50 protein-coding genes and 4 tRNA genes (1 of these 54 only partly in view) are annotated in these 57,671 nt (G+C 41.4%); 34 read left to right on the top strand and 20 right to left on the bottom strand.

From position 1 onward, the window contains the following. Nucleotides 1–97: 97 nt before the first annotated feature. From sdhC to sucD, 9 genes are all read left to right on the top strand, one after another. A complete protein-coding gene (gene sdhC, locus FTV52_RS05870) occupies nt 98–496 on the top strand; it encodes a succinate dehydrogenase, cytochrome b556 subunit (protein WP_026438062.1) in 399 nt (132 codons plus the stop codon). Then, nucleotides 496–861 (top strand): succinate dehydrogenase, hydrophobic membrane anchor protein, encoded by a 366-nt coding sequence (gene sdhD, locus FTV52_RS05875; protein ID WP_004972200.1) that lies wholly within the window; start codon nt 496–498, stop codon nt 859–861. Before sdhC ends, sdhD begins: the two co-directional genes overlap by 1 nt. Nucleotides 862–873: 12 nt before the next feature. Beyond that, complete coding sequence (locus FTV52_RS05880; protein ID WP_004972199.1) at nt 874–2,772, top strand: FAD-binding protein; 1,899 nt, start codon at nt 874–876, stop codon at nt 2,770–2,772. A gap of 14 nt (nt 2,773–2,786) precedes the next feature. Further along, nucleotides 2,787–3,497 carry a succinate dehydrogenase iron-sulfur subunit gene (locus FTV52_RS05885; RefSeq protein ID WP_004972196.1) on the top strand — a complete coding sequence of 237 codons (711 nt, stop codon included), beginning with the start codon at nt 2,787–2,789 and terminating at the stop codon, nt 3,495–3,497. Nucleotides 3,498–4,380: 883 nt separating this feature from the next. After that, the gene (locus FTV52_RS05890) at nt 4,381–7,203 is read left to right on the top strand and encodes a 2-oxoglutarate dehydrogenase E1 component (RefSeq protein ID WP_179990217.1); all 2,823 of its coding nucleotides are present in this window, start codon (nt 4,381–4,383) and stop codon (nt 7,201–7,203) included. A gap of 16 nt (nt 7,204–7,219) precedes the next feature. Next, entirely contained in the window at nt 7,220–8,434 is a 1,215-nt protein-coding gene (gene odhB, locus FTV52_RS05895; protein ID WP_004972191.1) for a 2-oxoglutarate dehydrogenase complex dihydrolipoyllysine-residue succinyltransferase, read from the top strand. 60 nt (nt 8,435–8,494) lie between these two features. Beyond that, nucleotides 8,495–9,928 (top strand): dihydrolipoyl dehydrogenase, encoded by a 1,434-nt coding sequence (lpdA, locus tag FTV52_RS05900; RefSeq protein ID WP_179989243.1) that lies wholly within the window; start codon nt 8,495–8,497, stop codon nt 9,926–9,928. A 174-nt stretch (nt 9,929–10,102) separates the two neighbouring features. Continuing rightward, entirely contained in the window at nt 10,103–11,269 is a 1,167-nt protein-coding gene (gene sucC / locus FTV52_RS05905; RefSeq protein ID WP_179988550.1) for an ADP-forming succinate--CoA ligase subunit beta, read from the top strand. A gap of 11 nt (nt 11,270–11,280) precedes the next feature. Next, nucleotides 11,281–12,174 carry a succinate--CoA ligase subunit alpha gene (gene sucD, locus FTV52_RS05910; protein WP_136144279.1) on the top strand — a complete coding sequence of 298 codons (894 nt, stop codon included), beginning with the start codon at nt 11,281–11,283 and terminating at the stop codon, nt 12,172–12,174. Nucleotides 12,175–12,765: 591 nt separating this feature from the next. Here sucD and trpS read toward each other — a convergent pair. Continuing rightward, nucleotides 12,766–13,779: a tryptophan--tRNA ligase gene (gene trpS, locus FTV52_RS05915; RefSeq protein WP_004972183.1), complete on the bottom strand. Its 1,014-nt coding sequence runs from the start codon at nt 13,777–13,779 to the stop codon at nt 12,766–12,768. A gap of 206 nt (nt 13,780–13,985) precedes the next feature. On the opposite strand from trpS, the gene FTV52_RS05920 reads away from it, so the two are divergent. From FTV52_RS05920 to FTV52_RS05930, 3 genes are all read left to right on the top strand, one after another. Beyond that, complete coding sequence (locus FTV52_RS05920; protein WP_004972181.1) at nt 13,986–14,912, top strand: DUF808 domain-containing protein; 927 nt, start codon at nt 13,986–13,988, stop codon at nt 14,910–14,912. Nucleotides 14,913–14,946: 34 nt separating this feature from the next. Further along, on the top strand, nt 14,947–15,852 hold the full coding sequence (locus FTV52_RS05925) for a neutral zinc metallopeptidase (protein ID WP_104853154.1): 906 nt from the start codon (nt 14,947–14,949) through the stop codon (nt 15,850–15,852). Between the two features lie 84 nt (nt 15,853–15,936). Further along, the gene (locus FTV52_RS05930) at nt 15,937–16,272 is read left to right on the top strand and encodes an MGMT family protein (RefSeq protein ID WP_004972177.1); all 336 of its coding nucleotides are present in this window, start codon (nt 15,937–15,939) and stop codon (nt 16,270–16,272) included. Nucleotides 16,273–16,427: 155 nt separating this feature from the next. On the opposite strand, the gene FTV52_RS05935 is transcribed toward FTV52_RS05930, so the two are convergent. The 6 genes from FTV52_RS05935 to carA form a co-directional block, all read right to left on the bottom strand. Continuing rightward, the gene (locus FTV52_RS05935) at nt 16,428–16,868 is read right to left on the bottom strand and encodes a universal stress protein (protein ID WP_019836772.1); all 441 of its coding nucleotides are present in this window, start codon (nt 16,866–16,868) and stop codon (nt 16,428–16,430) included. Nucleotides 16,869–17,057: 189 nt separating this feature from the next. Continuing rightward, complete coding sequence (locus FTV52_RS05940; protein WP_096901002.1) at nt 17,058–17,696, bottom strand: CatB-related O-acetyltransferase; 639 nt, start codon at nt 17,694–17,696, stop codon at nt 17,058–17,060. Nucleotides 17,697–17,831: 135 nt separating this feature from the next. Further along, on the bottom strand, nt 17,832–18,044 hold the full coding sequence (locus FTV52_RS05945) for a hypothetical protein (protein ID WP_004972171.1): 213 nt from the start codon (nt 18,042–18,044) through the stop codon (nt 17,832–17,834). A gap of 113 nt (nt 18,045–18,157) precedes the next feature. Continuing rightward, on the bottom strand, nt 18,158–18,634 hold the full coding sequence (greA, locus tag FTV52_RS05950) for a transcription elongation factor GreA (RefSeq protein WP_004972169.1): 477 nt from the start codon (nt 18,632–18,634) through the stop codon (nt 18,158–18,160). 82 nt (nt 18,635–18,716) lie between these two features. Further along, nucleotides 18,717–21,947 carry a carbamoyl-phosphate synthase large subunit gene (gene carB, locus FTV52_RS05955; protein ID WP_004972166.1) on the bottom strand — a complete coding sequence of 1,077 codons (3,231 nt, stop codon included), beginning with the start codon at nt 21,945–21,947 and terminating at the stop codon, nt 18,717–18,719. Nucleotides 21,948–21,962: 15 nt separating this feature from the next. Continuing rightward, nucleotides 21,963–23,102, bottom strand: a complete 1,140-nt coding sequence (gene carA / locus FTV52_RS05960; RefSeq protein WP_096901001.1) for a glutamine-hydrolyzing carbamoyl-phosphate synthase small subunit — start codon at nt 23,100–23,102, stop codon at nt 21,963–21,965. Nucleotides 23,103–23,425: 323 nt separating this feature from the next. Here carA and FTV52_RS05965 point away from each other — a divergent pair, with 323 nt between their 5' ends. Further along, nucleotides 23,426–23,905 carry a hypothetical protein gene (locus tag FTV52_RS05965; protein ID WP_179990220.1) on the top strand — a complete coding sequence of 160 codons (480 nt, stop codon included), beginning with the start codon at nt 23,426–23,428 and terminating at the stop codon, nt 23,903–23,905. Nucleotides 23,906–24,031: 126 nt separating this feature from the next. Here the strand turns inward: FTV52_RS05965 and FTV52_RS05970 are convergent, their stop codons facing one another. Together FTV52_RS05970 and yhbY are read right to left on the bottom strand one after the other, a co-directional pair. After that, entirely contained in the window at nt 24,032–24,571 is a 540-nt protein-coding gene (locus tag FTV52_RS05970) for a DOMON-like domain-containing protein (RefSeq protein ID WP_179990222.1), read from the bottom strand. 9 nt (nt 24,572–24,580) lie between these two features. Then, entirely contained in the window at nt 24,581–24,904 is a 324-nt protein-coding gene (gene yhbY, locus FTV52_RS05975) for a ribosome assembly RNA-binding protein YhbY (RefSeq protein WP_168418845.1), read from the bottom strand. Between the two features lie 297 nt (nt 24,905–25,201). Here yhbY and rlmE point away from each other — a divergent pair, with 297 nt between their 5' ends. From rlmE to FTV52_RS06000, 5 genes are all read left to right on the top strand, one after another. Then, a complete protein-coding gene (gene rlmE, locus FTV52_RS05980; RefSeq protein WP_004972157.1) occupies nt 25,202–25,852 on the top strand; it encodes a 23S rRNA (uridine(2552)-2'-O)-methyltransferase RlmE in 651 nt (216 codons plus the stop codon). A gap of 136 nt (nt 25,853–25,988) precedes the next feature. Beyond that, a complete protein-coding gene (ftsH, locus tag FTV52_RS05985) occupies nt 25,989–27,878 on the top strand; it encodes an ATP-dependent zinc metalloprotease FtsH (RefSeq protein ID WP_179990224.1) in 1,890 nt (629 codons plus the stop codon). Nucleotides 27,879–27,984: 106 nt separating this feature from the next. Next, entirely contained in the window at nt 27,985–28,599 is a 615-nt protein-coding gene (locus FTV52_RS05990) for a GNAT family N-acetyltransferase (RefSeq protein ID WP_179990226.1), read from the top strand. Nucleotides 28,600–28,677: 78 nt separating this feature from the next. After that, complete coding sequence (gene folP, locus FTV52_RS05995; protein ID WP_179990228.1) at nt 28,678–29,532, top strand: dihydropteroate synthase; 855 nt, start codon at nt 28,678–28,680, stop codon at nt 29,530–29,532. 90 nt (nt 29,533–29,622) lie between these two features. Continuing rightward, nucleotides 29,623–29,937, top strand: coding sequence for a DUF5713 family protein (locus tag FTV52_RS06000; RefSeq protein ID WP_131260668.1), 315 nt, complete (start codon nt 29,623–29,625; stop codon nt 29,935–29,937). Between the two features lie 25 nt (nt 29,938–29,962). On the opposite strand, the gene FTV52_RS06005 is transcribed toward FTV52_RS06000, so the two are convergent. Both FTV52_RS06005 and FTV52_RS06010 read right to left on the bottom strand, forming a co-directional pair. Next, nucleotides 29,963–30,388: a hypothetical protein gene (locus FTV52_RS06005; RefSeq protein WP_167845853.1), complete on the bottom strand. Its 426-nt coding sequence runs from the start codon at nt 30,386–30,388 to the stop codon at nt 29,963–29,965. A gap of 119 nt (nt 30,389–30,507) precedes the next feature. Next, nucleotides 30,508–30,593: transfer RNA gene (locus FTV52_RS06010), tRNA-Leu, on the bottom strand. Nucleotides 30,594–30,802: 209 nt separating this feature from the next. On the opposite strand from FTV52_RS06010, the gene FTV52_RS06015 reads away from it, so the two are divergent. After that, nucleotides 30,803–32,575 carry an alkaline phosphatase gene (locus tag FTV52_RS06015; RefSeq protein ID WP_179990230.1) on the top strand — a complete coding sequence of 591 codons (1,773 nt, stop codon included), beginning with the start codon at nt 30,803–30,805 and terminating at the stop codon, nt 32,573–32,575. A 70-nt stretch (nt 32,576–32,645) separates the two neighbouring features. Here FTV52_RS06015 and FTV52_RS06020 read toward each other — a convergent pair whose 3' ends face one another. From FTV52_RS06020 to FTV52_RS06030, 3 genes are all read right to left on the bottom strand, one after another. Continuing rightward, a complete protein-coding gene (locus FTV52_RS06020) occupies nt 32,646–33,377 on the bottom strand; it encodes a hypothetical protein (protein WP_179988554.1) in 732 nt (243 codons plus the stop codon). A gap of 109 nt (nt 33,378–33,486) precedes the next feature. Next, nucleotides 33,487–33,572: transfer RNA gene (locus FTV52_RS06025), tRNA-Leu, on the bottom strand. Nucleotides 33,573–33,587: 15 nt separating this feature from the next. Then, nucleotides 33,588–33,661: transfer RNA gene (locus FTV52_RS06030), tRNA-Cys, on the bottom strand. Nucleotides 33,662–33,813: 152 nt separating this feature from the next. Between FTV52_RS06030 and folD the strand changes: the two genes are divergently transcribed. Continuing rightward, a complete protein-coding gene (gene folD, locus FTV52_RS06035; RefSeq protein ID WP_004972142.1) occupies nt 33,814–34,662 on the top strand; it encodes a bifunctional methylenetetrahydrofolate dehydrogenase/methenyltetrahydrofolate cyclohydrolase FolD in 849 nt (282 codons plus the stop codon). 270 nt (nt 34,663–34,932) lie between these two features. Beyond that, nucleotides 34,933–35,601 (top strand): methyltransferase, encoded by a 669-nt coding sequence (locus tag FTV52_RS06040; RefSeq protein ID WP_179990232.1) that lies wholly within the window; start codon nt 34,933–34,935, stop codon nt 35,599–35,601. A gap of 39 nt (nt 35,602–35,640) precedes the next feature. Here the strand turns inward: FTV52_RS06040 and FTV52_RS06045 are convergent, their stop codons facing one another. Then, entirely contained in the window at nt 35,641–36,075 is a 435-nt protein-coding gene (locus FTV52_RS06045; RefSeq protein WP_179990255.1) for a hypothetical protein, read from the bottom strand. A gap of 293 nt (nt 36,076–36,368) precedes the next feature. After that, nucleotides 36,369–38,198 (bottom strand): phosphoenolpyruvate carboxykinase (GTP), encoded by a 1,830-nt coding sequence (locus tag FTV52_RS06050; RefSeq protein ID WP_004972137.1) that lies wholly within the window; start codon nt 38,196–38,198, stop codon nt 36,369–36,371. 417 nt (nt 38,199–38,615) lie between these two features. On the opposite strand from FTV52_RS06050, the gene FTV52_RS06055 reads away from it, so the two are divergent. From FTV52_RS06055 to FTV52_RS06075, 5 genes are all read left to right on the top strand, one after another. Next, nucleotides 38,616–39,554, top strand: coding sequence for a diacylglycerol kinase family protein (locus FTV52_RS06055; protein ID WP_179990234.1), 939 nt, complete (start codon nt 38,616–38,618; stop codon nt 39,552–39,554). Next, the gene (locus FTV52_RS06060) at nt 39,535–40,308 is read left to right on the top strand and encodes a metallophosphoesterase (RefSeq protein WP_179990236.1); all 774 of its coding nucleotides are present in this window, start codon (nt 39,535–39,537) and stop codon (nt 40,306–40,308) included. The genes FTV52_RS06055 and FTV52_RS06060 overlap by 20 nt, the downstream gene beginning before the upstream one ends. Nucleotides 40,309–40,493: 185 nt before the next feature. Next, the gene (gene groES / locus FTV52_RS06065; RefSeq protein ID WP_004972131.1) at nt 40,494–40,784 is read left to right on the top strand and encodes a co-chaperone GroES; all 291 of its coding nucleotides are present in this window, start codon (nt 40,494–40,496) and stop codon (nt 40,782–40,784) included. A gap of 59 nt (nt 40,785–40,843) precedes the next feature. Then, nucleotides 40,844–42,478 (top strand): chaperonin GroEL, encoded by a 1,635-nt coding sequence (gene groL / locus FTV52_RS06070; RefSeq protein WP_179990238.1) that lies wholly within the window; start codon nt 40,844–40,846, stop codon nt 42,476–42,478. 254 nt (nt 42,479–42,732) lie between these two features. Beyond that, on the top strand, nt 42,733–43,884 hold the full coding sequence (locus FTV52_RS06075; protein ID WP_179990240.1) for a helix-turn-helix transcriptional regulator: 1,152 nt from the start codon (nt 42,733–42,735) through the stop codon (nt 43,882–43,884). A gap of 38 nt (nt 43,885–43,922) precedes the next feature. On the opposite strand, the gene FTV52_RS06080 is transcribed toward FTV52_RS06075, so the two are convergent. Next, complete coding sequence (locus tag FTV52_RS06080) at nt 43,923–45,101, bottom strand: hypothetical protein (RefSeq protein ID WP_179990242.1); 1,179 nt, start codon at nt 45,099–45,101, stop codon at nt 43,923–43,925. A 281-nt stretch (nt 45,102–45,382) separates the two neighbouring features. Between FTV52_RS06080 and FTV52_RS06085 the strand changes: the two genes are divergently transcribed. The 3 genes from FTV52_RS06085 to FTV52_RS06095 all read left to right on the top strand — a co-directional run bounded on the left by FTV52_RS06085 (nt 45,383) and on the right by FTV52_RS06095 (nt 50,722). Then, complete coding sequence (locus tag FTV52_RS06085; protein WP_179990244.1) at nt 45,383–48,487, top strand: multidrug efflux RND transporter permease subunit; 3,105 nt, start codon at nt 45,383–45,385, stop codon at nt 48,485–48,487. 164 nt (nt 48,488–48,651) lie between these two features. Beyond that, complete coding sequence (gene mgtE, locus FTV52_RS06090) at nt 48,652–49,986, top strand: magnesium transporter (RefSeq protein WP_179990245.1); 1,335 nt, start codon at nt 48,652–48,654, stop codon at nt 49,984–49,986. A gap of 145 nt (nt 49,987–50,131) precedes the next feature. Then, nucleotides 50,132–50,722, top strand: coding sequence for a DUF4112 domain-containing protein (locus tag FTV52_RS06095; RefSeq protein WP_004972119.1), 591 nt, complete (start codon nt 50,132–50,134; stop codon nt 50,720–50,722). Nucleotides 50,723–50,833: 111 nt separating this feature from the next. On the opposite strand, the gene htpX is transcribed toward FTV52_RS06095, so the two are convergent. Next, nucleotides 50,834–51,739, bottom strand: coding sequence for a protease HtpX (gene htpX / locus FTV52_RS06100; protein WP_004972117.1), 906 nt, complete (start codon nt 51,737–51,739; stop codon nt 50,834–50,836). Nucleotides 51,740–51,927: 188 nt separating this feature from the next. Then, nucleotides 51,928–52,815, bottom strand: a complete 888-nt coding sequence (locus FTV52_RS06105; protein ID WP_218950453.1) for a lytic transglycosylase domain-containing protein — start codon at nt 52,813–52,815, stop codon at nt 51,928–51,930. A 556-nt stretch (nt 52,816–53,371) separates the two neighbouring features. Between FTV52_RS06105 and ttcA the strand changes: the two genes are divergently transcribed. After that, the gene (gene ttcA, locus FTV52_RS06110) at nt 53,372–54,292 is read left to right on the top strand and encodes a tRNA 2-thiocytidine(32) synthetase TtcA (protein WP_104853169.1); all 921 of its coding nucleotides are present in this window, start codon (nt 53,372–53,374) and stop codon (nt 54,290–54,292) included. Nucleotides 54,293–54,540: 248 nt separating this feature from the next. Beyond that, nucleotides 54,541–54,924, top strand: coding sequence for an SCP2 sterol-binding domain-containing protein (locus FTV52_RS06115; RefSeq protein ID WP_004972111.1), 384 nt, complete (start codon nt 54,541–54,543; stop codon nt 54,922–54,924). Between the two features lie 163 nt (nt 54,925–55,087). Here the strand turns inward: FTV52_RS06115 and FTV52_RS06120 are convergent, their stop codons facing one another. Then, on the bottom strand, nt 55,088–56,203 hold the full coding sequence (locus FTV52_RS06120; protein ID WP_179990247.1) for a transglycosylase SLT domain-containing protein: 1,116 nt from the start codon (nt 56,201–56,203) through the stop codon (nt 55,088–55,090). A 363-nt stretch (nt 56,204–56,566) separates the two neighbouring features. On the opposite strand from FTV52_RS06120, the gene greB reads away from it, so the two are divergent. From greB to FTV52_RS06135, 3 genes are all read left to right on the top strand, one after another. Beyond that, nucleotides 56,567–57,064: a transcription elongation factor GreB gene (gene greB / locus FTV52_RS06125; protein WP_104853171.1), complete on the top strand. Its 498-nt coding sequence runs from the start codon at nt 56,567–56,569 to the stop codon at nt 57,062–57,064. A gap of 86 nt (nt 57,065–57,150) precedes the next feature. Next, nucleotides 57,151–57,240 (top strand) — tRNA-Ser (locus tag FTV52_RS06130). A gap of 268 nt (nt 57,241–57,508) precedes the next feature. Continuing rightward, on the top strand, nt 57,509–57,671 hold the 5' portion of the coding sequence (locus FTV52_RS06135; protein WP_179990249.1) for a DUF4477 domain-containing protein. Its footprint extends 143 nt past the window's final position; the window shows 163 of its 306 coding nt (coding positions 1–163); its start codon is at nt 57,509–57,511; its stop codon lies off the right edge, out of view.

Here is a 57,671-nt window from a genome sequence, read left to right on the forward strand (position 1 = left end):
CAGTGTCGTTTTAAGGTTAGGCATGAATTTGCCTGACAATGCCAGCTTTCCTTCGAATTTATTCCAACAAACTCCGGATGGAGTTTTTACTTACAGGATGCCCGCTGTGAAAAGCAACAGACCTGTCAATTTGTCCATGGGTCAAGTTTTAGAAGTAAACTTAAAATCGCCCGTGGCTATTGCATCAATTCTACACCGTCTTTCTGGTGTCATCGTATTTTTACTCGTACCGGTACTTTTATGGTTGTTAGACAAGTCTTTGTCTTCACCTGAAGGTTTTGCTCAAGTTCAAGAAATTTTTAACGGTTTCTTTGTGCGCTTTATCGTATGGGTATTTGTAGCCGGCTTAATCTATCACTTCATTGCTGGTGTTAAGCACTTACTTGCTGACCTTGGTTTTGCAGAAGAACTGCAAAGTGGTCGCATTGCAGCTACTATTTCATTGATCTTGTCTGCTATCGGTATCGTTGCAGCATTTGTATGGATTGTAATCTAATGAAAAGTGCTACAGGTTTAACGGGTTCAGGTTCTCGCGATTGGTTTATCCAACGTATTAGTGCTGTTGTTCTTGCTGTTTATACCGTTGTGGTATTTGGTTGGATTCTTCTTAACGGTGGATTCAACTTTGAACAGTGGTACGGCTTTATGATGACATTACCAATGAAGATTATGTCTTTATTGGCAGTCTTATCTCTTGTTGCACATGCTTGGATCGGTATGTGGCAAGTATTCACTGACTATGTGACTACTCGTCAAATGGGTCCTTCAGCTTCAGGTTTACGCCTAGTGCTGACTTCAGCAGTGATTATTGCTGTTTTTGCATACGCAATCTGGGCAATCCAGATTTTCTGGGCGAATTGATAGGAAAATATCATGGGCGCGATTAACCCTAAAGAAGATTATACAAATATTCCACACCAATTCTTTGACGCAGTCATCGTTGGTGGTGGTGGTTCAGGTATGCGTGCATCTTACCAACTTGCTCAAGCAGGTTTGAAAGTTGCGGTATTGACCAAAGTATTCCCTACACGTTCACACACTGTTGCAGCGCAGGGTGGTATTGGTGCATCTCTTGGTAACATGCAAGAAGATAACTGGCACTACCACTTTTACGACACAGTAAAAGGTTCTGACTGGTTGGGCGACCAAGACGCGATTGAATTCATGACGCGTGAAGCGCCACAAGTGGTTTATGAATTAGAACACTTGGGTATGCCATTTGACCGTAACGCAGACGGTACAATTTACCAACGTCCATTCGGTGGTCACTCTGCAAACTACGGTGAAAAAGCGGTTCCACGTGCATGTGCTGCAGCTGACCGTACAGGTCACGCACTTCTTCACACGCTTTATCAAAGCAACGTGAAAATGGGTACTCAATTCTTCGTAGAATGGATTGCTCTTGATTTGATCCGTAACGAAGCTGGCGATGTACTAGGTGTGACTGCAATTGACCAAGAAACAGGTAAAATTGCAGTATTCCAAGCGAAAGCGACATTGTTTGCTACAGGTGGTGCAGGTCGTGTGTACCGTGCATCTACAAACGCATATATCAATACTGGTGACGGTCTTGGTATGGCTGCGCGTGCAGGTATTCCATTACAAGATATGGAATTCTGGCAGTTCCACCCAACAGGTGTTGCGGGCGCGGGCGTATTGTTAACGGAAGGCTGTCGTGGTGAGGGGGGTATCCTTCGTAACGATTCAGGCGAGCCGTTCATGGAGCGTTATGCACCAACTTTGAAAGACTTGGCGCCACGTGACTTCGTATCACGTTCTATGGACCAAGAAATTAAAGAAGGTCGTGGTTGTGGTCCAAACAAAGACTACATCTTGCTTGATATGACGCACTTAGGTGCAGACACAATCATGAAGCGTCTTCCATCTGTATTTGAGATTGGTAAGAAATTCGCGAACGTTGACTGTACTAAAGAGCCAATTCCTGTTGTTCCTACAATCCATTACCAAATGGGTGGTATTCCAACCAATATTCATGGTCAAGTGGTTGTTCCAGAAAGCCGTGAAACTCAAGAGTTGGTTGCGAACTACAACGCAGAAACTGATACATATACAACCAACGCGGGTGACCGTGACTTTGCTAAACCAGTAAAAGGTTTCTATGCAATTGGTGAGTGTTCATGTGTATCTGTACACGGTGCAAACCGTTTAGGTACAAACTCATTGCTTGACTTGGTTGTATTTGGTAAAGCTGCGGGTCAACACATCATTGAGTATGTGACTAAGCAACACGATGGTGAGTACGAACCACTTCCAACAACTGTACTTGAAAACACTGTGAACCGTATTCGTAAACTTGACGAATCGACTTCAGGTGAAAACGCTCAAGAAGTTGCTGATGCAATTCGTAACATCGTTCAAGACCACGCAGGTGTATTCCGTACTTCAGCATTGCTTGATGAAGGTGTGAAACAAATTCTTGCGCTTGAGCCACGTGTTCGCAACATTCATTTGAAAGACAAATCTAAAGTATTCAACACTGCGCGTGTAGAAGCATTAGAAGTTGAAAACTTGTATGAAGTTGCTAAAGCGACACTAATCTCAGCTGCTGCACGTAAAGAATGTCGTGGTGCGCATACGGTTGTAGACTTTGAGTTACCACCAGATCACCCAACTTATTCTTATGGTCGTCGTGATGATGAGTGGATGAAGCATACTTTATGGTTCTCTACAGATAACCGTCTTGAGTACAAACCAGTACGTTACAAGCCGCTTACTGTAGCTGCTATTCCACCTAAACCACGTACATTCTAATTGGGAGAAGTAAGATGAGTAGAGGTACTCGTACATTTAATATCTACCGCTACGATCCTGATAAGGATAAAGCACCGTACATGCAAACTTTTAAGCTTGAATTGACTGATAAGCACCGTATGTTGCTTGATGCACTTCTTGAATTGAAAGTACAAGACGAATCTTTGACATTCCGTCGTTCATGTCGTGAAGGTATTTGTGGTTCTGATGGTGTAAACATCAATGGTAAAAACGGTTTAGCGTGCCTTTGGAACCTAAACGATTTACCAGAAGTGATCACAATTCGTCCGCTTCCAGGTCTTCCTGTAATTAAAGACTTGGTTGTAGACATGAATCAGTTCTACGATCAGTACAACAAGATTCATCCGTTCTTGATCAACAACCAACCTGCGCCACCAAAAGAGCGTTTACAATCTCAAGAAGAGCGTGAGCATCTTGATGGTTTGTATGAATGTATTCTTTGTGCATGTTGTTCAACTTCATGCCCATCATTCTGGTGGAACCCAGACAAGTTCTTGGGTCCTTCAGCGTTGTTGAATGCATATCGTTTCATTATCGATTCGCGTGATACTGCAACTCAAGAGCGTTTGGCTCGTCTTGACGATCCATTCTCTTTGTTCCGTTGTAAAGGTATTATGAACTGTGTATCTGTATGTCCTAAAGGCTTGAACCCAACTAAAGCAATCGGTCACATCCGTAACATGCTTTTAGATATGGCTGGCTAATAGACTGCGTGATCAGTTGAAAAAAGCACACCTAGGTGTGCTTTTTTTTGTGCCAAAATTACGATAAAAGTCGTGTGATAAGTTGCTTGTTTTTGATGAGTACATAAATGAAAAATGTTGCATGCAAAGAAGTGATTAAAAAGTGAGTATTTGATATTTTTTAGGTATAACTGTTGGATAAATAGACAAAAACAGCATTTAGCCGACTAAAGTTGCACACAATTGTAATTCAGTGCTGCTATTTTGTTGTAAAGCATGGGCAAATGCCAAGTTTAGCTGCAATATTTATTTTTAGATGTTATCATGTAACGTGTAAGTGAGAGGGCAGATTGAGAGATGTGCTCTCTTTTATTTTATCTGAAATAGCGGTGTTGGACTTTGGTCTAAATTGCATCTGTTTTTTAAATAAAGCACCATATGTTAGATGAAAATAGAATCAGTGTATTTCGCCAATTTATAGGAGGTATGTGTCAAAAAAATCAATTGCATTTCTGAGATCATGTTACGATTAACAAATGACTATATCTGAAAAATGTTGAATTTTTGTACATTTTATCAACATTTTAAGTGCAAATGATGTGTTATTAAATCAGGACTATTGCAGAAAAGTCGTATTAGAAAAGCTAAGACTGAGCACTTATTTTTTCTAAAACGATTTTGCAAAAAATTGCTCGGCTTGGGTCGAGTATATAAATGAGTGATGATGCCAATGAGGGCGTTATGATTCATAAATGACATTGGGTTTTCCTAATGTAGTGATAACGCCTCATGACATATGTCAACTGGGGACTAATGTCATGTTACCAATTTGACATTATCAATCATGGGTTTTGCTTAAAAAGCATCCTGGAAAATGTTTTTGCAATAGGAAATGGGTCCACAAATGCAAGAAGTTGCTGACGCACTGCGTCTTGACACTGAACTTTCCGCTGATAGTGCAGCGTATATTGAAGAACTTTACGAGCATTATTTGACGTCACCGGAATCAGTCGGTGCTGATTGGCGCGAATATTTCGATAAATTCCCGAAGGGTGATCAACCACACAGTAATGTACGTGAGCAATTCCTTTTATTAGGTCGTAATTCAAATCGCGTTCAAGCCATTGTTCAAGGTTCAGTGAGTTCTGAACATGAACAACGTCAAATTGGCGTGTTGCAACTGATTGCTGCTTACCGTAACCGTGGTCACCAAAAAGCAAAATTAGATCCACTAGGTTTGGCAAAACGTGAAGACGTGCCAGATCTTGATCTTGCTGCACATGGTTTAACCAAGTCTGATTTAGATACTGTTTTCCATACAGGTAATTTGGAAATTGGTAAGTCTGAAGCAACACTAGGCGAAATGGTTGATGCCATGCAGGCGATCTACTGCGGTTCAATTGGTGCAGAATACATGCACATTGTTGATACCAAAGAAAGACGCTGGATTCAACAACGCTTAGAAAGCGCACGTGGTAAGTTCACATTTACTGCAGATCAAAAGAAACACGTTCTTGAACGCTTAACAGCAGCTGAGGGTCTAGAAAAATATCTAGGTAATAAATACGTTGGTGCGAAACGCTTTGGTGTAGAAGGCGGTGAATCATTTATCCCGATGGTGAATGAAATCATTCAACGTGCGGGTGCTGTTGGCTGTAAAGAAGTCGTGATTGGCATGCCACACCGTGGTCGTTTGAACCTGCTTGTGAACATCATGGGTAAAAACCCTGCAGACCTATTTGGTGAGTTCGAAGGTAAGAGCTTGCATAAAAAAGGTTCTGGCGACGTAAAATATCACCAAGGTTTCTCATCTAACGTGATGACTCCGGGTGGTGAAGTGCACTTGGCACTTGCGTTTAACCCATCGCACTTAGAAATTGTTGGACCTGTGGTTGAAGGTTCTGTACGTGCGCGCCAAGTACGTCGTAAAGACATTGGTGGTGATGATGTATTGCCATTAATCGTTCACGGTGATGCCGCATTCGCAGGTCAAGGTGTTAACCAAGAAACCTTCCAAATGTCACAAACTCGCGGTTATACCGTAGGTGGTACAGTTCACATTGTGATTAACAACCAAGTTGGTTTCACAACATCTGACCCACGTGACGCACGTTCTACTGAATACTGCACTGACATTGCAAAAATGATTCAGGCGCCAATTTTCCACGTGAATGGCGATGATCCTGAAGCGGTGATTTTTGTATCTCAATTGGCACACGATTTCCGTCATACATTCCGTAAAGACGTTGTGATTGATTTGTTCTGCTACCGTCGTCGTGGTCACAACGAAGCGGATGAACCTGCAGCAACTCAGCCAATGATGTATCAAGTGATCAACAAAAAGACCACTACACGTACTTTGTATGCTGACCAATTGGTGCAAGAAGGCGTGTTGGATCGTGCAGCAGCAGATCAAATGATTGAAGATTACCGCGCAGATTTAGAAGCGGGTAATCACGTTGCGAACGCATTGGTACTTGAGCCAAATACTAAAATGTTTGTAGATTGGTCGCCATACTTGGGTCACGACTATACAGACGTTTGGGATACAACTTTCCCTATCGAGCGTTTGAAAGAACTTGGTCAAACCATGCGTAAACTTCCAGAAGGTTTCGTGATGCAGCGCCAAGTTGCCAAAGTGATTGACGATCGCTTGAAAATGCAAACAGGTGAAATGCCACTAAACTGGGGTGCAGCTGAAACTTTAGCTTACGCATCTTTGTTGGATGAGGGTTACCTTGTTCGTTTGACTGGTGAAGACGTTGGTCGTGGTACTTTCTCGCACCGTCATGCAAAACTGCATAACCAAGTCGATGGTAAAACTTATATTCCACTTTGCCACATCAAAGAGAACCAACCACGCGTTGCAATCTACGACTCATTATTGTCTGAAATGGCAGTATTGGCATTTGAATATGGTTATGCGACGACCCTTCCAAAGAGCTTGATTATTTGGGAAGCACAATTCGGTGACTTTGCCAACTGTGCTCAAGTGGTAATCGACCAGTTCATTTCATCTGGCGAAACCAAGTGGGAGCGTGTGTGTGGTTTAACGATGCTTCTTCCACACGGTTTTGAAGGTCAAGGTCCTGAGCACTCATCTGCACGTTTAGAGCGTTTCTTACAGCTTTGTGCGGAAGAAAACATGCAAGTGATTACACCAACAACACCTGCACAGATTTTCCACGCTTTACGTCGTCAGGCGATTCGTCCAATCCGTAAGCCAATGATCATCATGTCGCCGAAGTCTTTACTTCGTCACAAGTTAGCAGTGTCTAACCTTGATGAGCTTGCAACTGGTACATTCCAGACTGTGATTGATGAAATTGACAACATCAACAAATCAGACGTGACGCGTTTGGTATTGTGTGGTGGTAAAGTGTATTACGACTTGCTTGAAAAGCGTCGTGAATTAGAATTGAACAATACTGCAATTGTTCGTATTGAACAGTTGTACCCATATCCAGAACAACGTCTTGCTGAAGTTCTTGCTTCTTATCCAAACGTAAAAGAATTAGTTTGGACTCAAGAAGAGCCGAAGAACCAAGGTGCTTGGTTATTCATCGCGCCACGTTTATATGATGACGTAATGAAAACTGGTAAACAGATTCGCATTAGTTATGCGGGTCGTGAAGCATCTGCAGCACCAGCGTGTGGTTCACCATATTTGCATGCAAAACAACAAGCTCAGCTCATCAATGACGCGCTTGCGATCGTAGCTGAATAACAGGAGATTCGAAGTAATGGCAACCGAAATTAAAGCACCGGTATTTCCAGAGTCAGTTGCAGACGGTACGATTGCAACTTGGCACAAACAACCAGGTGAAGCAGTTTCACGTGATGAGGTGATCTGTGATATTGAAACCGATAAAGTTGTTTTGGAAGTAGTCGCTCCTGCTGATGGCACAATCTCTGCAATCATCAAAAACGAAGGCGATACAGTTCTTTCTGACGAAGTAATTGCTCAATTTGAAGCGGGTGCTGTTTCTGGCGCTGCTCAAACTCAAGCAGTTCAGTCTGAAGCACAAGTAGAGCAAGCTGCGGCGAAAACTGAAGCAGGTGCTGCACCAGTTGTTGAGCGTGCACAACCAGTTGCTGACCAAGCACCAGCAGTACGTAAAGCGTTGACTGAAACAGGTATCAATGCTGCAGACGTTTCTGGTACAGGTCGTGGTGGTCGTATCACTAAAGAAGATGTTGCAAATCATCAAGCTAAACCTGCTGCTGCAGCTGCGCCATTAAGCGTTGCGGTAGGTGAGCGTATCGAGAAACGTGTTCCTATGACACGTTTACGTAAGCGTGTTGCAGAGCGTTTACTTGCAGCGACTCAAGAAACTGCAATGTTGACAACATTCAACGAAGTGAACATGAAGCCAATCATGGAAATGCGTGCACAATACAAAGACGCATTTGAAAAACGTCATGGTGCACGTTTAGGCTTTATGTCTTTCTTCGTGAAAGCTGCAACTGAAGCATTGAAACGTTACCCAGCAGTAAACGCTTCTATTGATGGCGAAGACATCGTATATCACGGTTACTACGACATCGGTGTTGCGGTTTCTTCTGACCGTGGTTTAGTGGTTCCTGTATTACGTGATACAGACCGCATGAACTACGCTGAAGTAGAAAACGGTATTCGTGACTATGCTTATAAAGCACGTGACGGTAAGCTAGGTATTGAAGATATGACTGGCGGTACATTCACCATTACTAACGGTGGTACTTTCGGTTCATTGTTATCTACACCAATTCTAAACACGCCACAAACTGCAATTTTGGGCATGCACAAAATCCAAGAGCGTCCTATGGCGGTTAATGGCCAAGTAGAAATCTTGCCAATGATGTACTTAGCGCTTTCTTATGACCACCGTTTAATTGATGGTAAAGAAGCTGTAGGTTTCCTTGTAACAATCAAAGAATTGTTAGAAGAACCAGCTAAACTCATCCTTGACCTTTAATTCTAAAGAATAAATCAGTGGGCTTGGAGCGATCCTCTAAGCCCATTTTTGGAGATAAAAATGTCTCAACAATTTGATCTTGTTGTTATTGGCGGTGGCCCAGGTGGTTATGAAGCGGCAATTCGTGCTGCACAACTTGGTTTTAAAGTTGCGTGTATCGAAAAACGTATTCATAAAGGCAAACCATCTTTAGGTGGTACATGCTTAAACGTGGGTTGTATCCCATCTAAAGCATTGCTTGATTCTTCACATCGTTATGAAGATACAGTGCATCACTTGGCTGATCACGGTATCACCACAGGCGAAGTACAGTTTGACCTTGCAAAACTTTTAGCACGAAAAGACAAAATCGTTGACCAATTGACTGGCGGTATTGATCAGTTATTAAAAGGTAACGGTATTGAGTGGTTAAAAGGTACAGGTAAATTACTTGCTGGCAAGAAAGTTGAGTTCGTTTCTCACGAAGGTGAAACTCAGGTTCTAGAGCCTAAATATGTCATTCTTGCGACAGGTTCTGTACCAGTTAACATTCCTGTAGCGCCAGTAGATCAAGACCTGATTGTTGATTCAACAGGTGCACTTGAGTTCGCTGAAGTACCTAAGCGTTTAGGTGTGATTGGTGCAGGTGTCATTGGTCTTGAGCTTGGTTCAGTATGGCGTCGTTTGGGTGCAGAAGTTGTAGTATTTGAAGCAATGGATGCATTCTTACCAATGGCTGACAAAGCATTGGCTAAAGACTACCAAAAACTGTTGACTAAGCAAGGTATGGACATCCGTATCGGTGCAAAAGTTGCAGGTACTGAAATTAACGGTCGTGAAGTGACTGTTAAATATACCCAAGGCGGCGAAGACAAAGAACAAACTTTTGACAAGTTAATCGTTTGTGTAGGTCGTCGTGCTTATGCAGAAGGCTTATTGGCTGATGACTGTGGTATTAAACTGACTGAACGTGGTTTAGTTGAAGTGAACGATTGGTGTGCAACTTCTGTTGAAGGTGTATATGCAATTGGTGACTTGGTGCGTGGTCCAATGCTTGCACATAAAGCAATGGAAGAAGGCGTGATGGCTGTTGAGCGTATTCATGGCCATGCTGCACAAGTGAACTACGACACCATCATTTCAGTGATTTACACACACCCTGAAGCGGCGTGGGTAGGTTTAACTGAAGAGCAAGCCAAAGAAAAAGGTCATGAAGTGAAAACTGGTCAATTCGGTTTCGCTGTAAATGGTCGTGCTTTAGCTGCTGGTGAAGGTGCAGGCTTTGTGAAGTTTGTAGCAGATGCAAAAACAGATCGTCTATTGGGCATGCATGTAATTGGCCCTGCAGCGTCTGACATTGTTCACCAAGGTATGATTGCCCTTGAATTTGTATCTTCAGTTGAAGATTTACAATTAATGACATTTGGTCATCCAACTTTCTCTGAAGTAGTGCATGAAGCTGCTTTAGCGGTGGATGGGCGTGCGATTCACGCGATTCAGCGTAAACGCAAATAACACTAAAAAGAGCGGCTTAGGCCGCTCTTTTTACATTTGATGGTTGTGTTTGTGGGAATAATCATCTAAAAATAAAGAGCATAGAAAATAGCACCACCATGGAAGACCAAGATCAAACCCAGATTTGATGCGGGTGGTGAGAACTGAATAAAAGAAGTAGTAAAAGGTTAGTCAATGAATCTACATGAGTATCAAGCAAAAGCGCTATTAAAAAAATATGGTATGCCAGTACAAGAAGGCATTTTGGCAACTACAGCCGTAGAAGCCGTGCAAGCTTTCGAGCAACTGGGCGGTAAATTTGCGGTGATGAAAGCTCAGGTGCATGCAGGTGGTCGCGGTAAAGCGGGCGGCGTGAAGGTCGTAAAATCTGCACAAGAAGCAGCAGACTATGCCAACCAAATTCTAGGAACACGTTTGGTCACCTATCAAACCGATGCCTATGGTCAGCCTGTAAACAGTATTTTAGTGGCTGAAGATGTTTATCCTGTAGAGCGTGAACTGTATTTGGGTGCAGTGGTAGATCGTTCTAGCCGTCGCGTCACTTTTATGGCATCTACTGAAGGTGGTGTTGAAATTGAGAAAGTGGCAGAAGAAACCCCAGAAAAAATTATTAAAGTAGAAGTTGATCCTTTAGTGGGTTTATTGCCATTTCAGGCACGTGAAGTGGCTTTTGCATTAAAACTCAAAGACAGTCAAATCACGCAGTTTGTGAAGATTATGACAGCGGCTTATCAGGCATTTATCGACAATGATTTTGCCTTATTTGAAATTAACCCATTGTCTGTACGTGAAAATGGTGAGATTTTATGTGTCGATGCCAAAGTCGGTATTGATTCCAATGCGCTGTATCGTTTGCCAGAAGTCTTGGCACTGCGCGATAAAACACAAGAAAACGAACGTGAATTGCGTGCATCAGAATTTGACCTGAACTATGTTGCTTTAGAAGGTAATATCGGTTGTATGGTGAATGGTGCAGGTTTAGCGATGGCGACTATGGATATTATTAAACTCTATGGTGGTCAGCCTGCGAACTTCTTGGATGTAGGTGGTGGTGCAACCAAAGAACGCGTAATTGAAGCCTTTAAAATTATTTTGGCAGATCACTCGGTTAAAGGCGTACTGATTAATATTTTTGGTGGAATTGTACGTTGTGACATGATTGCGGAAGCAATTATTGCAGCGGTTCAGGAAGTAAATGTGACGGTACCTGTAGTGGTTCGCCTAGAAGGGAACAACTCGGAACTTGGTGCAAAATTACTCGATGAATCAGGATTAAAACTTATTTCTGCAAACGGCTTGTCTGATGCCGCAGAAAAAATTGTTGCTGCAGTGAAAGCTTAAGGAGAATCAGGATGAGCGTATTAATTAATAAAGACACCAAAGTATTGGTACAAGGTTTCACTGGTAAAAATGGTACTTTTCACTCAGCACAAGCACTTGATTATGGAACTAAAGTGGTGGGTGGGGTAACGCCAGGAAAAGGTGGTCAAACCCATTTGGAATTACCTGTATTTAACACCATGAAAGAAGCTGTACGTGAAACAGGTGCAGATGCATCGGTGATTTATGTGCCTGCACCGTTTGTTTTAGATTCGATTGTAGAAGCAGTCGATTCAGGCGTGGGTTTGATTGTGGTGATTACGGAAGGTGTGCCAACCATCGACATGCTCAAAGCCAAGCGTTATTTAGAAACCAATGGCAATGGTACACGTTTGGTGGGACCAAACTGCCCAGGTGTGATTACACCAGGTGAATGTAAAATTGGCATCATGCCAGGGCATATTCATCAACCAGGACGAATTGGCATTATTTCACGTTCAGGTACTTTGACCTATGAAGCTGTGGCACAAACCACCAAATTAGGCTTAGGGCAATCGACCTGTATCGGGATTGGTGGTGACCCAATTCCAGGTATGAACCAAATTGATGCTTTAAAATTGTTCCAAGACGACCCAGACACCGATGCGATTGTTATGATTGGTGAAATTGGTGGTACGGCAGAAGAAGAAGCTGCGGAATATATCCAGTCGAATGTTAGCAAACCTGTGGTGGGTTATATTGCAGGAGTGACAGCACCTAAAGGTAAGCGTATGGGACATGCGGGTGCAATTATTTCAGGCGGTAAAGGCACTGCGGAAGAAAAATTTGCAGCCTTTGAGCGTGCTGGAATTGCTTATACGCGTAGCCCTGCTGAATTGGGTTCTACCATGTGGCAAGTATTAAAAGATCAAGGTTTGCTTAAATAACAAATTTTGAAGATCTTGATTTTATTCAGTACTCAATCCCCAATTTTGGGGATTTTTTATGTTGAAAAATTAGCCACATTTGAGAGATAAAGTATATGATAAGAGTTAATTTGGTATTGCTTTGTTGCATAAATATGTAAGCATCTGATTTAAATAAATTTAATTTTGTATCAAAAAATAATCAAAACTTTTAAATCATATAGTTATGAAATCTTTGTGCGACAAAGCCGTTCAAGTAGTTTTTGCATCTCGGGAAATTATTTTTATTGTTGTACAAGCTGTATAAACAGCTGATTCAAATAAAAAAAATACGCAATGATTGGGGTGATCATTGCGTATGAAAAACGAATCTGCTTTCACAGCTTCGATAACGGAGAAATGTTATGAAATTAGGATTGCTCCTAAAGCATGTAAGTATACTAAACTGAGAATGAATACTATTCCGCAGTATTCAGGTTACGTGATGTTAAATCACGTAAGTAATAAGTGTTTTTTGTGAGTCGAGTCAGCTTGTGTTGATTTTTCACTCAAATAAAAAGTCTCTTATTCATGTGAATAAGAGGCTTTAAAATATTTGTATCTACAAAATGCTTAGAAGCGGAATACACCCAAGCCAGCTTTCACTTCATCTAAAGTTTGCTGGGTAATATCACGGCATTTGTCGGTGCCTGTTTTCAAAATATCCATAATGTAGTCAGGATCTTTAGCAAGTTCGATACGACGTTCACGGATCGGCCCAATCAATTCTTTTAGAATGCCTTCCAAACGCTTTTTCACCGTACCATCGCCCAAACCACCACGACGATAATGCGCTTTCAGTTCTTCAAGTTCTTCTTTGTTGGTATCGAAGGCATCTAAATAAGTAAATACTACGTTGCCTTCAACCTGACCTGGGTCTTCGATACGCAGGTGATTTGGGTCGGTGTACATTGCATTGACAGCTTTTTTAATGTCTTTGTCTGTGGCATCTAACACAATGGTATTGCCCAGTGATTTTGACATTTTCGCTTTACCATCAAAACCAGGTAAACGTCCGACATTTGACAACAATGCCTGACATTCAGGTAGCAAGTCATGACCAATTTGACGATTCACCCGACGCACAATTTCATTGGTCTGTTCAATCATTGGAATTTGGTCTTCACCTACAGGAACGACCGTTGCTTTAAATGCAGTAATATCGGCTGCTTGAGCTACAGGGTAGCACAGGAAACCTGCAGGAATATCACGCTCAAAACCACGCATCTGAATTTCAGATTTAATGGTTGGGTTACGCTCCAAACGTGCCACAGTCACGAAGTTTAAATACAACATGGTGAGTTCGTTTAATGCAGGCAGGCAAGATTGCACGCAAATGGTGGTTTTTGTTGGATCAATCCCCACCGCTAAATAATCGGTTGCTACCTCAATAATATTACGACGGACTTTTTCAAAGTTATCGGCATTGTCAGTTAAGGCTTGAGCATCGGCAAGTAACAGGTGTTGATGATGTGAGTCTTGTAAACCTACACGTGAACGTAAAGAACCCACAAAGTGACCTAAATGTAGTTGTCCAGTTGGACGATCGCCTGTCAAAATCACAGGACGATTATCTTGATTACTCATTTTTTATTCCAAGTCGTATCTACGACATCTATGTACCGATGAATTGCTACATTGTAAGGCATAACATTTTTCAATGTCACTTCCTTAAGTGAGTTGAATAGAATTTACTGTAAAAAATTTTGCTGTAAAAATTAATGAAGTAAATACAGACCCTATATAAATTCAGTTTTAAAATAACTTGAAAATCATATAAGGATAACAACGCAATGGCGAGCAGCTTATTACTTTTATTAGATGACATTGCAACAGTTTTAGATGATGTGGCAGTTATGAGCAAAATGGCTGCAAAAAAAACCGCAGGGGTTTTGGGCGATGATTTGGCGTTGAATGCGCAGCAAGTCAGTGGTGTACGTGCAGAGCGTGAGTTGCCTGTGGTATGGCGTGTGGCTAAAGGTTCATTCATCAATAAGCTAATTTTAGTACCGCTCGCGTTATTAATTAGTGTCGTTGCGCCGTGGTTAATCAATCCTTTATTGGTGGTTGGTGGTCTATTTTTAAGTTATGAAGGTGTGGAAAAAATCATGCACACCTTACAACACAAAAAAGCCCAAACGGCTAAAGAAGCGCAACTTGAGCTAATTCAAACTGAGCAAGACCTTGCGGCTTATGAAACCGAAAAAATTAAAGGTGCTGTGCGTACTGACTTTATTTTATCGGCGGAAATTGTGGTGATTTCTTTGGGGACTGTGGCTGCGGCAGGCTTTCTAACCAAAGTGACAGTATTAAGTTTAATTGCGATTGCCATGACGGTGGGTGTCTATGGGTTCGTTGCGTTAATTGTCAAAATTGATGACATTGGTTTATACCTCACAGAACAAGCTGCCAATTTTAAACAACGTATTGGGAGTGGTTTACTGGCATTTGCTCCAATTTTAATGAAGACTTTATCTGTGGTGGGTACTGCAGCGATGTTCTTGGTTGGTGGAGGAATTATCAATCATGCTATTCCTTTTGTGCACCATTTCACAGAAGATACGGTAGAGTATGTACAAGACATCCCAACGATGGGCAGTATTGTAGGTTCAGTCACGCCAATGTTGATGAACCTTGTCGTGGGTATTTTGGCAGGCATCTTGGTGGTGATTGTGGTCGCACTTGTTCAAAAAGTGTGGTCAAAGTCTAAATCGGCTTAATCTATTATCAGAGTTTAAGAGAAGGATAAGAATAATGCGTTGGAAAGGTCGTCGAGTTAGCACGAATGTAGAAGACCGCCGTGGTGGCGGTGGAGCAAAAGCGGGCGGTATCAGTATTTTGGGCTTAGTGGTGGCCTTTGTTGCATGGAAGTTCTTTGGCATCGATCCGCAATCGGCTTATCAAGCGACCAAGCAAGTCACCTCACATGCGCAAAGTGCTGAAACTAAAGGTTTAGATAATCCAACTCCTGAACAACAAGAGGCGATGGAGTTTGTGGGCACTGTTTTGGCCGATACAGAAGATACGTGGTCACAAGTGTTTCAGCAGCAGTTAAATAGCCAATATATACCACCTAAACTGGTGTTATTTACAGGTGTGGTCAATTCTGGCTGTGGTACGGCACAATCGGCAATGGGGCCATTTTATTGTCCTGCCGATCAAAAAGTATATATTGATACTTCATTCTTCCAAGCCATGCGTCAGCAAATGGGCATTGGTGGTGAACAAAATCAGACTGAATTAAGCCGAAATGATCAGGCGGGCGATTTTGCTCAAGCCTATGTGGTGGCGCATGAAGTTGGTCATCATATTCAGACCATTTTAGGGATTTCAGAACAAGTGCATAAAGCACGTCAGCAAGTCAGCGAAGTACAGGGTAATCAGCTTTCGGTACGTCAGGAATTACAAGCGGACTGTTTATCGGGAGTGTGGGCGCATCATAACCATCAACGTACTCAATTCCTCGAACAAGGTGATATTGAAGAAGCAATGGATGCGGCACATAAAATTGGCGATGACTATTTACAAAAACGTGCACGTGGGCAAGTCGTGCCTGATAGCTTTACGCATGGTACCAGTGCACAGCGCGTACAATGGTTCCAGACTGGCTTAAAATCAGGCTTGATCAGTGATTGTGATACATTCAATGCCGCAATTTAACTGACTTAAAAATCAAGTTTTATAAACAAAAGGAGTGCTGCCAGTCGCTCCTTTTTTATAGGCTAAATGAATGCGAGTGGATAGATGCAAACAACGTTAAGCCGTAAACCGAGTGATGAATTAGCACACATGATTTTGAACGTGGTGTGTTTGATTCCAGCAGGTCAGGTTGCGACCTATGGGCAAGTGGCACGCCTAGCGGGTCTGCCCAAACATGCACGTTTGGTCGGTTATGTCCTCAGGCATTTATCGGCAGAACATACTGTGCCGTGGCATCGGGTGATTAATGCGCAAGGAAAAATTAGCCTAAGCAAACTAAACGCCCAAGGAGAAAATATACAAACTTTAAAATTACAGGAAGAAGGGATTGTGGTAATTGCAGAAAAGGTGAATTTAAAACAATACCAATGGCAGAATTAAACTGAGCTGCTAAATCGAGCGTTTAATATTGAGATATGGTGATACTGAGAAAATTTGCTGAATAGAGTGCTGCAAATAAAAATTTTAGAACAAACAAAGAAATCTAAATGAGAGGGGAAGTTCCTCACTTCCGTAGAAATGAGGAACACGCAATCTTATTGACGTACAACCAATACAGGTGTTGTACCTTCACTTAGGATGCTTTGCGCAACGCTACCTAAGAATAATTTTTTCAAGCCAGTGCGGCCATGTGAACCAATCACGATAAGGTCAGCATTTAACTCTTTTGCAGCATTGGTAATTTCGCGTGCAATGACTTGACCTTCAAGTAGTTTAGTTTCAGCTTCAACACCTTGTTCAGTGAATTTTTGCTTTGCTTCTTCTAAAGTTTTTACGATAGAAGCGCGAGCGCGTTCAATCAAGTCATTGGTTTGGTTTGCAGTGATGTATTCTGCAGCAATATACGGGTCAAGTGTAAGTACTTGTACCACAGTGATTTTACTACCAAATGCTTTTGCAAGTTCAGCAGCTTTTGCAACAGCGGCAAAAGAAGTTTCAGAACCGTCCACTGGTACGAGGATGTTTTGGTAAGCCATGAGTGTTTCTCCTTATTGTAATTTCAATACTTTAATAAAATATTCGCTCTGAGTCCTGTCTTATCTTACGCTGAATTCATATAGAATAAAACCCAGTAATTTCATAAAGATAATTGAGTGCTGTAAGTCCTTATTTCACCTTAATTTAGCATGAAATTATGAAGCTGTGCTTTCAATTCAACTAAAGTTTTAGTCATTTTTTGTTTGCGTGTTTGTCAAAAAATCGATCAGTTGATTGACATCATTACTCTGCAATTGTTCGCGGATTTTCAGTAAATATTTTTCATCAAAATCATACAGTTTTAGCGCCAAAAGTTGAGCAATCTCTGTTTCACTAAAGCGGTATTTAATTACTTTGGCAGGCACACCTGCCACAATAGCGTAAGGCGGTACATCTTGCGTAACCACTGCACCTGTCGCCACAATTGCACCTTCGCCTAGTTCAACACCTTGCATAATCATGGCGCGACTGCCAATCCAGCAGCCATCGCCAATTGTGGTATCACCTGCCGCAACAAAACTGCGAGTATCAAACGGAAAAGCCGAAACCCAGTCACTGCGATGCAATTGATTGCCACCCATCATAATCACGCATTCCGCACCAAAACAGACAAAATTGCCAATATGTAATTGATCAATTGGCTTGTCTGCTGTTGCAGGTTTGTCATGTAAATAACGCACCACACAACGTTCAAAACCCTGATCCCAATAGGCTGAATAATAAGAGTAATTGCCTTTGATGTGGATGTTGGGGTTTTTCACAGTTTTGGAGATGAACTCAAATTCGCACCAGTGTTTAACAGGGGAATTAATCAGCGTTTCGGACATCGTTTTTTCGTGTGGAGAGATGAGGGGATTATATCTGAAATTTTGAACCTCTCCCTAGCCCTTTCCTAGAAGGAGAGGGAATGTTCAAAATATTAGTTGACCACTACACTTTAGTGATTTGAAAGCTTAAAGTATCTATCTTAAAAAATTCCACAAATACATAAAAACATTTTTAACACTGTTTGGAAATAAGAATCCCCAAATAGCAAAAAAGAGTGATGATGCCAATACGATACTGACAGGACTGGTTTGTGTATTGATAAAGAGTCCCCAGACTGGAATTAAAATCAGTCCTAACACAGCCCCAGAAAGCGCATAAACAAATGCATGAATGATGCGATTTTCCATCTTATTTTCCTCTATTTTTATCGCAGTATAATCTATAAGCTCGGCTGTATGATTTATAGGCAATAAAAAACCCCTCAAAGAGGGGCATCGCGTGTAGTCATCTTTATTAAAACTTAAAGATATTCTACATTCACAATTTCATATTCCACTTCGCCTTGCGGAGTGACAATTTTGGCTTCATCGCCTTCATTTTTGCCCAACAAACCGCGTGCAATAGGCGAATTCACTGAAATTTTATTGATTTTAAAATCAGCTTCATCATCACCTACAATTTTGTAGGTTTTTTGCTCTTCGGTGTCTAGGTTTTCAATGGTCACAGTCACACCAAAAACCACACGTCCGTTTTGTTCCAATTCTTTAACATCAATTACTTGGCAAGCGCCTAATTTACCTTCGATGTCTTGGATACGACCTTCGCAGAAACCTTGCTGTTCACGTGCGGCATGGTATTCAGCATTTTCTTTTAAATCGCCATGTTCACGCGCTTCTGCAATCGCTGCAGTAATACGTGGACGTTCAACCGATTTAAGTTGTTGTAATTCTTGCTCTAAAGCGTGTTTACCTTCAGGCGTCATAGGATAACGTTGCATGTTGTCCCTCTTTAAAAATATTGAAGTCTATAAATGAAAAAAGCCCGCCACCCGAAAGGTGACGGGACTTTATTGAAATGTATTAACCTACAGTAAGATCTTGCAGGCGATATACATCCATTGGTAATTTAATCGCTAAGGCTTGGCATACAGCATCTGCGCCATTCAAGGTCGTGGTGTAATACACTTTACCTTGCAATGCAGAACGACGGATTGAGAATGAATCCTGCTGAGCTTGTTTGCCTTCAGAAGTATTGATGATGAGGTGAATCTCACCATTTTTCAAGCGGTCTACAATGTGTGGGCGACCTTCAGTCACTTTATTCACACGTTCACACTCAATACCTGCATCGGTGATGACTTTATGCGTACCACCCGTTGCAACAAGTTTGAAGCCAAAATCAGCCAATTGTTTTGCAATACGCGCCACATGCGGTTTATCTGACTCACGTACAGATAAGAATGCATGTTTTACTTCGCCTTCAGTTGGGATTCCTGGTAAGCGATCATTCGAGCCTAACACAGCTTTATAGAATGCTTCACCAAAAGTTTTGCCCACACCCATCACTTCACCTGTAGATTTCATCTCAGGCCCAAGCACAGGGTCTACACCAGGGAACTTGTTGAATGGGAACACAGCTTCTTTCACAGAGAAGTGTTGCGGAATAATTTCTTTAGTAAAGCCTTGTGCTTCTAAAGATTGACCTGCCATACAACGTGCTGCAACTTTAGCCAATGATTCGCCAATACACTTAGAAACGAACGGAACAGTACGTGATGCACGTGGGTTCACTTCCAAGATATAAACGTCATTGCCTTTCACTGCAAACTGTACGTTCATTAGACCAATAACGCCCAACTCTTTTGCCATTGCAACAGTTTGACGACGCATTTCGTCCTGTACTTCATCTGACAATGAATAAGGTGGAATTGAACATGCTGAGTCGCCAGAGTGAATACCTGCTTGTTCGATGTGCTGCATAATACCGCCAATCACCACATCTTTACCGTCAGATACGCAGTCTACGTCAACTTCAATCGCATCATCCAAGAAACGGTCTAACAGTACAGGTGCATCGTTAGATGCTTGAACTGCATCACGCAAGTAGCGTTTCAATTCTTCTTCGTTATACACGATTTCCATTGCACGACCACCCAATACATAAGATGGACGAACAACGAGCGGGTAACCCACTTTCGCTGCTTCTGCGATACCTTCTTCAGCAGATTTTACAATGCTGTTGTTAGGCTGACGCAATTGCAGACGTTGAATCATTTGCTGGAAACGCTCACGGTCTTCTGCACGGTCAATTGCATCTGGTGATGTACCAATAATTGGCGCACCTGCCTCTTCTAAAGCGCGTGCCAATTTCAATGGAGTTTGACCACCGTACTGTACGATAATGCCTTTTGGCTTTTCAGTACGTACGATTTCAAGTACATCTTCCAAAGTAATTGGTTCAAAGTACAAACGGTCTGAAGTGTCGTAATCGGTAGATACTGTTTCAGGGTTACAGTTCACCATGATGGTCTCAAAACCATCTTCACGCATTGCAAGCGCAGCGTGTACACAGCAGTAATCGAATTCGATACCTTGACCAATACGGTTTGGACCACCGCCAATCACCATGATCTTGTCTTTCGCTGAAGGATTTGATTCACACTCTTCATCGTAAGTTGAATACATATATGCTGTGTCAGATTCAAACTCTGCAGCACAGGTATCCACACGTTTGTAAACTGGGGTTACGCCCAAGTTCCAACGGTGTTTACGGAATTGCTTTTGTGAAATTCCCATCAAGTTCGCAATACGCAAGTCAGATAAACCTTTACGTTTGAACGAACGGATGTTGTCAGCGTTTAGATCGCCAAAACCTAAAGTTTTGATTTCATTTTCAGTGTTAACGATGTCTTGAATTTGAATTAAGAACCAACGGTCAATTTTGGTCGCTTCAAAAACTTCGTCCAAGCTAAAGCCGTGACGGAATGCGTCTGCCACGTACCAAATACGCTCAGGACCTGGAACTTTCAATTCAACTAAAATCTTGTCGCGTGCGCCTTCAGCACCCACTTCAATTTGTTCGTCAAAACCACAAGCGCCAGTTTCTAAACCACGAAGGGCTTTGTTTACAGATTCTTGGAAGTTACGACCAATCGCCATGACTTCACCTACAGATTTCATCTGCGTGGTTAAAGTCGCGTCTGCTTGAGGGAACTTTTCAAAGTTGAAACGTGGAACTTTAGTGACAACGTAGTCAATTGATGGTTCAAATGCCGCAGGAGTGGTACCGCCTGTGATGTCATTTTTCAGTTCATCAAGGGTATAACCCACAGCCAATTTCGCTGCAACTTTTGCAATTGGGAAACCAGTGGCTTTAGATGCAAGTGCAGATGAACGAGATACACGTGGATTCATCTCAATCACAACCATACGACCAGTATTCGGGCAAATACCGAACTGAACGTTAGAACCACCTGTTTCTACACCAATTTCACGCAGTACTGCTAAAGATGCATTACGCATCAATTGGTATTCTTTGTCCGTCAAAGTTTGCGCAGGAGCAACGGTGATTGAGTCACCAGTGTGCACGCCCATTGGGTCAAAGTTTTCGATTGAACATACGATGATACAGTTGTCGTTTTTATCACGTACAACTTCCATCTCATATTCTTTCCAACCAATAAGTGATTCATCAATCAATAATTGTTTGGTTGGAGAAAGATCGAAACCGCGTTCACAGATTTCAAGGAATTCTTCTTTGTTATATGCGATACCGCCACCAGAACCACCCATGGTGAATGATGGACGAATAATCACAGGGAAGCCAAAGCGAGATTGAATCTCAAGTGCTTCTTCCATAGATTCAGCAATTGCTGCTTTTGGACACTCAAGACCAATTTTGCGCATTGCTTCATCAAACAATTTACGGTCTTCGGCTTTTTCAATCGCGTCTTTGGTTGCACCAATTAATTCAACATTGTATTTGGCTAAAATACCGTTGGCATCTAATGCAAGCGCACAGTTCAATGCAGTTTGACCACCCATGGTCGGAAGTACTGCATCTGGACGTTCTTTTTCAATGATTGCTGCAACAGTCTGCCAAGTGATTGGCTCGATATAAGTTGCATCTGCCATTGCAGGGTCAGTCATGATGGTCGCAGGGTTCGAGTTTACCAAAATAACGCGGTAACCTTCTTCACGCAGCGCTTTACATGCTTGAGCACCAGAATAGTCAAACTCACAAGCCTGACCAATAACAATAGGACCAGCACCAATAATTAAGATGCTTTTAATATCCGTACGTTTAGGCATTATTTCGCTCCTTAATTACTTCTTAGCGGCTTCAATAAGTTCGATGAAATGATCGAACAAGAGTGCGCAGTCATGTGGACCTGAACTTGCTTCTGGGTGACCTTGGAAGCTAAATGCAGGCTTGTCTGTACGATGAATACCTTGGTTTGTGCCATCGAACAATGAACGATGCGTTGAACATACATTGCTTGGTAAGGTGCTTTCATCTACCGCGAAGCCGTGGTTCTGAGAAGTAATCATCACTGTACCAGTTTCTAAGTTCTGTACAGGATGGTTTGCGCCGTGGTGACCGTGCGGCATTTTCATTGTTTTTGCACCTGATGCAAGTGCAAGAATTTGGTGACCTAAACAGATACCAAATACAGGAATATTCGTGGTTTCTACAATTGTTTTTACAGCTTCAATTGCGTAGTCACATGCAGCAGGATCGCCAGGGCCATTTGACAAGAAAATGCCATCTGGGTTTAACGCAAGGACTTTTTCAGCAGGGGTTTGTGCAGGAACAACGGTTAATTTGCAACCGCGGTCTGCGAGCATACGCAGGATGTTGGTTTTGACACCGTAATCGTATGCAACCACATGATATTTAAGTTCAGGTTGAGTAAAGCCTTTGCCAAGTTCCCATGAACCTTCAGTCCATTCAAAACCTTCAGGGTCGCAGCATACTTTTGCAAGATCTAAGCCGTTTAAGCCGCCAAATGCACGTGCTTTTGCAATTGCTTCTTCTTCAGTGATATTTTCACCAGCAAGAATACAACCGTTTTGCGCACCTTTGGAACGTAAAATACGGGTCAATTTACGGGTATCAATATCGGCAATTGCAACAACATTGTGTTGTTGTAAGTATTCGCCTAAAGATTGAGTAGAACGGAAGTTACTGTGTAATAAAGGCAAATCACGGATAATTAAACCGTTTGCCCATACTTTATGAATTCGACCTGACTCAACATCTTCATCATTGCAACCAGTGTTCCCAATATGTGGGTAAGTTAAAGTCACAAGTTGTTGTGCATAACTCGGGTCGGTCAAAATTTCTTGATAGCCAGTCATGGCAGTGTTAAAAACGACTTCACCAGTCGTGCTTCCCGTTGCACCGATAGACGTACCTTTAAAGATTGTACCGTCGGCGAGGGCTAAAATGGCGGGGGTGCTCAAACCAAAGCTCCTGAACTAAAACCACAAAAATAGGGCTGTAAAAAAGCGAGTAGACGAAAAAAAAGGAAGGTCAATATTTAAACCTACCCTCCTATGTCTGCTCGCTTGAACTTAACATTGCATTATACGCATGAGCTCGCCAAAAGTCCATTGTGAATCTGACGAATATGTAAGATAAAAGACTTGCTTTTTTTGCTAGGTTTATGTTTTAGCGTGTAGTCCAAATGTAAGCAATCTACGATTGTTAGACAATCCAAAACCCATTTTAGTCTAAATTGCCTTATGCTTAATTTATAAACAACAACGACCTTGGGTGAAGCAAAATGACTGAACAAGAAAAATCAGTAGCTGACAATAAAGCAATCAAAGATGCGGTGCATGAGGGTGCTGAAAAGCTTGAAAAAGTCACTCATGATGCCAAAGAACAGGTGCTTGAAGTTGTCGCTGAAACGCAGGAAAAACTGCAAAACGAAGCAAAGCAATTAAATGCCAGTGTGCAAGAGCAATTGGGTCAATTAAAGCAAGATGTATTGCAAAAAATTGAAGCATTGAAAGCACAGTTTGGTGGTTCACCTAAAGACTTAGGTGAGTTAAAAGAATTTGTGAAAACTGAATTTAGCGCAATTATTGATGACCTTTCTAAACTAGGTAAAGAGTTGAAAGAAGATGTCAGCAGTATTTCAGTGAAACATAAAGATCAATTGGTTGAAACGTTTCAGCGTTCTAAAGAGCACACTTTAGAAGCGTGGAAAAAAGTAAATCCATCAAAAACTGAAACGAAAGATGAAGCTGATCAAATATAATCCAGTTTAAATGTTGCGGATTTAGCCATAAAAAAGTGAGGTCATACGCCTCACTTTTTTTAATTAAACTTTTTGCTGCACAAACCAAAAGCTGATTGTTTCAATCTAAATGATCATTAATCACAGTTAGAACTGATGTAGCCAATCCCGCTTATTGTGAAAATCGGCGGCAGGGCTGCTGTGTTGCATGGCATAAAATTGTTCACCTTGACTGGTTTTGAGCACAGCCGTGAGCCCAATAAATAAATCTGTCCATTTCAGTTTATGTTTCAGCATAAATTCGGTTAAATCCAAACTGACATTTAAACCGTAATGCGTACGTTTTAGCTGATTCAACTCAATATCATAAGCGGCCACAGGTGGAATTTGCTCAGGATAACGATATTCTTCAAAGGCATAGGCTTGCCAAGCTTGAGAAGGGGAGAGATTGATTTCACGATAAAAATCTTCGCCCTGAACCCCAATGAAAATTTCAAAGCAGGTGTGTTCCCACAAAAAATCCTGACGTGGATGTGACGCTACCAAAGCAGGCCATTCGACCCACTGATTTGGATCGCGCAGCCAAAAGCCTACATTTAACGTAAATGGGCTTTGTTGTTCAATTGCACCGACCAAAGAAATGGCCTGAAATTGACGATTAAAAGCACTGAGTTCGTAACTTGCCATTGAGGGAGATTAGTTAGACAAGTGAGCGTGGCGAACTAAATTAGATAATTTAGCATTTTGTTTGGCTGCTTTTTTGTAGAGTAAGACAATTTTACCAATGCTTTGTACCACTTCAGAACCTGTTGCTGCTGCAATTTCAGTAATCACAGCTGCACGTACCTCACGGTCTTCACCGCCAATTTTGACTTTAATCAATTCGTGATCATTTAAAGCACGGTTGGTTTCTTCAATCACATTTTCAGTCAAACCTTGCCCGCCAATCATCACTACAGGGTTGAGTGCATGACCAATTTGACGTAAACGCTTGCGTTCCTGAATAGATAGAGCCGCCATAAAGATAACCTAATTTTAAAAACGGCTTAGTATAACAAAAGCCAGTTTGAAACGCTGTAAATTCTATGCAAATAATCTGTGATCTTACTGCCATGTAGAAATATTGAAACTGAATACTTGGTGATATTTCTCTGTAACAGTCAAAGTGACTTTTTTAAGCCTCAGTACAGAAATAAGCGATGGATTTAATAGAAAAAATAGGTCAGTTCTTGGTATTTAGATACAGATGTCTACTGCAAGCGGGTGAATTTTCACGTACAATCGCAATTTAGATGTCTATTCATTATTAAGAGAGTTATGGCAACACGCATTACCAACCAAAAGTTATCCAAAAGTAGTCGTGCGTGGATGAGAGAGCACTTAGATGATCCCTTTGTGAAAAGAGCGCAAAAAGAAGGGTATCGTGCACGTGCTGCATACAAACTACTTGAGATTCAAGAAAAATATAAACTGATCAAACCGGGCATGACGGTGGTGGACTTAGGTGCAGCACCGGGTAGTTGGTCGCAAATCGCAGGGAAACTTGTCGGCGACAAAGGTTTGGTGATCGCTTCCGATATTTTGGAAATGGACGCACTACCAGATGTGACCTTTTTACAAGGTGACTTCCGCGAAGAAGAAGTTTTCGAAAAATTGTTAAATATTTTAAACGGACGCACGGTAGACGTTGTAATTTCCGATATGGCCCCCAATACATCAGGTAATAAAGCTGTAGATCAACCGCGTCAAATTTACTTATGTGAGTTGGCTCTCGATTTTGCCAATCGCGTATTGGGACCTAATGGTCAGTTTGTGGTCAAAGTGTTCCAAGGTTCGGGATTTGACGAATTTCGTAAACAGGTCGTGGACAGTTTTGATGTGTTAAAGACAGCAAAACCCGCTGCTTCACGCGCGCGTTCCAAAGAAGTATTCCTTATTGGACAAGGACGTAAAAAAGCGTCTAAATAAAGTTTACTTGCCAAGCCGTTAAAAATTGTGCATTTTGTACGTTTTTAATGAATTGTCTAGCTGATCTTCAGCTTTTTGAATGAAAGGTCACCCAGTAACGGGCATGATCAAATTAGATTGATATGGGAATAAAGCTTTGAGCGATCTCTTCAAGAATGCCGTATTGTGGCTGATTATACTTGGTGTGCTGATTCTAATTTTCAGCAACATCAATAACAGTGAAAAGCCAACTGCAATGAACTATTCAGAGTTCGTTACAGCGGTGAATGCTGGTCAAATTAAGCAAGTCACAATTGATGGCGAAAGAATTAGTGGCGAAAAAGTCAACGGCTCGTCCTTTGAAAGCATTCGTCCAGCAGTTCAAGACCCTGAACTGATGCCGAATCTGATTAAAAACAACGTTGTTGTTGAAGGTACTGCACCTCAACGTCAAGGTTTGTTAATGCAACTATTGATCGCAAGTTTCCCTGTACTTTTAATCATTTTGTTATTCATGTTCTTTATGCGCAACATGGGTGGCGGTGCAGGTGGTAAAAACGGCCCGATGAGCTTTGGTAAATCTAAAGCCAAAATGTTGTCTGAAGACCAAATTAAAGTCACATTTGCCGATGTAGCAGGTTGTGACGAAGCAAAACAAGAAGTGGTTGAAATTGTAGATTTCTTAAAAGACCCTGCTAAATTCAAGCGTTTAGGTGCAACTATTCCTAAAGGTGTGTTGATGGTGGGTCCACCGGGTACAGGTAAAACCTTATTGGCCAAAGCCATTGCAGGCGAAGCCAAAGTTCCATTCTTCAGCATTTCTGGTTCTGACTTCGTTGAAATGTTCGTGGGTGTAGGTGCTTCTCGTGTTCGTGATATGTTTGAGCAAGCTAAACGCCATGCACCATGTATCATCTTTATTGATGAGATTGATGCGGTAGGTCGTCACCGTGGTTCAGGTACAGGTGGTGGTCACGATGAACGTGAGCAAACACTTAACCAAATGCTTGTTGAAATGGACGGTTTTGAAGGCAATGAAGGCATTATTGTTATCGCTGCGACAAACCGTGCCGATGTACTGGATAAAGCTTTATTGCGTCCAGGTCGTTTTGACCGTCAAGTCATGGTTGGCTTGCCAGACATTAAAGGTCGTGAGCAAATTCTGAATGTTCACTTGAAAAAACTGCCTTCAGTTACAGGTGTAGATGTCAAAGTCTTGGCACGTGGTACACCAGGCTTCTCTGGTGCGCAATTGGCGAACCTTGTGAATGAAGCTGCATTGTTTGCTGCCCGTCGTAATAAAAATACGGTGGATATGCACGACTTTGAAGATGCTAAAGATAAGTTGTATATGGGCCCTGAACGTAAGTCGATGGTGCTGCGTGAAGAAGAACGTCGTGCAACGGCTTATCATGAAGCAGGTCATGCGATTGTTGCTGAAATGCTGCCGGGTACAGACCCTGTGCATAAAGTAACGATTATGCCGCGTGGCTGGGCATTGGGTGTGACATGGCAATTGCCTGAACATGACCAAACTAGCCATTATAAAGACAAAATGCTAAATGACTTGTCCATTTTATTTGGTGGTCGTATTGCAGAAGAAGTCTTTATTAATCAAATGTCGACAGGTGCATCGAATGACTTTGAGCGTGCGACTAAATTAGCACGTGCGATGGTGACCAAATACGGTATGTCTGACAAGTTAGGCGTAATGGTCTATGAAGACGATACACAACAATCATTCATGGGTAGTTTAGGCAGCCGTACCATTTCTGAAGCCACCCAGCAACAAGTGGATGCTGAAGTTCGTCGTATTATTGATGAGCAATATAAAGTTGCCCGCGATATTTTGGAAAATAACCAAGACATTGCCCACGCAATGGTAAAAGCATTGTTGGAATGGGAAACCATTGATCGTGACCAAATCCGTGACATTATGGAAGGTCGTGAGCCACAGCCACCGAAGGTGTATATTGCAGACAATCCTGTGATTGATGTAACACCAACCGATGGTCCAATGACTCCTCCGCCATTACCAGCGAACTAAGTTAACAATTAAAACCACCTTCGGGTGGTTTTTTTATGGCTATTGTTTTATCATATCTAGTTGAATGCTATAGTCAATTTATAAAAATCAATGAGTAAAAATAAGAATGAATTTACCTGTTCTGGAATCCAGTATTTATCAGCTACGTTTGGAGCCACTGAGCTGGGAACATTTTGCAGACTTAGAAAATGCATGTGCCGAAGGGGACTTGGGGGAAGTGTTATATAATTCGGTACCTTACCTACATAAACTTAAACACTACTTTACCCAAGCTTTTGAACAGCAGTCCAAAGGTGAAAGAATGGCTTTTGCTGTGATTGATCTGAATTCGGGTCGCGCTATTGGTACTACCAGTTATCATGATATCAAGCCGGAAATTCCACGTGTTGAAATTGGCTTTACCTGGTATGCCAAACCTTATCAACGAACCTATGTAAACCGGGTCTGTAAATATCTTTTGCTGCAGCATGCATTTGAAGAGCTGAATGCTCAAGTGGTAGGCTTTCGGACTGATCATCTGAATCTTAAAAGTCAAAAAGCTATTGAAGCTCTGGGTGCCAAACAGGATGGCATCATTAGATGTCATATGCTGCGTAAAGATGGCATGACACTCAGAGATAGTTATATCTATAGTATTTTAAAAAGCGAATGGGTTGATGTAAAAGCGTTACTGCAATCCAAGCTGATGCAATATTCCAATAAGAACTATTTTGAAATCTAGCTATTGAATAGATTGAGCTTTGCTTTATTGATCTTTCCATAAGACAATACCGGGGTTATTGTGAACTAGGATTGAACCATGCAGCTGAAGCCACTACGACCACAGATCTGGACTTTCGGTCATTTGAAACTGGATTTGTCTCAGCCGCATGTAATGGGAATTTTAAATGTGACTCCGGATTCCTTTAGCGATGGGGGGCTGCACAATCAGAAAGATCAGGCAGTAGTAAAAGCCCTGAAAATGATTGCTGATGGTGCCACCGTAATTGATGTGGGTGGTGAATCTACACGTCCAGGTGCATCAGTCGTGGAAGTTGAAGAAGAAATCCGTCGTGTTGTGCCTGTAGTTGAAGAACTGGCCAAGCATGATGTGATCATCTCGATTGATACGTCACAGCCTGAAGTGATTCGTGCTGCCGTAGCTGCGGGGGCGCATATCTGGAATGATGTACGTGCGCTGACCCGTCCAAATGCGTTGCAAACAGCTGCTGAGTTAAATATCCCCGTGATTATTATGCACATGCGTGGTGAACCGACCACCATGAACAATTTAGATCAATATGATGATGTCACTGCAGATGTGATTGCAGAATTGCAGCAACGTGTCGCTGATGCTTTGGCGGTAGGGGTCAAGCCTGAAAATATCATGATTGATCCAGGTTTTGGTTTTGCGAAAAATGCACAACAGAATCTGAAATTGTTAAATGAGTTGCATCAACTTAATGGTATGGGGTATCCAATTTTATCGGCATTGTCCCGTAAACGCTTTATTGGTGAAGCTTTGGGTGGGGCAGAGCCAACACAGCGTGCAGTTGGTTCTGTAGCGGCACATTTACTCAGTATTCAGCAAGGTGCTTGTATGGTGCGTGCGCATGATGTGAAAGCCATGTCTGACGCCATTAAAGTCTGGCAAGCAATGCAGTTGGCAAATTAATCGCAGTATGCAAATTGGGGCGAAGCTAGAATTAAAGCCTTGCTTATGCTATATAGGCACGCTTGAATCTCTGTATTTTTGAGTGCTTGTATGTTTGCAGATTTACTTCTCCCGATGTTTGATGATGAGTTTTATCCTGATATTTTAGTTGCTGAGTTAAAACAACTGATTCAACAGTTTGCAAAACACGTGTCTAAATCCAATTTATCTGAAACGGATATTTATCATTTTGCAGATCAGACCGTGCAAGCCATTAATAAAATGAAACCACAATTTGAAGATCTGGATTCAGATTTGGACGATACCGCAGCAGATTATATTGCTGAGGCGATGATGATGGTGCTGCAAGATCAAGGCTATTTCGAGATTGAAATGGAAGAGTTGATTGCAACGAGAGAGTGGTGATTGGTCACTCTCTTTCAGCTTTAATTTATGGGTGATTCAATAAATCATCTAAAACATCATCCAAATGGCAACTTTGCTGTGTATGTAGTTCTGCAATTTCCCGAACATTCAACGTATATAGCCCATTATGTTCATTCGGCTGTGCAATTAAATTGACCCAAAACTTTGTATTTTGTTGCAGCAAAGTTTTGAGTTGCTTTTCTTCTTCAGGATTTTGGAAATTTAATAAATATAAATTGTTGCCTAAGCTGCAACGACGTAATTGTAATTCTTGATTTTTATATTGCAATGTTCCTGCAAAAACATCATAAAATTCTGCATCAGTTTCAATTGGGTTTACGGATTCGGTTGCTGACTCAAGGCTGGGATTTTGTGCATGGCTTGCAAAACTGAGCAAGCAGCATAAACAGATCACCCATTTGAAAGAGAAGATAAAGCGTTGTAGAGACATTTCAAATCATCGGCACATAAGTGTTATCGTTTTCAATATTATATTTTTTAGGCATAAAAAAACCAGCTTAATGCTGGAGTTCTTTATTTGCACCATTTGAATGATTTGATTCATTAAAATGGTGCCCGAGGCCAGACTCGAACTGGCACGCTTTGAGGGCGGGGGATTTTAAATCCCCTGTGTCTACCGATTTCACCACTCGGGCATGTGCGCAATAATAGAGGACGAAATAAATCTTGGCAAGTAAATTTATTTACAATTGCTTTCTTTTCAATCAATTCAACTTATTAGCTTGAAAAAAGTTCGGTTTGCAGTATATTTCTGCTGTTTGTCATCAATATTTCATGAATTTGAGATCAAAGCGAAATCATAAATTTCTATGTTGAGCGCTCAAGAAAAATAAAAGGAATATTCATGAACATTCGCTTAACTCGCCGAGAGCTGATTCAAAAAAGTTTGGCTGGTTTTGGGGCGTTGTCATTGCCAGTCGCATTAACTGCATGTGGTGATGACAATGAAAATACAGCAGAAAATGCATTAAAGGTGCAGTTTTTGCATGGTGTCGCCAGTGGTGATCCGCTGCATGATCGTATCATTTTATGGACACGTGTAACGCCAAGTGACATGGCAGCATGCATTGAAGTGGTTTGGGAAATTGCCAGCGATGAGGCGTTTAAGCAATTGGTAAATACTGGCAAAGTACAAACCAGCGCAGCGCAAGATTTTACTGTTAAAGTGGACGCAGATCGTTTACAGGCAGGGACTAAATATTATTACCGTTTCCGCTTTGGTAATACGGTTTCTGCTATAGGACAGACCAAAACCTTGCCACAACGCAGCGATCAAGTGAAATTTGCGGTCTGTTCTTGCTCGAACTATCCCGCAGGTTATTTTCATGTGTATAAAGAAATGGCACAGGAAAACAATCTGGATGTGATTATTCAGTTGGGTGATTATATTTATGAATATGGACAAGGTGGCTACGCGACTGACGATGCAAAACAGTTAGGACGTACCTTTGCTGCAGACAATGATAAAGAAATTATCAAGTTAGATGATTATCGTAAACGTTATGCTTTATATCGTACCGATGCTGATTTGCAGACTGCTCACCAACGCCATCCATTTATTGTCATTTGGGATGACCATGAACTCAGTAATGATACTTGGGAAGCGGGTGCAGATAATCATCAAGAAGGTGAAGGCAGCTTTATAGAACGTAAAATTGCGGCATTACAGGCTTATTTCGAGTGGATGCCAATTCGTCCAGTTGCAGAAAATGATCATTTGAATATTTATCGCCAGTTTGATTTTGGTGGTTTGGTGAATTTGATGATGCTGGATACGCGTATTTTGGCGCGTCATAAGCAATTAGATTATGCTAACTATATGACGGCAGAAGGTATTGATGCTGCTAAATTTCAGGCAGATTTATTTAGTGATCAACGCACATTGATGGGTGGAGTTCAACGAGAATGGTTGCAAAAGCAGTTGGGGCAGTCTAAGGCTACTTGGAATGTTTTGGCTCAACAAGTGTTGATGGCGAAAATGCTGATTCCACAAGAACTGTTATTGCCTTTAGCGAAAATCACCAATGGTGATCAGCAACCTGAAACACTTGCACAAATGAAGCAGAAAATTACAGAATTGGTCACGCTGAAATTGCGTTTAAAAGCGAATGATCCAACTTTGACAGCAGTAGATAAGGCACGTTTGTATGCGGTTGCACCTTATAACCTCGATGCTTGGGATGGTTATGCCTACGAGCGAGAAGTTGTGTATGGGACATTGCAGCAACTTGGGAAAAAAGCAGTGGTGTTGGCAGGTGATACTCACAATGCTTGGGCTGCAACCTTGCGTACACATGAAACAAATCATGAGGTTGGGTTGGAATTCGCGACCAGCTCGGTATCATCGCCCGGAATTGAGTATTACTTAAATGTGCCTGCAGACGAAATGGCAGCGTTGGAATATGCCTTTCAAGAACTGATTGATGAACTGGATTATTGCAACTTAAATCAACGTGGTTATTTAACGGTGACTTTTGATCGTGCGCAAGTGGTTGCAGATTGGAAGTTTATAGATACGGTTAAGGCACGTGAATACAAACTCGATGATACGCGTGGTCATCAACAGAAGTATGGTGTAGACTTAAAACCAATCATTGATGTCGCTAAAACTGCTTAAAATTGGTGTGATATTTACAGAAAACCGAGTCTAAGTTGCTCGGTTTTTTTTGATGATTAAGCGGAGGTTTTTAATCGAGTTTATCTTGAATATAACTGTCTAAATCTATGTATTTAATGCTTTTACATAAATTGTGTTCAACCTGCATCAGTTGTTGATGTAACTGAATTGCATGTTGATATTGCTGATTCAATTGGGCAAAACGAGGGCTATTTTTATTGGAAAAATACATCCGATATTGAATTTTAGCAGCTTGACGATATGACCAATACGCAGCACGGCGAAATTGCGTTAAGCAATATTTTTGTTCAAGGCTTATGTGGTCACGGAACATATTCTCTTTATAGAAACGTACAAAACCAAAACTGATGCAGAAAAAGAATAAAATCCCTTGCAGAATTGCACTCTGAAAATAGGCGAAATTTACCGCTTGTAGCAGAATCAATACTGCTATTTTTATGGTGGCATGTTGCTGTAGTTGATACCACGATGCCGAACTGTGTTTAATTTGATACAACACATAAGGTAGAAGCAGCATAAAACCTAACATGATGGCTAAAATCGCCAATGCCTTGGCTTGAAAGGCATCGTACTGCGTTACAAAGTTTTGAATCCCGTGCGCCAGACTGATTGAAATAGGAATAAAAATCAGGCAGGCCAAGACCCATGGAATCATTTCTTTCCAATCATCCAGCATGCCTTTGCTTTGAATAAAACCATAAAACAAAATATTTCTTTTAAATGCAGCAGGGTATTGTTGTTGCAATTGCTGCAAATCAAGAAGCGCTTGTTTAGGGTTCATAGAGGCATCATTGAATATTGAATAAAGAGGGGAAAACCTAAAATTTAGGCATAAAAAAACCAGCTTAATGCTGGGTTCTTTATTTGCACCATTTTAATCTATTTTAAAATGGTGCCCGAGGCCAGACTCGAACTGGCACGCTTTGAGGGCGGGGGATTTTAAATCCCCTGTGTCTACCGATTTCACCACTCGGGCATAGTTTTACAAGATTGGAGGCGGAGGTCGGAATCGAACCGGCGTCCACGGAGTTGCAGTCCGCTGCATGACCACTCTGCCACCCCGCCGCGTCTTGTGATGCGTATATTAGCAAGCTCTGAAAAAAAAACAATACTATTAAATGAGCAGATGCACATTAATTCGACATATAGAATAAAATAGTCTAAATAATCATGTATTATTTGCAAAATTGATTCATATCAACATTTGGAGATGTGCCGTGGCATTAATTTTAGACGGTCGTGCATTGGCAAAACAAATTGAAGCTGATCTGTTAACACGTGTAGAAGCGTTAAAAGCAAAATCAGGTCGTACCCCAATTCTAGCGACTATTTTGGTCGGTGATGACGGTGCATCTGCAACTTATGTACGCATGAAGGGCAATGCTTGCCGTCGTGTGGGCATGGATTCTTTAAAAGTAGAATTGCCAACAGAAACCACCACAGAACAATTATTGGCAGAAATTGAAAAATTGAATGCCAATCCTGATGTGCATGGTATTTTGTTGCAACACCCAGTTCCTGCGCAAATTGATGAGCGTGCTTGTTTTGATGCGATTTCACTTGCAAAAGACGTAGATGGTGTGACCTGTTTAGGTTATGGTCGTATGGCAATGGGCGAAGCTGCATATGGTTCTGCAACACCTGCAGGCATTATGACCATTCTTAAAGAAAAAAACATTGAAATTGCAGGCAAACATGCCGTTGTTGTGGGGCGTTCGGCAATTTTAGGTAAACCAATGGCTGCGATGCTTCTTGAAGCCAATGCAACAGTAACCATTTGCCATTCACGTACCCAAGATCTTGCAAGTTTTGTGAAACAAGCGGACATTATTGTTGGTGCGGTTGGTAAAGCTGAATTGATTCAAAAAGACTGGATCAAACCAGGCGCTGTGGTTGTTGATGCAGGCTTCCATCCACGTGATGGCGGTGGTGTTGGTGATATCCAATTGCAAGGCATTGAAGAGATTGCTTCTGCATATACGCCTGTACCAGGTGGCGTTGGCCCAATGACCATTACAACTTTGATTCGTCAAACGGTTGAAGCGGCTGAGAAAGCGTTAGGTTGATGAAGACCTCTCCCTAACCCTCTCTTGCGCTTCAATTTAAAAGCAGTGCTTTAAATTTTGCTCAGGAGAGGGGGAATTCATTGTGAAAATAATGGATGCTCCTTCTCTTGCGCCGTATACGGCTCAGGGAGAAGGCTGGGATGAGGGCTTAAAAATTCTCTCCCTAACTCTCCTAAAAAAGAGTGGGGAATTCATTGTAAAAATAATGAATGCTCCCTCTCCTTTAAAAAAGCAGAGGGAACTTTTTAAATTAGAACGAATAAAAATCCAATGAGCTGTACCTTTCAATTTCCTAAAGCCCCTGAACATCTCTTAGATGCTTTGCATGATGTAATTCCAAATTGTGAATTACTGGCACAGCAATTGCCTGAAACGCCTATTTCACTTTGGCTTATTCCACCAGTATTTCCTACCGACAAGCTAGATGATGAAGTGATTCGTCGTATTTGGAATGATACGCCGTACTGGATTTTCTGTTGGGCTTCAGGACTTGCAATGGCGCAATGGTTATTGGCAGAACCGCAGCAAGTAAAAAATAAAGTCGTTTTAGACTTTGGTGCAGGTTCGGGCGTGGTGGCGATTGCTGCAAAAATGGCAGGTGCCAAACGGGTAATTTGTTGTGATATTGACCCCATTAGCCTTGCAGCCTGTCGAGCCAATGCTGAATTGAATGATGTAGCGCTTGAATATTTAGATGATCTATACAAAGCAGAACAAGTGGATATATTGCTGGCTGCCGATGTACTTTATGATCAATGCAATCGCTTCTTTTTAGATGAGTTCTTAAAGTTCGCCCCAGAAGTTTGGGTGGCAGACAGCCGAGTGAAAAACTTTAGTCATCCACAATATATAAAAATAGATGAACGCAGCGCGACCACATGGCCAGATTTGGATGAAGCCAAAGAGTTCCGTAATGTGAGTTTTTATAAGACGCGATAACTCATCACGTCTTATAGGAAGCTAGTTTTGTGGCGCGAATTAATTGCAGCTATAACGCACAATGCGCAGTGTGCTTGGGCGAGCATTTAAGGCCTGACGTGTAGCATAGTTTTCACTGCTATGTAGCTCAGGTGTGTTCGATAAGCCAATAGAGGTGCGGCTTTGCCCAAGTTGGCGACCATACGGGTCTTGTTGGTTGGCTGCAGGATTCACCACTTCATTAATACTTAAAATCCGCAATTGATAAGTTTTATGCGCACCAAGTTCTTTTTGGCAGGCACGCTGTAATTTACTTTCATCGCGCTGTTGGTTTTGACGTCCTGCAAGAGTGTAGGCTAATACTGCGTTGCGATCAGTTTTGCTTTCGACTTTATAGCCAATAAAACTATTCTCGTTTTGCTCAGGCAAACTTTGACAAGCGGATAAACCTAACCCAAGTCCCGTCATAGCCAAAATAATCATTGTATTCTTCATGGTTTTATTCATGATCATGTCTCATGTTTTGATGTCATTTCATTCTTGTTTTAAGTATGCCATAGCTGAGTGGACAAAGCATGGCTTTGTTGGTGATGTGGTAGGCTGTCTATATTGGGGGTGATAAGTGTGTTTTGATGATGTCATGTTTTTACCTTGAATCTTCGTATTATTTAGTATTTACACATCAGCGGGGGATGTTGAAGCTGGAATGTTGATGTTTTTAGCAACTAAAATATTAGGGCAATAAAAAAGGTCACCGAAGTGACCTTTTCTTAGCAATCAGCGTTGAATTACGCAGATTTAACCGCTTCAAGTAAAGCAGCTTGACGTGCTTTCAATGCAGCAGGTAGGCGCTCACCAAGTTTGTTGAATAACTCAGTGTGGCTTTCTAACTCTTTGATCCATTGTTCTTTGTCTTGCGCTGTTACAGTTTCAAATTGCTCTTTAGAGAAATCTAAACCAGTCCAGTTCAATTGCTCATACGTTGGAACAAAACCAATTGGAGTTTCAACAGCTTCTGCACGACCTTCGCAACGATCAATGATCCACTCAAGTACACGCATGTTTTGACCAAAACCAGGCCATACGAAGTTGCCTTCTGCATCACGACGGAACCAGTTTACGTTGTAGATACCTGGTAATTTGTTGCCTGCAGCTTTTGCTTTTTCGCCAACTTTCTCACCCATTTCTAACCAGTGAGAGAAGTAGTCTGCCATGTTGTAACCAGCAAATGGAAGCATTGCAAATGGGTCGCGGCGTACAATACCTTGTTGACCAACGGCTGCTGCAGTAGTTTCAGAACCCATAGTTGCAGCTTTATATACGCCATCTACCCAGTCAAATGCTTCTGAAATTAGAGGCACTGTGTCTGCACGACGACCACCGAAGATGAACGCTGAAATTGGAACACCTGCTGGATTTTCCCAGTCAGCATCAATAGAAGGACATTGACCCGCTGCAACAGTGAAGCGCGCATTTGGATGAGCTGCTTTTTCTGCGCCAGTATGTGGTTGACCTTTCCAGTTGGTTAAGTTTGCAGGAACTTCTTTAGATAGACCTTCCCACCATACTTCGCCGTTGTCAGTCACAGCAACGTTGGTATAAATCACGTCTTTGTGCAGAGTTGCCATACAGTTCGGGTTAGTCTTGGTGTTTGTACCAGGAGCAACACCGAAGAAACCAGCTTCAGGGTTAATTGCATATAAGCGACCATCTTCACCTGGTTTGATCCAAGCAATATCGTCACCTACAGTTTCAATTTTCCAGCCTTCATAACCTGCAGGTGGAATTAACATCGCAAAGTTGGTTTTACCACATGCAGAAGGGAATGCTGCTGCGATGTAGTGTTTTTCGCCTTGTGGGTTGGTCACGCCTAAAATAAGCATGTGTTCAGCTAACCAGCCTTGTTCACGACCCATTGCAGAAGCAATACGAAGCGCTAAGCATTTTTTACCCAATAATGCGTTACCGCCGTAACCAGAACCATATGACCAGATTTCACGAGTTTCTGGATAATGTACGATGTATTTTTCTTTGTTACATGGCCAAGCAACGTCTTTCTCGCCTTCAGCCAATGGTGCGCCCACAGTGTGTACGCAAGGAACAAATTCGCCATCTGTGCCCAATACGTCATAAACAGCTTTACCCATACGAGCCATTTTAGACATGCTGACAGCAACATAAGGAGAGTCAGTTAATTCAATACCGATGTGCGCAATGTGGCTACCTAATGGACCCATAGAGAATGGAACCACATACATGGTACGACCAGCCATTGAGCCGTCGAATAAACCGTTTAATTTAGCGCGCATTTCAGCTGGCGCTTCCCAGTTGTTTGTCGCACCAGCATCTTCTTTGTTTTCAGAGCAGATGTAAGTACGGTCTTCAACACGAGCAACGTCAGAAGGATCAGAATTTGCAAGGTACGAACCAGGGTGTTTTTCTTGGTTTAATGCTTGCATGGTGCCGTTAGCGATCATCAAGTCGATTAGACGTTGATATTCTTCTGCGCTACCGTCACACCATTCAATTTTTGCTGGTTTTGTTAACTTTGCAATTTCTTCAACCCATGCAATAAGCTTAGGGTGACGAACGAATTCTGGTGCGTTCACTTGGGTCATGGTGAGGCCTATCTTAAATGTGTACAAGTCGTGTACAAAGTACAATCTGAACGATGGGGTACATGGTTCAGATGAAATATGAAAAAAAAGTGGCTGTATTAAAGCACAAAAACATAAAAAAAATAAGACATAGGCTTGATTTAGCTTTATGTAAAAAATACCCATATAAATAATGAATAACATATATGAAACATGGGCTTACAACTTTTTTGTGTTCTATTTATCATTATTTAAAAAAAATATGGGCATTATTTATTTTAATTATTTTTAATTAAAACATATATTTATAGCTTAAATTTTATAAAGAATGATTATTGATTTAATGAATGGTCATCATTCGATTTTTACATAAAGCTGCTTTTCATTCTGCATCAATTGGTCGAAATTAGAGCAAAAGCTTTAAAATGATTGAAGAAAATGTCGACAACATTACAGCCTTTATCGCTTATTTATAATCAAAAATCTGGATTTCATGCCACACAGCAAGAAGGTGTCTATGAAGAGTTGCTGCATGTTTTGTCACAGCATGGTTTTGAAATCCAATTGTTTGAAATGGGCGATATCGCCAATTTTGATCAACTGATGCAACAGGTATTAGCACGGCATCAAGCAGCGCATTTAAGCGGTGTAGTGGTTGCAGCAGGTGGTGATGGTACTTTAAATGCAGTGGCGGCTAAACTGAAAGGCACTCACATTCCGATGGGTATTTTGCCTTTAGGCACGTTTAATTACGTGGCGCGTTTATTGAATATTCCACTGGATTTAATTGAAGCCGCACAGGTCATTGCCACAGGCACGACGCGAGCTGTGCATGTGGCACAAATCAATCAACACATCTATTTAAATAATGCCAGTTTGGGTTTATACCCTTTATTTATTCAAAAACGTGAGCGTTATAACCGTTATTTAGGACGCTTTCCTTTACATGCCTATACCTCGGCTTTAGATGTACTGCTGCGTGACCGTAAAGAATTAAAATTAGAAATAGAGGTCGATACAAAGCGCTATCCGCTGAAAACGCCGCTCATTTTCTTTGGGAATAATCAATTACAACTGTCTGAAATGAATTTACGTATTGCCAAAGCTGCTGCAGCAGGCAAAGTCGCAGGTGTTGCAGTGGCAAAGTCCGATAAATTGACTTTATTTAAAATTCTGTGGCAATTAATTCAGGGGAAGGCTGAGCAAGCCAATGATATGTACAGTTTTGCAGCAGAGCAGGTGGTCATTCATAGTAAACGCCAACAACTGACCGTGGCGCTTGATGGAGAAATTGTCAAAATGCGCCCACCACTGCGTATTTCTGTATTGAAAAATGCATTGAAGATTAAGGTGCCGCATGCTGCTGCATCTGTCTGATTTGCACTTTGGCACTGAAAATGTGGCTTGTATGCAGGCAGTACAACAACTGTGTGCAAGTATGCGACCGGAAGCGGTTGTGGTCAGTGGTGATTTAACCCAACGTGCACGCTATGCACAGTTTTATGCTTGTAAGCATTTTTTAGACAGTTTAGATGTGCCGTATTTGGTAGTACCAGGTAATCACGATATTCCACTGTATCATCTCTGGAAAAGGTTTTTGAGTCCATTCGCCCGTTATCAGTTGTTTTTTGGGCGCATGGAAAGTGTGTTGGAAACGCAACATTTTTATCTGATAGGCGTAAATAGTATTCGACGCCGTTTTCATACTCGCGGGCATATTTCTTTAAGTCAAATTCAGGAAGTTGAAGCTTTGCTACAAGTTGCGCCAAGTAATAAGTTTAAAATTTTGGTGGCGCATCAACCATTTTATACACCACCAGATGATCGCCACAGCATTAAAGATTGCCCAGTGTTGGGGCGAATTGCCTTAGAGCAGTGGAGTAAAAATGGTTTATATGCCTTGCTGCATGGGCATTTACATCAACCCGCAGTATATGACTTAAATCAAATTTATGCCTTAGGCGCAGCGCGTCCTGTGCTGGATATTCATGCGGGTACTGCAATTTCATATCGTTTGCATCAAGGTATGCCGAATAGCTTAAATGTATTGTGTAACAATGGTGATGTGCAGCATTACATTTTTGATGCTGAAAAAAAGCAATTTGTGTTGTGGCAACAAAATGCAGAATAAATCACCGATCTAGCCAACTTGTCTAAAAAAACAACAAAAATTGAAAAATTTTTAGCTTTTCCCCTTGAAGCGTTTTTTTCCATCCCCACAACTGTGTCATCTAAAATTTATTTTGATGATGACCAAAGGAATAATTAAGTCGTCATCAGGAATCTATACATTGACTTAGTCTAATGGAGTTATTTATGAGCAACATTCGTCCATTACATGACCGCGTAGTTATTCGTCGTGTTGAAGAAGAAACAAAAACAGCTGGCGGTATCTTGCTTCCAGGTTCTGCAGCAGAAAAACCAGCCCAAGGTGAAGTGATTGCAGTAGGTAATGGTCAAATTACAGACAATGGCGTACGCGCTTTAGACGTAAAAGTGGGCGACAAAGTCTTGTTTGGTACTTATGCAGGCACAACAGTTAAAGTAGACGGTGAAGAACTTCTAATTATGAAAGAGTCTGACATTTTAGCGGTACTTGAAGGCTAATTTCAGAACTCATATTCAAAGCAAATTTGAACATTATTTAAAAATATTTGGAGTTAGACATGTCAGCTAAAGACGTAAAATTTGGTGATTCAGCTCGCACAAAAATGATTGCAGGCGTGAACGTACTTGCAGATGCTGTGAAAGTAACTTTAGGCCCTAAAGGCCGTAACGTAGTGATTGACCGTTCTTTTGGTGCACCGCACATCACTAAAGACGGTGTATCTGTTGCGAAAGAAATCACCCTGAAAGACAAATTTGAAAACATGGGTGCGCAATTGGTTCGTGAAGTGTCGAGTAAAACCAATGACATCGCAGGTGACGGTACAACAACTGCAACAGTACTTGCACAAGCTATTTTAAATGAAGGGATCAAGTCAGTAACTGCGGGTATGAACCCAATGGATCTGAAACGCGGTATCGACCTTGCAGTAAAAACTGTTGTTGAAAACATTAAACAAACTGCAAAACCAGCTTCTGATTCTAAAGCGATTGAGCAAGTCGGTTCAATCTCTGCAAACTCTGACACCACTGTAGGTTCTCTGATTGCACAAGCGATGGAAAAAGTGGGCAAAGAAGGCGTAATCACTGTTGAAGAAGGTTCAGGCTTCGAAGATTCGCTTGATGTTGTAGAAGGTATGCAGTTTGACCGCGGTTATATCTCTCCATACTTTGCAAATAAACAAGATACGTTGACTGCTGAACTTGAAAACCCGTACATCCTATTGGTTGACAAGAAAATTAGCAATATCCGTGAATTGATTACTGTTTTGGAAGCTGTTGCGAAAACTGGTAAGCCTCTTCTTATCATCGCTGAAGATGTTGAAGGCGAAGCACTAGCAACTCTTGTTGTAAACAACATGCGCGGCATTATCAAAGTATGTGCTGTTAAAGCTCCTGGCTTCGGTGACCGTCGTAAAGCAATGCTTCAAGATATCGCGATCCTGACTGGCGGTACTGTGATTTCTGAAGAAATTGGTATGCAGTTAGATCAAACTTCACTTGAACACTTAGGTACTGCACATAAAGTAACGGTATCTAAAGAAAACACTGTGATTGTGGATGGTGCTGGTGATGCAAATCAGATTTCTGAGCGTGTTCAGCAAATCCGTGCGCAAATCGAAGAATCTACTTCTGAATATGACAAAGAAAAACTTCAAGAACGTGTTGCTAAATTAGCAGGCGGTGTAGCAGTCATCAAAATTGGTGCTGCAACTGAAGTTGAAATGAAAGAGAAGAAAGACCGTGTGGATGATGCGCTTCACGCAACTCGCGCTGCGGTTGAAGAAGGTGTTGTTGCAGGTGGTGGTGTTGCACTGGTGCGTGCTGCATCTGCACTTGATGGTCTGACTGGTGCTAACGATGACCAAAACGTAGGTATCAACATTCTTCGTCGTGCAATTGAAGCTCCGCTTCGTCAAATCGTAGCCAATGCTGGTGATGAGCCATCTGTAGTAATCAATGCTGTGAAGAACGGTGAAGGTAACTATGGTTATAACGCTGCGACTGGTGAATATGGCGACATGTTGGAAATGGGTATTCTTGACCCTGCAAAAGTAACTCGTTCTGCACTTGAGCATGCAGCGTCTGTTGCTGGCCTGATGTTAACAACAGAATGTATGATTACTGAAATTCCAGAAGACAAGCCAGCAATGCCAGATATGGGTGGCATGGGTGGTATGGGCGGTATGATGTAAACCTCAGCGTACCCAAACTTCAAAAACCTCGTATCGTCAGATACGGGGTTTTTTTATTGCGTGGTTTTTATAATTCAGAGTTTGCACACATGAAAAAGCAAAACTGCCTAGCCATTTTCATTTATTAAATGCGTGATATGTATTTAAACTGCTTTTTTTTGTGAATAAAACCCACTATGCTACTTGGAATAATAAGAAAAACAAATGATTAAATAAGTGTAATGCAGATTGGAGTAGGCATAAAGGGGATAAAAATGGATAACCGAGAACACGAAATTATAGGCAGTATTTATGATGCCGCTGTAGATGTGAATTTATGGCCGCAAGTAATTGAAAAAATTGTTCAATATACAGACAGTAAAACCGCCATTTTTACTGCCTTAGATCAATTTAGTCCAAGTTACGATTTTTTATTTAGTCACAATATTCCAGATGAAGCTTTGCATGCCTATCGTGATGAGCGGATTCGCGTGATTGACATGCAGTTACACAGAGTATTGTGGGAAAATTTAGGTGTGGGGCAAGTAGCGAGCTCAGATTTATCGCATTATGGGGAAAACCCTGAAAGTGATGAATATATCTTTTATGAACGCTGTTTGAATCCGACGGGAATTAGTTATATCTCGGCTGTTTTGCTCGATCAGGGTTCACATCGCTGGGCGGTTTTGGGACTACACCGTGCGCCAGATGTAGCGCCGTATCAACAAAAAGAATTGGATTTTTTAAAGCATTTGGGTGTGCATTTACGCCGTGCTTTACAAATCCATCGTCAGTTTAGTTTGGTTAAACAAGAAAATTTAAGTTTGTATAGCGTGCTCGATCATTTAAAAACAGGTGTAATTTTGCTTGATCATCAGCTGAGTTTGACTTATTCAAACCCTTTAGCTCAAAGCATGCTGGAACACGATTCATGTTTAGATTTGGACTTGTATAATCGTTTAAAAACCCATGCTTATGATCAAAGTCGTTTAGATCAATTATTACATTCAGCGTTGTTGGGACAGTCGGCATTAAACGCAGATGTAGGCGGTGTATTGTCTTTGTCAGATGCGAAAGGACAACAATTAATGCTGACTATCGTACCTTGTTCTAAATTAAAAAATATGCAGCATCAAAATGCAGGACAACATCAAATTGCGGTATTTCTGACCGATAAGCATCAGCACTATGCCTTGTCAAAAGCCTATTTGCAGCAAGCTTATCAATTGTCTAAACGTGAGTTTGAGCTGTGTGAGTTGTTGTTGAATGGTTGTAAGTTAGAAGAAATCGCGGAACATTGTGGAGTTACGCTCAGTTCGGTGCGCACTTATTTTAAAAATATTTATGAAAAAACCCAATGCAAATCGCAAATTGAACTTATGCATTTATTAATGGGTTGTACCATTCATTTTGAGCATATTGGTTAAAGCTGCCTAAGTCTAGCTTAGACAGCTTATAAGAGTTTTTAGTTACTGCGTTGTAGGGTAACAGAGGGTTCGCCTTCTGTGCCTATGGTCAGACTTGTGCCTGAAATAGTATAGTTTACAATTGATTTGGAATTGTCAAAGCTATCATGGAATCCACCACATTCATTGGTGTCATATAAGACTTCTGTTGGTGTAAGCGTATTTGCTGTAATGGATAACTTACCATATTCAATTCCAGCCCAACCGCAATCGTCACCACCTTCTCCATCTAGGAAGAAGTAGTAATTATTGTTAAAGAAAGCAAAGAGTTGAGTTTCTGAGAACTTCCAAGTGCCGACTAAACCAGATGATTGTTTTACACGTGTCAGTTTATATGTACTATTTGCACCAGGTTCATGCAGAATTAAATAAGTGCCATCCGAGCTTAGAGTGTAGGGTTTACCATCACTAGCATGAGACAGACCTGCTGTACCATTTGTATCGTGAGTAATAGTTGGCTCAAAGCTGTTGTTTAAAGGGTTCCATAGAAGCGAGCCTAATTCAATCCCTGCTTGACTTTCAGCATCTTTTGGAGAAGCTTGTCCGAGTATATAATTACCATTCGTTAATATGTGTATCACTACTACACTATTATTTTCATGCAATTGCCATGTGCCTGCGATATCTTTATAAAAAACTTGTTGTTGTTTAATAACGATTTCATCAGGGCTTACTAAGACTTGATCATTTAAGAGGTTAGTTTCTGAAATTTGAGTAGAGAAATTCTCAAAGGGTTGATCGAAAGTAATGCTAGGAATATTTTTTAACTTCTCAAGTATTTCATCACTAATTTGCACTCCATTAGTATTAGGATCTGAATCTAAAGCATCAATAAAGCTGAGTAGATTCTTTTGGGCAGTTTCATCTGTGAATAAATCTGCAGGAGAAATATTATCCTGAGCTGTAACTAGTCCACCAATTTGTACACCACTAATACTGAATTGAACTTTATCTCCAGATTGGTATTTAAAAGTTTTATTCTCTTCTGTAAGTGTGCCACTTATACCAGAACTGGTTTCATAGCTTACATTATCGACAGAACTATTTAAAAAAGTACCGTAATTCTCAGTGGTTTGATTTGATGGCGGTGGATTCGGATTGCTATCAGAATCATTGTCGGAACCGCCACATGCACTGAGTAAGCCTGCTAAAGTTAAGCATAATAAAGTTTTTTTCATCATGAATTCCTTGTTATTCAAATTGTGATGTCTGCAGTATAGAAATCAGATGAGTTTAGGTGCTATCCCAAAATTGGGAGGGTATACACAAAAATCTGTGAGAAAAAATGAAGACCAATCAACATTTTTGTGTCAAAAGCACATTTTTTAATATGTAGTCACAGAAGTTGTATTGAGCTGTGTTAATTTGAACTACGGTTTAAAAAGTTTTGTTGCATGCAAAAACTTGATGATTCCGCGATTTGAAATTCAACACTGCCACCTAAAAGTGACCCTGTTTTATGCTGTCTAAATTTTTTATTGAACGTCCGATTTTCGCTGGTGTGCTCGCAATTATTGTGATGGCACTGGGGATTTTTTCAGTATTAAATTTACCTGTAGAACGCTACCCAGACATTGCACCACCTCGTATCACCGTCAGCGCAACGTATACAGGAGCTTCGGCAGAAACTGTTGAAGAAAGCGTCACACAGGTTTTGGAACAGCAAATTAAAGGCTTAGATCACTTACTGTATTTCAGTTCTAGCAGTGATTCTTCAGGACGAAGTCGCATCAGCATTAGCTTTGAAAATGGTACCAACCCCGATACCGCACAAGTCCAGGTACAAAATGCGATTAATGGCGCAATTAACCGCTTACCTGAAGATGTGCAGCGTCAGGGGGTAAATGTCTTTAAATCATTGGGTGATACCCACATGGTCATTGGGCTGTACGATGCCACAGGCAAAAGCAGCAATATTGCATTGTCTGACTATATGATGAGTCATTTAGAGCAAGAGTTGGCACGCATTGAAGGTGTGGGTGAGGTCGATGTTTTTGGTGCGCAATATGCAATGCGGATTTGGCTGAATCCGATAAAGTTAAAACAATATGTGCTGATGCCAAGTGATGTACGTGCTGCGGTATTGGCACAAAATACTCAAGTTGCAGCAGGGGCAATTGGTGAATTACCCACAGCACAAGAACAATATCTCAATGCCAAAGTCACCTCAGGTTCACGCTTAAAAACGGTAGAAGAATTTGAAAATATTATTTTAAAAGCAGATCAGGCAGGTGGCTTTGTTTATTTAAAAGATGTGGCACGTATTGAACTTGGTGCAGAAAATTATCAAAGCTTTAATACCATTAATGGTTTTCCATCGGCAGGGATGGGGATTTCATTATCTTCTGGTGCCAATGCGTTACAAACTTCAGCCTTAATTCAAAAACAAATTGAGCATTTAAAACAACAATTGCCCGAAGGTTACCAAATTGTCTATCCACGCGATAACACACCTTTCGTGCAGGAATCAATTAAAGAAGTGGTGAAAACTTTAATTGAAGCGGTAATTTTAGTCGTCATTGTGATGTTCTTGTTTTTACAAAACTGGCGCGCGACGCTCATTCCTACCGTAACCGTGCCTGTAGTGATTTTAGGCACCATGGCCGTGTTGCAACTCTTTGGGATGAGTATTAACACGCTGACCTTATTCGCTTTGGTCTTAGCCATTGGTTTATTGGTGGATGATGCGATTGTCGTGGTGGAAAACGTCGAGCGTTTAATGCACGAACAGCAGCTCTCGGCTAAACAGGCATCTATCGCATCTATGCAGGAAATTAGCGGTGCTTTGGTCGGCATTACCTTGGTTTTGACCGCAGTATTTATTCCAATGGCATTTTTTGGTGGTTCGACTGGAGTAATTTATCGCCAGTTTTCTATCACCTTAGTCACTGCGATGGTGCTGTCTTTAGGTGTGGCCTTAATTTTAACGCCTGCTTTGTGTGCCTTGATTTTAAAACCCAATCCACAACCAGCCCAATGGGCCATCTGGTTTAATCAAAAACTGGAAAGCTTAAAACAACACTATCTCAAATTATCAGGCTGGACGATTCAGCATAAAGCGGTGTGTCTGGTTATTTTTGCAGGCTTACTGACGGTTTTTGCTTTGTTTTACCGTGCCCTACCTACCAGTTTTATCCCGAATGAAGATCAGGGCATGTTGTCGGTGCAATTTAAATTACAGGAAGGTGCGCCGTTGTCTAAAAGTCGTGAAGTGGGCGAAAGCATACGCGAATACTTTATGCAGCATGAAGCCCACAATGTTGATTTGGTGATGATTCGTTATGGACGTAATTTTTCGGGAACAGGGCAGAATTTAGGTCAGGGTTTTATTGCGCTAAAACATTGGGATGAGCGTCAAGGGCAGCAACATACTGCACAAGCCATTCGTGAACGTGCCATGCAGCATTTTCGACAGCACCCCAATGCACAAATTACCATTGGTATGCCCGCGGCAGTCCGTGGTTTGGGACAAACCGATGGCTTAGAGTTTTGGATGCGAGATGTGAATGGTACAGGACGTGATTTTTTAACCCAGCAATTTCAAAATTTGCAGCAGCAAGCCACTCAATATCAAAGCTTTAAGAATTTAGATCAACGTGCTAATCCGGAAAAAGCAGAGCTAAACGTCACGATTGATCAGAAACAGGCGATGGCAGCAGGTTTAAATCAAACGGCGATTAACAGTACCTTAGCGGCAGCTTGGGGCGGCAGTTATATCAACGATTTTATTGACCGTGGTCGAATTAAACGCGTAATTATGCAGGGTGATGCCGAATTTCGTGGTAAACCTGAAGATTTGAACCAATGGTCGGTACGCAGTCAGCAAAATCAAATGGTACCTTTTAGCCAGTTTGCTCAACTCAGTTGGAGCGGTGGGCCTGAAGTGGTCAATCGTTTTATGGGGTATAGCGCCGTGCAAATGGAAGCCGATACTGCTGAAGGATATAGCTCAGGGCAGGCGATGCGTGATTTAGAACAGATGGTGGCACAGCAGCAGGGCATTGACTTGGCATGGAGTGGGTTGTCTTTTGAAGAAAATCAGTCCAGCAATCAGGCTTTGTTACTGTATTTGGTTTCCATCGGGTTTATTTTCTTATGCCTTGCTGCCTTGTATGAAAGTTGGAGTATTCCAACAGCCGTGATGAGTGCCATTCCTTTAGGAATTGGTGGAAATATTATTTTCAGCTATTTGGCAGGTTTCCCGAACGACATTTATTTCCAAATTGCCTTGCTTACCACCATTGGTTTGTCATGTAAAAATGCCATTTTAATTGTGGAGTTTGCTTCGGCTGCGCAGCAACAAGGCAAACAGGTGATTCAAGCCGCTTTAGAAGGTGCAAGCTTACGGCTCAGACCTATTTTAATGACCTCATTGGCATTTGGTGCAGGTATTTTGCCGCTAGTATTTGCCTTTGGTGCAGGTGCAGCAAGCCGTCAGGAAATTGGGGTGAGTGTTTTAGGTGGAGTTATTTTTGGCACAATTTTAGTGCTTGTTTTTATTCCGTTTATGTATGTGCTGGTTCGTTCTATATTTCAAGTGAATCGTTCATCACCCATAAACTAAAGATGTTTTTTATTAGGCACTTAGCAAAATTATAGGCTATGATATGAAACGCTAAAAATCTTGTATAAATCTACAGATTTTCGGGTTTTTAAGGGTTGGTTTGGGCTGAGAAACTTTGCCCATTCTTCATTTTACGTTTTGGAATGATGGAGTGGGTGAGATTAATGACCAATCTGCACGCTGAACAGTTAGAACAAGCCTTGCAATTACATCAGTCAAGTACAGTGCGCAGCTTGATCGATGGTATCAACCCTGCCGATTTAGCCGACTTAATGCAGCACTTGAGTCTGAAAGCACAGCTGAGTTTAATTGAACAAATTGACAGTGCTGCCTTGGTGATGGAGTTTTTACCACTGCATTCGCAACATCAAATTGCAGAGGCGATGGCACCGCAGCAATTGGTCAAACTGATTTCAGCCATGCATTCAGATGACCGCACCGACTTATTTAAGTTACTTTCTCCGCATTTACAGCGTTTTGTCAGCTTACACATTACGGAAGAAAAACGCGCACAGATTCAGACTTTAGCGCGATATCCTGAAGAATCTGCGGGCGCGATTATGAGTTCGGATTTCGTGGTGCTCTCACCAGAACTGAACATGCAGCAAGCCATAGATGAATTGCGCAGAATGACCACAGATCGGGAAACTTTGTACCTGATTTATATTGTCGATGAACTGATGAAACTATTGGGGGTGATTTCTTTAAGAGAAATAATTCAAAACCCGCCTGAACAGAAAATTAAAAATGTGATGCGCACAGATTTAGTCACTGGTTTAGTGACAGAAGATCAGGAAAGTATTGCGCAAAAACTCAGCCATTATGATTTTTTGGCCTTACCGATTGTAGATGATGCACAGCATTTACTGGGGATTGTCACCTATGATGATGCGATGGACGTGGTACAGGCAGAAACTACAGAAGACTTTTTAAAATCCAGTGCGGTAGCGTCTTCACCTGGCATGAGTATAAAAACTGCGCCAATTTTATTTTTATATCGCAAACGTGTGTTTTGGTTGGTGATTTTGGTATTTGGCAGTTTATTGTCTGGAATTGGCATTGCGCATTATGAAGACATTATTGCAGCACATATTGTACTGGTTTTTTTCTTGCCGCTTTTGGTCGGTAGTGGTGGTAATGCGGGTTCTCAGTCTGCGACCTTAATGGTACGGGCACTGGCTACAGGTGATGTGCAATTTAAAGATTGGCTGCATTTACTCGGACGTGAAAGTTTGGTGGCGCTATGTTTGGGTGGAACTATGGCTTTTGCGGTTTCAATTTTAGGCTATTACCGTGGCGATATGATGGTGTCTGTGGTATTGGCACTGAGTATGCTGGGCATTGTGCTGATGGGCTGTTTAATTGGCATGAGTTTGCCTTTTATTTTGCATCGCCTGAAACTAGACCCTGCCAGTGCCTCTGCGCCTTTGGTAACCTCGATTTGTGATGCAACGGGCGTGGTGGTGTACTTATTTATTGCTTCACAGTTGTTACTTTAAACACTGTCGGTGATGATGACTTATTCAAGACCTCATCTTAAACTTTTTGCATTGATCAAAATTCTGTTTATAAAATCATAACAGACCTGAGTAAAAAACTGCTTTATTCTCAAGTAGATTGCATTTACCCAACGATACGTTTTCTATGCCAGAACCTGCATCTTCAAAAAAACTTAGCCAGCAAGAGGTGATTCGCTTAGAGCGCGATTTAGCCAAGTTTGCCAATATGATGGATTCTGTGGTGCGTATTCCATTTACCAAGCAGGGCGTGGGAGCAGATGCCGCATTAGGCACTGTACCTGTCGCGGGGGATGTCGCAGGTTTTGCACTGACCTGTTATGCGATTTATAAAGCCAAACAAATTGGTGTACCACAAACCAAACTCACTCCCGTGATTAAACTTGCTGTGATGGATGCAGTAGTTGGTTTTGTGCCAATTGTCGGCACAGTATTTGATGTATTTATTCGTCCAAGCCGTAAAGCTTTAGATGTAGTGCATACGCATATCCGTGAAGAATATCAGATTCACAGTGAGCATCATGTGGTACATCCTTTTTTACATGAGCGATTGGAACGTAAACAGCAGCAGTCAGCATTTTGGCGTAATCCTGTAGTGGCATGGCTGTGGCTACATTTGCCTGATTTGCTTGGTGTGATTTTTCTTATTTTCTTTATTTGGGCAGCATGGCTCGGTGCAAGTTGGTTGTGGCACTGGTCACAAAGTTTTGCTGTTTAAATGAACCTGTTTAAAGTACAAAACCATCTGGCAGATCTAATTTACAGACATGAAAAAAGCTTCCCTGAGGAAGCTTTTTGGTGTCGCTGTTACAATATCTTGCTAGCAGTATTAAGGTAAATTTAATTGCTGTAAAGCTGCAACACGTTGTTCAATGCTTGGGTGAGTTTGGAATAACGCTGCCAAGCTAAAACCTTCTTCTTTACCTGCAGAAATCGCAAAAGCTTTCATTTCTTTTGGCATTGCATCTGGCATTTCAGATTCTGCTTGTAAGCGTAATAATGCAGAAATCATGGCTTGTTTACCTGCCAAACGTGCACCTGCTTCATCGGCACGGTATTCACGTTGACGCGAGAACCACATCACGATTGAAGAGGCCAAAATACCAAATACGATATCCAGTACAATGGTAATTGCAAAATAAGCCAAGCCTGGTGCTTCGCCATCTTCACGACCAAATACGTTACGGTCAATGAAGTCACCTGCAACACGGGCAAAGAACATGACGAATGCGTTGACCACACCTTGAATCAGTGCCAAGGTCACCATGTCACCATTGGCAACGTGACCAATTTCGTGTGCCAAAACTGCACGTAATTCATCTTTGTTCATACGCTCAAGCAGCCCTGTAGATACAGCCACTAAAGCATCGTTTTTATTCCAACCTGTTGCAAAAGCATTCGATTGGTAAGAAGGGAAAATACCCACTTCTGGCATTTTGATACCAGCACGCTGCGACAACTGCGCAACTTCATTTAATAACCACGCTTCAGCTTGGTTACGAGGGGCATTCGGGTCAATTAATTCAGTCCCAGTTGTTTTTTTCGCCATCCATTTAGACATGAATAGTGAAATTAAAGAGCCAACCATACCAAAGACAAAACAGATGACCAACAGGTTGCCTAGGTTTAAGCCACCCGCGCCATGGTAACTACCGACACCGAAGAGTGACAAAATTATGCCAGCTACAACCAGTACCGCGAGGTTGGTTAGCAAGAACAAACCAATCCGCATCATTGAGTAAATCCTCTTATATTAAAAATGTAATCTGATTTATTAATAAACCATGCCGTAAATATGCGGTGTATGTATTAAAAATTCAAGAAAAATAATAAAACTGTACTAAAAATATTTTGAGCTGATACTGCAATCGGCACTTCATTTGAGCTTGCGGCAACGCAAGCTCAAATGAAGTGCTGTAGCTTTTATTCTGAAATAAAAATACGTGCCGAAGCCGTGGCATTCCCTGTCGCGTAAGAACCTGCAGGTGCATCGGTAAAGCGACCATCGGCAGCCATAATAATTTGACGTTGTGGGCGTTTGTTTGCCGCCACTTGATGACTACTGGCAGTGTAACTCTCTGACTGCGCAATCACTTGAGCATTTTGACTCTGAGTATTGCTATTGTTATTTGCCGTAATCGCATTGTTATTAGCACTTGCACTAACACCGTTGGCATACAGGTTGCTATAACGACTGGTCACACGACGTACATAGTCCTGAGTTTCACGAAAAGGTGGTACACCGCCGTATTTTGCAATATTGCCTTCGCCCGCGTTATAACCCGCCAAAGCTAAAGTGGTGTTGCCATTAAAGCGTTTGAGTAACCAAGCCAAGTATTTTGCACCCGCCATAATGTTTTCATGCGGGTCATAAGCGTTGCTGACATTAAAACGTCGTGCTGTCGCAGGCATGAGCTGCATTAGACCTTGTGCACCGACAGGCGAGCGGGCGTTGACATTAAAACCTGATTCGGTATGCATCACTGCTTTAATTAGACCTTCTGAAACACCGTGTTGTTGTGCTGCTTGCTGAATAATGTGGTCAAAGGCGTTTTTATTGCGGCTATAACTTGGCAATACCGACGCTTCGGAATTGCCCCAGTTGCGATAACTGTGAATATTGCTGTCTGGATAATATGTGACTTTTACTTTTGTCAGTGAACGATCTGCACTTTTGCGGTTAGTCAGCAAGGTACTGCCATTGCTGTCCTTATACATATAAATTTGACCTGCGTGCGTTGTCGTTGCCAAAGGCATGATGCTGGCAGTCCCCAAAATATACAGTAAAAAGGCATTAATTTTATTGTTCATGCTGTGAATACACTAAAAGCTGTCCCCAAACAGTTATGAGGAGTTTAACAAAAATCTCACAGATGAAAAGGCTTTGTACAAATTCATTTACAGTAGTGTCGAAAAAAATCAAGCTTAATTGCTGACAGAGTAATCAAAAAAAATATTTATTTTTTTTTAATTGGATCAGCTTGACACACTTAAGTGTATGATTTTAAATTAAAATAAAATCGATCAAAAAGTAATCAATTTAAAGAGAAGCCTTAGAATAACGGCAAGAGGCGTTGTCAAGTTGTTTTAAATCCACAAAGTTATCCACAGCTTTTGTGGAAAACTGTGGAAAAGTCCAAAAGATAAGCATCTTGGCGAAAAAGTGAACCTGAGGGTTCAAACTTGCCGCAGAAAAAACGATCTGCGCAGACAAAAATAAAGTGTGCAAACAGAAATGAACGCGCAGTCAGAAATTAAGTTCTCTGACGAAAAGGAAGATTGCGATGAAATTACATTCTTTTGATGCGGGATTGGTCTGAATCGGCTAAAATTGCGCGGTAATTTTTTTCATGGGTTAATCGCGTCTATGTTCTCACCAGTTGAGTCCGATCAAGGCTTTAATTTCAAACCAGAACTTCCAACCAGCTCTGCGTATTATCGTTTGTTGAAAAAGCTGCGTCGCCAAGTCGGGCATGCGATTCGTGACTTCAACATGATTGAAGATGGCGATAAAGTCATGGTGTGTATTTCTGGTGGTAAAGACAGTTATACCTTGCTGGACATTATGTTGCAGTTCAAGCGCATCGCACCCATCAATTTTGATGTGGTGGCTGTGAACTTAGACCAAAAGCAACCGGGCTTCCCTGAAGATGTATTGCCGCGTTATTTAGAAGAAAATAACATCCCATATTACATATTAGAAAAAGACACCTATAGCATCACCAAGCGTTTAACGCCTGAAGGTAAAACTTACTGTGCAGTGTGTTCGCGTTTGCGTCGTGGTTCTTTGTATGGCTTTGCGCAGGAAATAGGGGCAACCAAAGTGGCGCTTGGGCATCACCGTGATGATATTTTGGCGACTTTTTTCTTAAACTTGTTCCATGGCGGTAGCTTAAAAGCCATGCCACCGAAGTTGTTGTCATCAGACAAGAAAAATATGCTGATTCGTCCACTGGCTTATGTGGAAGAAAAAGACATCATTAAATATGCAGAAATGCGTAAATTCCCAATTATTCCGTGTAACTTGTGTGGTTCACAGGAAAACTTACAGCGTGCCATTATTAACGACATGTTACGTGAGTGGGATAAAGCACATCCTAAGCGTTTGCACAGTATTTTTGGCGCATTACAGAATGTATCGCCATCGCAGTTGGCAGACCGTGAATTATTCGACTTTGAAGCGTTAGACAGCCAGCGCGTATTTGATTTTGCCGATCAGGCCGAACAAAACGCAGCAGAGCAAAACAAACGCATCAATATGGTCAATTTAGGCTACGCTGCAGACTAAGCGATAACAGCCTGTCAATCCCTTTAAAATGTAATCAACACCAAGCCAGAGCTTGGTGTTTTTTTATGAATTTGATTTATTTGAGAAAGTCGTCATTTCGACTAAAAATACAAAAACTGAACGTCCCGTACAAAATTTCTTAGCCTTTCACGAAAGGTTCATGCTATAACAATCAGCAAGCAAAACAGCTTAATAATGATGGTGTCTGGATAGACAACACACATGCACAAATATATTGAGGAAAAATCATGCCTGCTTTTTTAACTGATGATTGGTTTGCAACTGTAGAAAATCTAACGGCTCAAGCTGGTGATTTAAACCTACCTCCAGCACTTGCAAATCTGGCAATTAACTTAGTGGTGACTGATGCTGCAGGCAACACAGAATTGTCTTTAGATGGCGGTAAAATCCAAAAAGGTTTGGCGGACAACGCCAAAACAACATTAAATATGGATGCGGAAACTTTACGTAAAGTATTCCTAGAGTTTGACATGGCGGCTGCTATGCAAGCCTTTATGACAGGTAAAATCAAAGTACAGGGCGATATGTCACAATTAATGGCATTACAAACTGCAAAACCAAGCCAAGAACAAAAAGACTTATTTAAGAAGATTCTTGAGCAATCTGCTTAATTCAAGCGATTTACGCTGTAGCAGGCGAATTTCCCGCTATAGTACAAAAAAGCCTAGCTGAAGTATCAACTAGGCTTTTTTATGCACTGCAGCTTTAACAGCGCATTATTCATGTTTGAATTGCAGCTGATAAACACTGCAATTCAATTATGCTAGGCAAGTTTTAGATATTCACCAACTGCGGTGTGGTCTTAATATGCTCAAGGTAAGCGCGAATACGAGTCACGTATTGCACTGCTTGACGATAACGACCATTGCTGGCTTTGTTACTGTCTAAATACGCATACAGGTTCACCCAATTGTTCGGGTTTTTGCCTTGTGAGCGAATACGCTTCTGAATTTGACTGACTGCACCAGGACCCATGTTATAAGCGACAAGGGCATACCAGTTACGATCAGGAAACGGAATATGTTCGTAACGGCTGAGCATTTGGTCATAATACTTGGCACCGCCCTGAATACTCTGCGCAGGGTCGGTACGGTTGCTTACGCCCATCGCTTTGGCTGTATTATTGGTCAGCATCATAATACCGCGCACACCTGTTGGCGAAACCGAGTTGGGTTTGAGGTAAGATTCCTGATAACCAATTGCCGCCAAAAGATGCCAGTCTAAATCGTACTGCGTGGCAGTCTTTTTAAAGTTGGCCTTATATAAAGGTAAACGATTACGCAAATCCCGCTGGATCACATCCCACGATTCTTGTTTGACCACATTACGATTATAAAATGAAGCCAATTGGGTAATTGAGCCGTTTTGCTTGCCACGACAAACAAAGTTGCTTGCGGTTTGGCTAAGAGGATCATCTGCGTGTTTAAACACCCAGTTCAGCTCACTAATTAAACCATTACGCTTTAAAGTATTTAAATCGCCACAACTGGCAGAAAATGCCGTGAGTTGCTGCTTTTCGATGCTTTGGATACTCGACGTGGTCATGGCAAAGTTCGCTTTACCAGAAGACACCCATTTTAAAGCGGTCGCATTGTCGCTTACCGTTTTAAATTCGAGTTTCACATTCATGCTGTCGGCATAGTTACGCACAAGGTCATAACCAAAGCCATGTAAATGTTGTCCATCTTTAAACACTGTGGTTGGATTTTCCACAGACACAACGGTCAATTTGTTCTGATTGACGACGCTGTCAAATTGATGAACGGCTTTGCCTGCGTTAATACTGTGGAATGGGAGAAGAACAGTACTGAAAGCGAGGACTTTGAATGGGAGGCGATTAAAAAATGAGTGAAGGCTAAGCCTAGACCCAGACGTTGAACTACTGTGCATGTTGGCTCCGCTACAAGTAATTTATGCCCTAAAAAGCAAAGGCAACACACCTTAAACTTTTTCAAGTTTGATAAATTCAATAAGGGTTGGGCAGTCATGACGTCATTCAAAATGACTTGGGATTAAAGGGAAAATGTGTAAAATTTATACACAGGTTAAAAAGTGATCAAAACTAAAAGATGTGCGAATAATAAAGATGAAAATTTTGGATGTCAAATTTTGTACATAAATTTTTTGAAAAATGTAACATAAGATATTCATTTCATTGAGAAATAAATTTTATAAATTTTTATTGTGTATAAAAATGCAATAAAATATAGGATTGATGTTAACCAAATGTAAAAAACCGGCTGCAAAAACACCATGAAATCTAACTTAATTACACGTTCTGGACACGATAAACTCGTGGCTGAGTTACAGCATTTGTGGCATGAAGAACGCCCTGAAATCACCAAAAAAGTAAACTGGGCGGCAAGTCTCGGCGATCGCTCTGAAAATGCTGATTACCAATATAACAAACAGCTTTTGCGTAAAATTGACCGTCGGGTACGTTATTTGGGCAAGCGTTTGGAAGAGTTGCGCATTGTCGATTTTGCACCTGAACAAGAGGGTAAAGTATATTTTGGGGCATGGGTCGAAATTGAAAATGAACAAGGCGAGCTAAAGACCTTGAGAATTGTGGGCGTGGATGAAATTTATGATCATCATCCACAACATATTTCGATTGATTCACCTATGGCTCGGGCTTTGTTGTCTAAACAGGTGGATGATGAGGTGGAAGTGCAGACACCGCTGGGCAAAAAGAGCTGGTTTATTAATTCGATACGCTATGAAAAGCCTGAAATTGCAGAAAATGACTGATTTTTGATTTTATTTTGAACATTTGGATCATAATTTTTAGAAACTATTTGCCAAGCTGAATTTTTCTTTATATGATAGCCGCCATTGGAAGCGTGGCAGAGCGGTTTAATGCACCGGTCTTGAAAACCGACGAGGGTGTGAGTCCTCCGTGAGTTCGAATCTCACCGCTTCCGCCAAATTTAAAAAGACCCTTGATTTTCAAGGGTCTTTTTTTTGAGCTAAAGTTTTCTAGTTTTAATTACTATAATATGAGCTTGACTTTCCCAATAATTATAATATTTGTGTAGATAATTTTGATTAGGTCTAAAAAAGACTAGGTTTTTGTTAGAATCTCAACTTGGAAAATTAATGATTTTTAGATTGATAATTAATCAATAAGCGAACTTTAAAATGGTATAGATATATGAAATACAATAAAATAATAAAAAACATTTATTTTTACTTATGACCTTCTCAAAAAAAGATGTAACTCGCGCAGGCGAAGCTTTAATTAATGATAGTTTATTAGATGACCACCAATTGCTAGAACGTACTATGCAAATACTAACATATTGGAGAGATAGTCATATTCAGCCTTTGAATGAAGCACACAATTTATTAAATCGCT

This window comes from Acinetobacter sp. YH1901141 (assembly GCF_013416935.1).
Lineage (GTDB): Bacteria > Pseudomonadota > Gammaproteobacteria > Pseudomonadales > Moraxellaceae > Acinetobacter > Acinetobacter towneri.

Coding starts and splice junctions, on each gene's coding strand:
- FTV52_RS05970 (WP_179990222.1), bottom strand. CDS start 24,571: ATGGCAAGTTACGAACTCAGTGCTTTTAATCGTCAATTTCAGGCCATT.
- FTV52_RS06015 (WP_179990230.1), top strand. CDS start 30,803: ATGAACATTCGCTTAACTCGCCGAGAGCTGATTCAAAAAAGTTTGGCT.
- groL (WP_179990238.1), top strand. CDS start 40,844: ATGTCAGCTAAAGACGTAAAATTTGGTGATTCAGCTCGCACAAAAATG.
- FTV52_RS06020 (WP_179988554.1), bottom strand. CDS start 33,377: ATGAACCCTAAACAAGCGCTTCTTGATTTGCAGCAATTGCAACAACAA.
- FTV52_RS05880 (WP_004972199.1), top strand. CDS start 874: ATGGGCGCGATTAACCCTAAAGAAGATTATACAAATATTCCACACCAA.
- greB (WP_104853171.1), top strand. CDS start 56,567: ATGAAATCTAACTTAATTACACGTTCTGGACACGATAAACTCGTGGCT.
- greA (WP_004972169.1), bottom strand. CDS start 18,634: ATGCAACGTTATCCTATGACGCCTGAAGGTAAACACGCTTTAGAGCAA.
- sucD (WP_136144279.1), top strand. CDS start 11,281: ATGAGCGTATTAATTAATAAAGACACCAAAGTATTGGTACAAGGTTTC.
- rlmE (WP_004972157.1), top strand. CDS start 25,202: ATGGCAACACGCATTACCAACCAAAAGTTATCCAAAAGTAGTCGTGCG.
- FTV52_RS06040 (WP_179990232.1), top strand. CDS start 34,933: ATGAGCTGTACCTTTCAATTTCCTAAAGCCCCTGAACATCTCTTAGAT.
- FTV52_RS05990 (WP_179990226.1), top strand. CDS start 27,985: ATGAATTTACCTGTTCTGGAATCCAGTATTTATCAGCTACGTTTGGAG.
- FTV52_RS06085 (WP_179990244.1), top strand. CDS start 45,383: ATGCTGTCTAAATTTTTTATTGAACGTCCGATTTTCGCTGGTGTGCTC.
- carB (WP_004972166.1), bottom strand. CDS start 21,947: ATGCCTAAACGTACGGATATTAAAAGCATCTTAATTATTGGTGCTGGT.
- FTV52_RS06075 (WP_179990240.1), top strand. CDS start 42,733: ATGGATAACCGAGAACACGAAATTATAGGCAGTATTTATGATGCCGCT.
- FTV52_RS06045 (WP_179990255.1), bottom strand. CDS start 36,075: ATGAAGAATACAATGATTATTTTGGCTATGACGGGACTTGGGTTAGGT.
- folP (WP_179990228.1), top strand. CDS start 28,678: ATGCAGCTGAAGCCACTACGACCACAGATCTGGACTTTCGGTCATTTG.
- lpdA (WP_179989243.1), top strand. CDS start 8,495: ATGTCTCAACAATTTGATCTTGTTGTTATTGGCGGTGGCCCAGGTGGT.
- FTV52_RS05940 (WP_096901002.1), bottom strand. CDS start 17,696: ATGTCCGAAACGCTGATTAATTCCCCTGTTAAACACTGGTGCGAATTT.
- FTV52_RS05945 (WP_004972171.1), bottom strand. CDS start 18,044: ATGGAAAATCGCATCATTCATGCATTTGTTTATGCGCTTTCTGGGGCT.
- FTV52_RS05885 (WP_004972196.1), top strand. CDS start 2,787: ATGAGTAGAGGTACTCGTACATTTAATATCTACCGCTACGATCCTGAT.
- FTV52_RS05965 (WP_179990220.1), top strand. CDS start 23,426: ATGACTGAACAAGAAAAATCAGTAGCTGACAATAAAGCAATCAAAGAT.
- FTV52_RS05920 (WP_004972181.1), top strand. CDS start 13,986: ATGGCGAGCAGCTTATTACTTTTATTAGATGACATTGCAACAGTTTTA.
- FTV52_RS06080 (WP_179990242.1), bottom strand. CDS start 45,101: ATGAAAAAAACTTTATTATGCTTAACTTTAGCAGGCTTACTCAGTGCA.
- FTV52_RS05935 (WP_019836772.1), bottom strand. CDS start 16,868: ATGGCTTACCAAAACATCCTCGTACCAGTGGACGGTTCTGAAACTTCT.
- FTV52_RS05890 (WP_179990217.1), top strand. CDS start 4,381: ATGCAAGAAGTTGCTGACGCACTGCGTCTTGACACTGAACTTTCCGCT.
- FTV52_RS06120 (WP_179990247.1), bottom strand. CDS start 56,203: ATGCACAGTAGTTCAACGTCTGGGTCTAGGCTTAGCCTTCACTCATTT.
- yhbY (WP_168418845.1), bottom strand. CDS start 24,904: ATGGCGGCTCTATCTATTCAGGAACGCAAGCGTTTACGTCAAATTGGT.
- sdhC (WP_026438062.1), top strand. CDS start 98: ATGCCCGCTGTGAAAAGCAACAGACCTGTCAATTTGTCCATGGGTCAA.
- FTV52_RS05930 (WP_004972177.1), top strand. CDS start 15,937: ATGCAAACAACGTTAAGCCGTAAACCGAGTGATGAATTAGCACACATG.
- ttcA (WP_104853169.1), top strand. CDS start 53,372: ATGTTCTCACCAGTTGAGTCCGATCAAGGCTTTAATTTCAAACCAGAA.
- mgtE (WP_179990245.1), top strand. CDS start 48,652: ATGACCAATCTGCACGCTGAACAGTTAGAACAAGCCTTGCAATTACAT.
- FTV52_RS06055 (WP_179990234.1), top strand. CDS start 38,616: ATGTCGACAACATTACAGCCTTTATCGCTTATTTATAATCAAAAATCT.
- FTV52_RS06005 (WP_167845853.1), bottom strand. CDS start 30,388: ATGTCTCTACAACGCTTTATCTTCTCTTTCAAATGGGTGATCTGTTTA.
- groES (WP_004972131.1), top strand. CDS start 40,494: ATGAGCAACATTCGTCCATTACATGACCGCGTAGTTATTCGTCGTGTT.
- FTV52_RS06115 (WP_004972111.1), top strand. CDS start 54,541: ATGCCTGCTTTTTTAACTGATGATTGGTTTGCAACTGTAGAAAATCTA.
- sucC (WP_179988550.1), top strand. CDS start 10,103: ATGAATCTACATGAGTATCAAGCAAAAGCGCTATTAAAAAAATATGGT.
- FTV52_RS06095 (WP_004972119.1), top strand. CDS start 50,132: ATGCCAGAACCTGCATCTTCAAAAAAACTTAGCCAGCAAGAGGTGATT.
- FTV52_RS06060 (WP_179990236.1), top strand. CDS start 39,535: ATGCTGCTGCATCTGTCTGATTTGCACTTTGGCACTGAAAATGTGGCT.
- FTV52_RS06105 (WP_218950453.1), bottom strand. CDS start 52,815: ATGAACAATAAAATTAATGCCTTTTTACTGTATATTTTGGGGACTGCC.
- htpX (WP_004972117.1), bottom strand. CDS start 51,739: ATGATGCGGATTGGTTTGTTCTTGCTAACCAACCTCGCGGTACTGGTT.
- sdhD (WP_004972200.1), top strand. CDS start 496: ATGAAAAGTGCTACAGGTTTAACGGGTTCAGGTTCTCGCGATTGGTTT.
- trpS (WP_004972183.1), bottom strand. CDS start 13,779: ATGAGTAATCAAGATAATCGTCCTGTGATTTTGACAGGCGATCGTCCA.
- FTV52_RS05925 (WP_104853154.1), top strand. CDS start 14,947: ATGCGTTGGAAAGGTCGTCGAGTTAGCACGAATGTAGAAGACCGCCGT.
- odhB (WP_004972191.1), top strand. CDS start 7,220: ATGGCAACCGAAATTAAAGCACCGGTATTTCCAGAGTCAGTTGCAGAC.
- FTV52_RS06050 (WP_004972137.1), bottom strand. CDS start 38,198: ATGACCCAAGTGAACGCACCAGAATTCGTTCGTCACCCTAAGCTTATT.
- FTV52_RS06000 (WP_131260668.1), top strand. CDS start 29,623: ATGTTTGCAGATTTACTTCTCCCGATGTTTGATGATGAGTTTTATCCT.